The 57,144-nt window shown below is 46.8% G+C and carries 56 protein-coding genes, 15 tRNA genes, 1 rRNA gene and 1 other annotated feature; of the genes, 15 read left to right on the top strand and 57 right to left on the bottom strand.

All coding sequences use genetic code 11. The features are described 5' to 3' along the window. Positions 1–43 precede the first annotated feature (43 nt). The 9 genes from MH144_RS21910 to MH144_RS21870 all read right to left on the bottom strand — a co-directional run bounded on the left by MH144_RS21910 (position 44) and on the right by MH144_RS21870 (position 11,046). On the bottom strand, positions 44–793 hold the full coding sequence (locus MH144_RS21910) for a Cof-type HAD-IIB family hydrolase (RefSeq protein ID WP_239304138.1): 750 nt from the start codon (positions 791–793) through the stop codon (positions 44–46). Between the two features lie 308 nt (positions 794–1,101). Beyond that, the gene (locus MH144_RS21905; protein ID WP_153979903.1) at positions 1,102–1,974 is read right to left on the bottom strand and encodes a metal ABC transporter permease; all 873 of its coding nucleotides are present in this window, start codon (positions 1,972–1,974) and stop codon (positions 1,102–1,104) included. Then, positions 1,974–2,933, bottom strand: coding sequence for a metal ABC transporter permease (locus MH144_RS21900; RefSeq protein WP_239304364.1), 960 nt, complete (start codon positions 2,931–2,933; stop codon positions 1,974–1,976). Before MH144_RS21900 ends, MH144_RS21905 begins: the two co-directional genes overlap by 1 nt. A 2-nt stretch (positions 2,934–2,935) precedes the next feature. Next, positions 2,936–3,730, bottom strand: a complete 795-nt coding sequence (locus tag MH144_RS21895; RefSeq protein WP_239304362.1) for a metal ABC transporter ATP-binding protein — start codon at positions 3,728–3,730, stop codon at positions 2,936–2,938. 57 nt (positions 3,731–3,787) lie between these two features. After that, on the bottom strand, positions 3,788–4,735 hold the full coding sequence (locus MH144_RS21890; protein WP_239304360.1) for a metal ABC transporter solute-binding protein, Zn/Mn family: 948 nt from the start codon (positions 4,733–4,735) through the stop codon (positions 3,788–3,790). A 272-nt stretch (positions 4,736–5,007) separates the two neighbouring features. Beyond that, positions 5,008–6,984, bottom strand: coding sequence for a peptidoglycan D,D-transpeptidase FtsI family protein (locus tag MH144_RS21885; protein ID WP_239304136.1), 1,977 nt, complete (start codon positions 6,982–6,984; stop codon positions 5,008–5,010). Between the two features lie 308 nt (positions 6,985–7,292). Beyond that, complete coding sequence (locus tag MH144_RS21880; RefSeq protein WP_239304134.1) at positions 7,293–9,317, bottom strand: peptidoglycan D,D-transpeptidase FtsI family protein; 2,025 nt, start codon at positions 9,315–9,317, stop codon at positions 7,293–7,295. Positions 9,318–9,423: 106 nt separating this feature from the next. Further along, positions 9,424–10,572 (bottom strand): transglutaminase domain-containing protein, encoded by a 1,149-nt coding sequence (locus MH144_RS21875; RefSeq protein WP_239304132.1) that lies wholly within the window; start codon positions 10,570–10,572, stop codon positions 9,424–9,426. Positions 10,573–10,590: 18 nt separating this feature from the next. Next, positions 10,591–11,046 carry an ATPase gene (locus MH144_RS21870; RefSeq protein WP_239304130.1) on the bottom strand — a complete coding sequence of 152 codons (456 nt, stop codon included), beginning with the start codon at positions 11,044–11,046 and terminating at the stop codon, positions 10,591–10,593. 218 nt (positions 11,047–11,264) lie between these two features. Between MH144_RS21870 and MH144_RS21865 the strand changes: the two genes are divergently transcribed. Both MH144_RS21865 and MH144_RS21860 read left to right on the top strand, forming a co-directional pair. Further along, positions 11,265–12,446, top strand: a complete 1,182-nt coding sequence (locus tag MH144_RS21865) for an MFS transporter (RefSeq protein ID WP_095361238.1) — start codon at positions 11,265–11,267, stop codon at positions 12,444–12,446. Positions 12,447–12,611: 165 nt separating this feature from the next. After that, positions 12,612–12,959, top strand: a complete 348-nt coding sequence (locus MH144_RS21860) for a toprim domain-containing protein (protein WP_095292165.1) — start codon at positions 12,612–12,614, stop codon at positions 12,957–12,959. Positions 12,960–13,066: 107 nt separating this feature from the next. Here MH144_RS21860 and MH144_RS21855 read toward each other — a convergent pair whose 3' ends face one another. Together MH144_RS21855 and cyoE are read right to left on the bottom strand one after the other, a co-directional pair. Next, positions 13,067–13,678, bottom strand: a complete 612-nt coding sequence (locus MH144_RS21855) for an SCO family protein (protein WP_095361390.1) — start codon at positions 13,676–13,678, stop codon at positions 13,067–13,069. A 239-nt stretch (positions 13,679–13,917) separates the two neighbouring features. Then, the gene (cyoE, locus tag MH144_RS21850; RefSeq protein ID WP_239304129.1) at positions 13,918–14,847 is read right to left on the bottom strand and encodes a heme o synthase; all 930 of its coding nucleotides are present in this window, start codon (positions 14,845–14,847) and stop codon (positions 13,918–13,920) included. A gap of 257 nt (positions 14,848–15,104) precedes the next feature. Between cyoE and MH144_RS21845 the strand changes: the two genes are divergently transcribed. Continuing rightward, positions 15,105–16,085 carry a metal-dependent hydrolase gene (locus tag MH144_RS21845; protein ID WP_239304128.1) on the top strand — a complete coding sequence of 327 codons (981 nt, stop codon included), beginning with the start codon at positions 15,105–15,107 and terminating at the stop codon, positions 16,083–16,085. A 107-nt stretch (positions 16,086–16,192) separates the two neighbouring features. On the opposite strand, the gene MH144_RS21840 is transcribed toward MH144_RS21845, so the two are convergent. Continuing rightward, the gene (locus MH144_RS21840) at positions 16,193–16,411 is read right to left on the bottom strand and encodes an alpha/beta-type small acid-soluble spore protein (protein ID WP_095292170.1); all 219 of its coding nucleotides are present in this window, start codon (positions 16,409–16,411) and stop codon (positions 16,193–16,195) included. A 118-nt stretch (positions 16,412–16,529) separates the two neighbouring features. Here MH144_RS21840 and MH144_RS21835 point away from each other — a divergent pair, with 118 nt between their 5' ends. Beyond that, complete coding sequence (locus tag MH144_RS21835) at positions 16,530–16,727, top strand: hypothetical protein (RefSeq protein ID WP_095292171.1); 198 nt, start codon at positions 16,530–16,532, stop codon at positions 16,725–16,727. A 121-nt stretch (positions 16,728–16,848) separates the two neighbouring features. Here the strand turns inward: MH144_RS21835 and trpS are convergent, their stop codons facing one another. Continuing rightward, positions 16,849–17,841, bottom strand: a complete 993-nt coding sequence (gene trpS / locus MH144_RS21830; protein WP_239304126.1) for a tryptophan--tRNA ligase — start codon at positions 17,839–17,841, stop codon at positions 16,849–16,851. A 71-nt stretch (positions 17,842–17,912) separates the two neighbouring features. Beyond that, positions 17,913–18,161 (bottom strand) — a binding site (T-box leader). Between the two features lie 241 nt (positions 18,162–18,402). On the opposite strand from trpS, the gene MH144_RS21825 reads away from it, so the two are divergent. Then, positions 18,403–19,380 carry an aldose 1-epimerase gene (locus tag MH144_RS21825; protein ID WP_239304124.1) on the top strand — a complete coding sequence of 326 codons (978 nt, stop codon included), beginning with the start codon at positions 18,403–18,405 and terminating at the stop codon, positions 19,378–19,380. A 196-nt stretch (positions 19,381–19,576) separates the two neighbouring features. Beyond that, positions 19,577–19,810: an alpha/beta-type small acid-soluble spore protein gene (locus MH144_RS21820; RefSeq protein WP_127538893.1), complete on the top strand. Its 234-nt coding sequence runs from the start codon at positions 19,577–19,579 to the stop codon at positions 19,808–19,810. Between the two features lie 79 nt (positions 19,811–19,889). On the opposite strand, the gene MH144_RS21815 is transcribed toward MH144_RS21820, so the two are convergent. Both MH144_RS21815 and MH144_RS21810 read right to left on the bottom strand, forming a co-directional pair. Then, positions 19,890–20,303: an O-methyltransferase gene (locus MH144_RS21815; RefSeq protein ID WP_239304122.1), complete on the bottom strand. Its 414-nt coding sequence runs from the start codon at positions 20,301–20,303 to the stop codon at positions 19,890–19,892. Between the two features lie 320 nt (positions 20,304–20,623). Further along, the gene (locus MH144_RS21810) at positions 20,624–22,423 is read right to left on the bottom strand and encodes a M3 family oligoendopeptidase (RefSeq protein WP_239304120.1); all 1,800 of its coding nucleotides are present in this window, start codon (positions 22,421–22,423) and stop codon (positions 20,624–20,626) included. Positions 22,424–22,554: 131 nt separating this feature from the next. On the opposite strand from MH144_RS21810, the gene MH144_RS21805 reads away from it, so the two are divergent. Together MH144_RS21805 and MH144_RS21800 are read left to right on the top strand one after the other, a co-directional pair. Beyond that, on the top strand, positions 22,555–22,725 hold the full coding sequence (locus MH144_RS21805; protein WP_239304118.1) for a YycC family protein: 171 nt from the start codon (positions 22,555–22,557) through the stop codon (positions 22,723–22,725). Further along, a complete protein-coding gene (locus MH144_RS21800) occupies positions 22,722–22,955 on the top strand; it encodes a hypothetical protein (RefSeq protein WP_095292183.1) in 234 nt (77 codons plus the stop codon). Before MH144_RS21805 ends, MH144_RS21800 begins: the two co-directional genes overlap by 4 nt. 11 nt (positions 22,956–22,966) lie before the next feature. On the opposite strand, the gene MH144_RS21795 is transcribed toward MH144_RS21800, so the two are convergent. Both MH144_RS21795 and MH144_RS21790 read right to left on the bottom strand, forming a co-directional pair. Further along, positions 22,967–23,698, bottom strand: coding sequence for a DUF2225 domain-containing protein (locus tag MH144_RS21795; RefSeq protein ID WP_239304116.1), 732 nt, complete (start codon positions 23,696–23,698; stop codon positions 22,967–22,969). Between the two features lie 39 nt (positions 23,699–23,737). After that, on the bottom strand, positions 23,738–24,115 hold the full coding sequence (locus MH144_RS21790) for a globin domain-containing protein (RefSeq protein WP_183525309.1): 378 nt from the start codon (positions 24,113–24,115) through the stop codon (positions 23,738–23,740). Between the two features lie 563 nt (positions 24,116–24,678). On the opposite strand from MH144_RS21790, the gene ylbJ reads away from it, so the two are divergent. Together ylbJ and MH144_RS21780 are read left to right on the top strand one after the other, a co-directional pair. Beyond that, positions 24,679–25,932: a sporulation integral membrane protein YlbJ gene (gene ylbJ, locus MH144_RS21785; protein WP_239304114.1), complete on the top strand. Its 1,254-nt coding sequence runs from the start codon at positions 24,679–24,681 to the stop codon at positions 25,930–25,932. Positions 25,933–26,037: 105 nt separating this feature from the next. Beyond that, positions 26,038–26,841, top strand: coding sequence for an NAD kinase (locus MH144_RS21780; protein ID WP_095292189.1), 804 nt, complete (start codon positions 26,038–26,040; stop codon positions 26,839–26,841). A gap of 78 nt (positions 26,842–26,919) precedes the next feature. On the opposite strand, the gene MH144_RS21775 is transcribed toward MH144_RS21780, so the two are convergent. Both MH144_RS21775 and lipA read right to left on the bottom strand, forming a co-directional pair. Then, positions 26,920–27,315 carry a YutD family protein gene (locus MH144_RS21775; protein WP_239304112.1) on the bottom strand — a complete coding sequence of 132 codons (396 nt, stop codon included), beginning with the start codon at positions 27,313–27,315 and terminating at the stop codon, positions 26,920–26,922. 14 nt (positions 27,316–27,329) lie between these two features. Further along, the gene (lipA, locus tag MH144_RS21770) at positions 27,330–28,229 is read right to left on the bottom strand and encodes a lipoyl synthase (protein WP_110756964.1); all 900 of its coding nucleotides are present in this window, start codon (positions 28,227–28,229) and stop codon (positions 27,330–27,332) included. Positions 28,230–28,451: 222 nt separating this feature from the next. Between lipA and MH144_RS21765 the strand changes: the two genes are divergently transcribed. Next, complete coding sequence (locus tag MH144_RS21765) at positions 28,452–29,510, top strand: M23 family metallopeptidase (protein ID WP_275440251.1); 1,059 nt, start codon at positions 28,452–28,454, stop codon at positions 29,508–29,510. 75 nt (positions 29,511–29,585) lie between these two features. Here the strand turns inward: MH144_RS21765 and yunB are convergent, their stop codons facing one another. From yunB to zwf (MH144_RS21745), 4 genes are all read right to left on the bottom strand, one after another. After that, positions 29,586–30,461, bottom strand: a complete 876-nt coding sequence (yunB, locus tag MH144_RS21760) for a sporulation protein YunB (RefSeq protein WP_239304108.1) — start codon at positions 30,459–30,461, stop codon at positions 29,586–29,588. Between the two features lie 243 nt (positions 30,462–30,704). Continuing rightward, positions 30,705–31,349, bottom strand: a complete 645-nt coding sequence (gene fsa / locus MH144_RS21755) for a fructose-6-phosphate aldolase (RefSeq protein ID WP_095292192.1) — start codon at positions 31,347–31,349, stop codon at positions 30,705–30,707. 86 nt (positions 31,350–31,435) lie between these two features. Next, entirely contained in the window at positions 31,436–32,329 is an 894-nt protein-coding gene (gene gnd, locus MH144_RS21750) for a phosphogluconate dehydrogenase (NAD(+)-dependent, decarboxylating) (RefSeq protein ID WP_239304107.1), read from the bottom strand. Between the two features lie 126 nt (positions 32,330–32,455). Next, complete coding sequence (gene zwf / locus MH144_RS21745; protein ID WP_239304106.1) at positions 32,456–33,910, bottom strand: glucose-6-phosphate dehydrogenase; 1,455 nt, start codon at positions 33,908–33,910, stop codon at positions 32,456–32,458. A gap of 416 nt (positions 33,911–34,326) precedes the next feature. Here zwf (MH144_RS21745) and MH144_RS21740 point away from each other — a divergent pair, with 416 nt between their 5' ends. Continuing rightward, on the top strand, positions 34,327–34,647 hold the full coding sequence (locus MH144_RS21740) for a winged helix-turn-helix transcriptional regulator (RefSeq protein ID WP_239304105.1): 321 nt from the start codon (positions 34,327–34,329) through the stop codon (positions 34,645–34,647). Between the two features lie 303 nt (positions 34,648–34,950). Here the strand turns inward: MH144_RS21740 and MH144_RS21735 are convergent, their stop codons facing one another. Further along, the gene (locus tag MH144_RS21735) at positions 34,951–36,111 is read right to left on the bottom strand and encodes a Gfo/Idh/MocA family protein (protein WP_239304104.1); all 1,161 of its coding nucleotides are present in this window, start codon (positions 36,109–36,111) and stop codon (positions 34,951–34,953) included. Positions 36,112–36,229: 118 nt separating this feature from the next. Here MH144_RS21735 and MH144_RS21730 point away from each other — a divergent pair, with 118 nt between their 5' ends. After that, positions 36,230–37,099, top strand: a complete 870-nt coding sequence (locus MH144_RS21730; protein ID WP_239304358.1) for a helix-turn-helix domain-containing protein — start codon at positions 36,230–36,232, stop codon at positions 37,097–37,099. 132 nt (positions 37,100–37,231) lie between these two features. Here MH144_RS21730 and MH144_RS21725 read toward each other — a convergent pair whose 3' ends face one another. From MH144_RS21725 to MH144_RS21710, 4 genes are all read right to left on the bottom strand, one after another. Continuing rightward, complete coding sequence (locus MH144_RS21725; RefSeq protein ID WP_239304103.1) at positions 37,232–38,002, bottom strand: DUF3600 domain-containing protein; 771 nt, start codon at positions 38,000–38,002, stop codon at positions 37,232–37,234. Next, the gene (locus MH144_RS21720; protein WP_239304102.1) at positions 37,992–38,576 is read right to left on the bottom strand and encodes a sigma-70 family RNA polymerase sigma factor; all 585 of its coding nucleotides are present in this window, start codon (positions 38,574–38,576) and stop codon (positions 37,992–37,994) included. The genes MH144_RS21725 and MH144_RS21720 overlap by 11 nt, the downstream gene beginning before the upstream one ends. Positions 38,577–38,763: 187 nt before the next feature. After that, complete coding sequence (locus MH144_RS21715) at positions 38,764–39,552, bottom strand: TrmH family RNA methyltransferase (RefSeq protein ID WP_239304101.1); 789 nt, start codon at positions 39,550–39,552, stop codon at positions 38,764–38,766. A gap of 52 nt (positions 39,553–39,604) precedes the next feature. After that, positions 39,605–40,267 (bottom strand): potassium channel family protein, encoded by a 663-nt coding sequence (locus tag MH144_RS21710; RefSeq protein WP_127538885.1) that lies wholly within the window; start codon positions 40,265–40,267, stop codon positions 39,605–39,607. A gap of 167 nt (positions 40,268–40,434) precedes the next feature. Between MH144_RS21710 and sspI the strand changes: the two genes are divergently transcribed. After that, complete coding sequence (sspI, locus tag MH144_RS21705; RefSeq protein WP_095292206.1) at positions 40,435–40,668, top strand: small acid-soluble spore protein SspI; 234 nt, start codon at positions 40,435–40,437, stop codon at positions 40,666–40,668. Between the two features lie 196 nt (positions 40,669–40,864). Here sspI and MH144_RS21700 read toward each other — a convergent pair whose 3' ends face one another. The 12 genes from MH144_RS21700 to MH144_RS21645 all read right to left on the bottom strand — a co-directional run bounded on the left by MH144_RS21700 (position 40,865) and on the right by MH144_RS21645 (position 51,346). Continuing rightward, positions 40,865–42,445 carry a peptide chain release factor 3 gene (locus MH144_RS21700; RefSeq protein ID WP_095292207.1) on the bottom strand — a complete coding sequence of 527 codons (1,581 nt, stop codon included), beginning with the start codon at positions 42,443–42,445 and terminating at the stop codon, positions 40,865–40,867. 344 nt (positions 42,446–42,789) lie between these two features. Continuing rightward, positions 42,790–43,188, bottom strand: coding sequence for a DoxX family protein (locus MH144_RS21695; RefSeq protein WP_239304100.1), 399 nt, complete (start codon positions 43,186–43,188; stop codon positions 42,790–42,792). Between the two features lie 351 nt (positions 43,189–43,539). Further along, positions 43,540–45,090, bottom strand: coding sequence for a glucose-6-phosphate dehydrogenase (gene zwf, locus MH144_RS21690; RefSeq protein ID WP_239304099.1), 1,551 nt, complete (start codon positions 45,088–45,090; stop codon positions 43,540–43,542). A 248-nt stretch (positions 45,091–45,338) separates the two neighbouring features. Next, a complete protein-coding gene (locus MH144_RS21685; protein ID WP_239304098.1) occupies positions 45,339–46,076 on the bottom strand; it encodes a YwmB family TATA-box binding protein in 738 nt (245 codons plus the stop codon). 220 nt (positions 46,077–46,296) lie between these two features. Next, entirely contained in the window at positions 46,297–46,965 is a 669-nt protein-coding gene (locus MH144_RS21680; protein WP_095292211.1) for a response regulator transcription factor, read from the bottom strand. Further along, positions 46,907–48,022, bottom strand: coding sequence for a sensor histidine kinase (locus MH144_RS21675; RefSeq protein WP_127538881.1), 1,116 nt, complete (start codon positions 48,020–48,022; stop codon positions 46,907–46,909). Before MH144_RS21675 ends, MH144_RS21680 begins: the two co-directional genes overlap by 59 nt. 34 nt (positions 48,023–48,056) lie before the next feature. Further along, the gene (liaF, locus tag MH144_RS21670) at positions 48,057–48,704 is read right to left on the bottom strand and encodes a cell wall-active antibiotics response protein LiaF (RefSeq protein ID WP_127538880.1); all 648 of its coding nucleotides are present in this window, start codon (positions 48,702–48,704) and stop codon (positions 48,057–48,059) included. Positions 48,705–48,853: 149 nt separating this feature from the next. Next, a complete protein-coding gene (locus MH144_RS21665; protein ID WP_095292215.1) occupies positions 48,854–49,561 on the bottom strand; it encodes a PspA/IM30 family protein in 708 nt (235 codons plus the stop codon). A 1-nt stretch (position 49,562) separates the two neighbouring features. Continuing rightward, positions 49,563–50,084 carry a PspC domain-containing protein gene (locus MH144_RS21660; protein WP_239304097.1) on the bottom strand — a complete coding sequence of 174 codons (522 nt, stop codon included), beginning with the start codon at positions 50,082–50,084 and terminating at the stop codon, positions 49,563–49,565. A gap of 21 nt (positions 50,085–50,105) precedes the next feature. Then, the gene (locus MH144_RS21655; RefSeq protein WP_239304096.1) at positions 50,106–50,327 is read right to left on the bottom strand and encodes a PspC domain-containing protein; all 222 of its coding nucleotides are present in this window, start codon (positions 50,325–50,327) and stop codon (positions 50,106–50,108) included. A gap of 4 nt (positions 50,328–50,331) precedes the next feature. Further along, complete coding sequence (locus MH144_RS21650; protein ID WP_239304095.1) at positions 50,332–51,003, bottom strand: PspA/IM30 family protein; 672 nt, start codon at positions 51,001–51,003, stop codon at positions 50,332–50,334. A 34-nt stretch (positions 51,004–51,037) separates the two neighbouring features. Beyond that, positions 51,038–51,346, bottom strand: a complete 309-nt coding sequence (locus MH144_RS21645) for a LiaF transmembrane domain-containing protein (RefSeq protein ID WP_095292221.1) — start codon at positions 51,344–51,346, stop codon at positions 51,038–51,040. A 488-nt stretch (positions 51,347–51,834) separates the two neighbouring features. On the opposite strand from MH144_RS21645, the gene MH144_RS31015 reads away from it, so the two are divergent. Further along, positions 51,835–54,225, top strand: a complete 2,391-nt coding sequence (locus MH144_RS31015) for a helix-turn-helix domain-containing protein (protein ID WP_239304094.1) — start codon at positions 51,835–51,837, stop codon at positions 54,223–54,225. A 65-nt stretch (positions 54,226–54,290) separates the two neighbouring features. Here the strand turns inward: MH144_RS31015 and MH144_RS21635 are convergent, their stop codons facing one another. The 17 genes from MH144_RS21635 to MH144_RS21555 form a co-directional block, all read right to left on the bottom strand. Then, on the bottom strand, positions 54,291–55,238 hold the full coding sequence (locus tag MH144_RS21635; RefSeq protein WP_239304093.1) for a class I SAM-dependent methyltransferase: 948 nt from the start codon (positions 55,236–55,238) through the stop codon (positions 54,291–54,293). Positions 55,239–55,480: 242 nt separating this feature from the next. Beyond that, positions 55,481–55,559, bottom strand: a tRNA-Leu gene (locus tag MH144_RS21630). A gap of 34 nt (positions 55,560–55,593) precedes the next feature. Then, positions 55,594–55,667 (bottom strand) — tRNA-Cys (locus tag MH144_RS21625). Between the two features lie 6 nt (positions 55,668–55,673). Further along, positions 55,674–55,748: transfer RNA gene (locus tag MH144_RS21620), tRNA-Gly, on the bottom strand. Between the two features lie 4 nt (positions 55,749–55,752). After that, positions 55,753–55,827: transfer RNA gene (locus MH144_RS21615), tRNA-Gln, on the bottom strand. A gap of 13 nt (positions 55,828–55,840) precedes the next feature. Continuing rightward, a tRNA-His gene (locus MH144_RS21610) sits at positions 55,841–55,913 on the bottom strand. 28 nt (positions 55,914–55,941) lie between these two features. Beyond that, positions 55,942–56,015 (bottom strand) — tRNA-Trp (locus MH144_RS21605). Positions 56,016–56,021: 6 nt separating this feature from the next. Continuing rightward, a tRNA-Tyr gene (locus MH144_RS21600) sits at positions 56,022–56,107 on the bottom strand. A gap of 4 nt (positions 56,108–56,111) precedes the next feature. Next, positions 56,112–56,187: transfer RNA gene (locus tag MH144_RS21595), tRNA-Thr, on the bottom strand. Positions 56,188–56,207: 20 nt separating this feature from the next. Continuing rightward, positions 56,208–56,283, bottom strand: a tRNA-Phe gene (locus MH144_RS21590). A 93-nt stretch (positions 56,284–56,376) separates the two neighbouring features. Further along, positions 56,377–56,454 (bottom strand) — tRNA-Asp (locus MH144_RS21585). A gap of 27 nt (positions 56,455–56,481) precedes the next feature. Next, positions 56,482–56,555: transfer RNA gene (locus tag MH144_RS21580), tRNA-Met, on the bottom strand. A 17-nt stretch (positions 56,556–56,572) separates the two neighbouring features. After that, positions 56,573–56,648, bottom strand: a tRNA-Val gene (locus MH144_RS21575). Between the two features lie 69 nt (positions 56,649–56,717). After that, positions 56,718–56,789: transfer RNA gene (locus MH144_RS21570), tRNA-Glu, on the bottom strand. Between the two features lie 6 nt (positions 56,790–56,795). Continuing rightward, positions 56,796–56,887 (bottom strand) — tRNA-Ser (locus tag MH144_RS21565). Between the two features lie 3 nt (positions 56,888–56,890). Further along, positions 56,891–56,966 (bottom strand) — tRNA-Asn (locus MH144_RS21560). A 67-nt stretch (positions 56,967–57,033) separates the two neighbouring features. Continuing rightward, positions 57,034–57,144: ribosomal RNA gene (locus tag MH144_RS21555) — 23S ribosomal RNA — on the bottom strand; the annotation flags it as partial.

Raw genomic sequence — 57,144 nt, 5'->3', positions numbered from 1 at the left:
ACAAAAGCACAATTAAAATCCAGCCAACGGTTGCAAGCAAAGGTTATTCCCCCTTCAAAATGTGTTCACGAATGACTTCCACGATTCCATCTTCGTTGTTGCTCGCCACAATCAGGTCAGCGGCTTCCTTCACTTGTTCCTGTGCGTTACCCATGGCAACACCCAGACCTACCGCCTCAATCACGGCTAGATCGTTCAGGCTATCTCCCACTGCGACGACTTCGGACATTTCTATGCCGAGCAGTTTGCAGACTTCAGCCACGCCACTCGCTTTTGAAATGCCAGCCGGGTTAATCTCGATATTAACAGGTGAGGAATTCGTCATTTGAAGACCTCCCAGCTGCTGCAAATCCATCATGATCTGATGACGAACTTCATCATCTTCGGTATTGAAACCGAACTTCAGCCATTCCAAGCCTTCAATATTTTCCGTCCAACGTTCACGGTTGAACAGCTCCTCTACGGAATATGCCCAGTACCAGCTGTTATATTTCTCGCCAATCTCCTGCATGGTACGGATTAAAGCCGGGTCCATCAGATGACGAATATGCAGGTCATGCGGAGCTTTCCAGACTTCACTGCCATTCACCGTGACCATCGGCGTTTCCAATCCAAGCTGTACCGCGTACGGCATCGCATGGAATACGGCTCTACCTGTGGACAGACACACATGCACCCCGCGCCGGATGGCGATCTGTATCCACTTAGCGGTTTCCTGGGTAATTTCATGATTATCGTTGAGCAATGTCCCGTCCATATCCAGCGCCAGCAATTTGTATTTAAGTTCACTCATGCAGTATTCCTCCTCGGTTGTCTCTCTACTTCTCTCTATTCAACTATTCTCTCACAAAAAGACCGCCCGGTATCCGCAGGAGGCGGACGCTCCGGACGTCACAGCTAACGACATTTTACCACAGATCATCCAGATGCAACAAAATAACGATCAATCCAAATAACGATATGAAGGCAGACAAGATCATATGCACTTATCTGCTGGAGCAGATCAAGGGAAATCCTCATCTATATGGATGTCATACCCGATATCACACTCATTCCAAACATCAAAAACCGCCTGCGTATGCAGACGGTTTCTATCTAATCTTATCGTGTCGCGAATTTACGACGAGCGTAACGGAGGATAATACCATGTTTCGGAGACAGCAAGAGTGCCAAAACAAACAGAATTCCAGCTACCGCCACCATGCAGCCTGCAATGGAAGCATCCAATGCATAAGCCATCATATAGCCCCCAACAGAGGAAGCAGCACCCACCAGTACGCTGTACAGAATCATCTTACCCAGGCGATCTGTAAGCAGATAAGCTGTCGCCGCAGGAACAATCAACATGCCTACCACGAGGATGGACCCCACACTTTCAAATGAAGCCACGGATGTCATGGATACAAGGCCCATGAGCAGGTAATGGAACAATACAACCGGAATACCGCAGGCAGCTGCCAGCGCCGGATCGAAGGCACACAGTTTGAACTGTTTATAGAACAGTCCGATAACAATCAGTATCACCAGGAGCGTAATACCCAGCATCCAAACTGCCCTCGGCCCGACATCAGTGCCCCCAAGTGTTAACGTATCCCACTGTACATAGGCAATCTCACCAAAGAGCACACAGTCCAGATCCAGATCAATATGCTGGGCATTCAGACTGATCAGAATGACACCGACAGCAAAGAGTGCCGTGAATACTATACCAATGGACGCATCAGAAGATAGTCCTCCGGCCTGCAGGCTTTGAATGAAGAACACCGTTAATAGACCGAAAATAGTCGCCCCAAGCAGCATCCATAAGGAATCCCTGGAACCGCTCCACAGAAAAGCAATCGCAATCCCGGGAAGCACGGCATGGCTGATGGCATCCCCAACCAGTGCCATCCGCCGCAAGATAAGGAAACATCCGAGTATAGCACATGCGGACGAAACCAATACGGCCGTTAATATGATCCAAAATGTAGCCATTACAGCTCCCCCCGTTCCTGCTGTGCTGCCTGGGCGGAAAGTGTCTGAAGCGTAGCACGCTCTTCTCGAAGATAGGCCGATTTGGCCTGCATGCTTCGCAAACGGCGAGCCAGTAACCCCCGACGCGGAGCAAGCAGCGCCGATCCGGCAAACAGTACCGTAGCTGCAAGGACCGTCACAGGTCCTGTTGGCAGATTAGGAACGAGCGTGCTGAAGATGGTACCTGTGGCACCACTCAGAGCACCAAATATGCCTGCGAGCAGTACCATAAGTGCAAGTGAATCGGTCCAGCAGCGCGCTGCTGCCGCAGGAGTCACAAGTAAGGCAGCAACAAGAACAACGCCGACTGCCTGAATTCCCGCTACAACCGCGATGACTGTCAGCAGCAAGATCAGCTGTTCCAGCATCGCTACAGGCAACCCCATGCCCCGGGCAAATCCAGGATCAAAGCTCACAAGCTTGAATTCCTTGAACCAGACCAGACAGGCAATGAGTAAAACGAGACAGACACCGCCCATGACGTATACATCGGTCATCACCATGGAGGCCGCCTGACCAAACAAATATTTATCAAGCCCGCTTTGGCTTCCGCTGGCCCCGTGCTGGATGCGGGTCAGCATGACTACACCGATGCCGAAGAATACCGTCAGCACAATCCCCATCGCTGCATCCTGCTTAATCCGTGAATACCGGGTGATCCATGATATCCCGAAGGTAGCAATGATTCCTGCAACGAGTGCACCAAACAGAAAGAGACCTACGGACTTGGTTTCCGTCAACATAAAAGCAATACAAATCCCTGGTAATGCCGCATGTGCCAGTGTATCACCCATCAAACTTTGGCGGCGCAAAAAAGTAAATGAGCCAATAATGCCACTACTGAACCCCAGCAACAAACAGCCAAGCAAAATCCAGCGTGTGTTGGGGTCAGACAAAATGGAAAGGATCCAGTTCCCCATCACTACACCTGGCCCTTCTCCGTCCGGCTTCCGATCATCGCAATCCGGCCTCCGTAAGTTTCCTGCAGCGTATCCGGTACAAACACTTCGCTTGTCGGCCCGCCGGCAACCAGTCGCCCATTGAGCAGCAGCACATGGTCAAAATATTCCTCCACCGTCGCAAGATCGTGATGAACCACGAGTACAGTCTTCCCTTGCTTTTTCAGCTGTTCCAAAAGGGAAATGATGGCCTTTTCCGTTGTGGCATCCACGCCTGCAAACGGTTCATCCATAAAATACAGGTCAGCATCCTGAACCAGTGCACGAGCGAGAAAGACTCGCTGCTGCTGTCCGCCGGACAGCTGGCTAATTTGGCGATGCATATAGTCTCCCATACCTACTTGCTCGAGACAGTGTGCAGCTAGATCCCGTTCCTTCTTGCCTGGACGACGGAACCAGCCCAGGTGACCGTACCTGCCCATCATCACCACATCCAGCGCATGGGTTGGGAAATCCCAATCGACCGATTCCCGCTGGGGAACGTAGCCGATCCGGCGCCGCTGCTCACGGTAGGATTGGCCAAAAATCTGCACCTCACCGTGCATTTTCGGTACCAGTCCGAGTACTGCCTTGATCAGGGTAGACTTTCCTGCACCATTAGGACCGAGAATGCCAATCAGCTGTCCTTCAGGTATATCAAAGGAAACCCCGCTGAGGACTGGCTTTTTATGATAGGCCACAGCCAGATCCCGAACACTAAGAGGAGCCGTTGTAGGCTGCGTTCCCTGCAATTCATTCGGATTCTTGCATGTAATCATGTTCTCAGATAACGTTGTCTTGCTCACGCTGTTTCCACTCCTCTCTGGATAAAATCATTATTTCAACGCCTCTACAATCGTCTCGGTATTGTGACGGATCATGCCAATGTAAGTACCTTCTTCTGTTCCTTCAGCACCCATGGCATCCGAGAACAGCTCGCCGCCAATGCTAACCGTATGTCCTTTTTCGGCAGCTCCAGCAATAATGGCTTCCATCGCTTTTGCCGGCACACTTGATTCCACAAATACCGCCTTAATATTGTTATCCACGAGGTAATCCCGCAGTTCACTGACATCCTTCGCACCATATTCGGCTGCTGTACTGATTCCCTGAAGTCCCATCACTTTCATGCCGTAGGCCTCACCAAAATATCCAAAAGCGTCGTGTGCGGTAACGAGTACCCGGCTTGCTTCAGGAATCTCCTGAATTTTTGTACGCACTTCGTTATCCAGCTCCTCAAGCTTTGTCAAATACGCTTCGGCTTGAGCTTGATACGCCTCTGCATGATCCGGATCTGCCTCCACAAGCGTATCGCGCACGGCTTCTGCAGCATGCATCCAGTGGCTCACATCAAACCAGACGTGTGGATCATATTCCGTACCTCCGGTTTCCTGACCCGAATGCAATTCATCTACCGGGATGCCGTCTGTTACGGCAGTTACTGTTTTGCTCTTGGACATCTTCTCCAAAATATCAGTCATTTTACCTTCCAGGTGCAGCCCGTTATAAAAAATGACTTCGGCTTGCTCCAGCTTGCGGATATCCCCTTGCGAAGCCTTGTACAGATGGGGGTCAACGCCTGGACCCATTAGCCCGGTAACGTCAACATATGCCCCTCCGATCTCACGTGCTACATCTGCAATCATGCCTGTGGTTGCTGTAACCTGCATCTTCCCTTCCGTGCTTCCCGTTTCGGCTGAGCTGGAACAAGCGGTCAAAACCACAATCAAAACCATGGCTGTCAGCGTCATGAACCCTCTTTGAATACTCCTCATTTTCACCATTAACAATTCCAACCTCTCCTTTCCCTCTCCTAACATAATTGTCCACATCTAATTTTGTTGTACAAGGTATTAAAATTTATACCAGACTAATAATGTTTCCCTTGTGCAAATTTTAGCCGATGCAAAATAAAAAGGCAAGGGATAATTTCCCTTGCCTGTCCTGTTTCGTTTATTAGCCGTTTCACTGGCTGTTTTGCAGAAGTGATATGAAGTAACCAACGGTACATGTGTTAATCTCCGTTACTTTGGTACCCCTCCTTAGAAATCTTGTTTTACTCTTTGTCCTTCTCCTCACCCTTTTTCCCTTTGGGCGTCCCGTCCAGGCCGTACACCTCATCGTAAGCATCGAAGATTTTGCGTGCAATCGGCGACGCACTGACAGACCCGAATCCGCCTTCCGGTACAACAACCGCGATGGCCAGTTTTGGATTCTCACGCGGTGCAAATGCAATAAACACACCGTTCTCCTTCTTATTCGGTCCGGTCCCTTGCTCGGACGTACCTGTTTTACGGGCATAGTCATAAGGGAATCCGTCAAACGAGCTTACTTTAGTGACCATGCCACGGTGTACTTCATTCCAATATGCATCCGCAAAATCCACTTCGTTCAATACTTTAGGTTTGATTTTCGTAACCACATTGCCCTCTGCGTCACGGATTTCTTTCACCAAATGAGGCTCCATCCGTTTGCCCTTATTGGCAAGCATCGTGGTATATTGTGCGAGCTGAAGTGTCGTGTACTTCGCTTGTTGACCAAACGAGGCAAACGCGAGCCGTGTCAAAGCGGATTCATTTTTATCTTTGTATTCCAGTGTGCCCAGGTACTCTCCTGGCAGATCCACGCCTGTAGAGACCCCCAAGCCGAAATCTTTCATATATTCGTCCCATTTATCTATCCCTTTGTCTGAGCCATATTTATTCAGCAAACGTTTGCCTACCATATCAATCATAAACGCATTGGAAGACTTCTCTATGGCGCGTCTTGCAGTGATATGACCATTATAAGCAGAGTGGGAGTTTCTCACCTGTCGCCCATCTTTCCCCAGAATGGCATATCCCTGATCATGATAGGTCTGGCCTGCCGTAAACAAGCCTTCTTTCAGACCAATAAGTACACTAAGAGGTTTGATGACGGAACCTAACAGAACAACAGATTCCGCATGACTAGGCTTGGAATCATTCGGCGGGAAAGAAGCAATCGTCCCATTCCGGTACACGTATTTGATCTTATCGTAATCCCAATCATTTGGATCATAGTCCGGCATGCTGGCCATGGCCACAACATTTCCGGTATCTACCTCCATCGCGACTGCATATCCCGTAATAGCTTTGGGCAGCTTGCGCAGTTCATCTGTAATCGCTTGCTGAGCTACCAGCTGAATTTCCTTGTTGATTGTGGAGACTAGGCTGTAGCCTTTCTCCGGCGGAGTCTGCATAATTGTTCCTTCAGGAAGGTTACGTGCATTAATATCAATAGATTGATAGCCGCTTCTTCCACGAAGTTCCTCCTGATATTGGAACTCCAGTCCACCTACTCCAACCATTTCTTGCTGAGTATAGCGAAGACCCGGGTCCCTTTCCGTTGCCAGCGATTTACTAATTTCTTTATACTTATCTAAATTATTTTGTTGACCCTTGAACTCTCTTGTATAGCCAATGACCTGAACAGCAACCCTATCAGAATCGTATTTTCTTATGTTTTCTTCCAGTACCATAGCCCCTGGATAGTCAGCCTTTTTTTCCATGAAATAAGCGATTTCTTTCGTATTCAGATCGGATTTTACCAACCTTGGTGTGTACCCGTGTGTCTTTTGGTAATCCAGATCAAGGCGTTTCATGATCTCCTCAGCATCCGGCTGTTCCTTGTCACCAGGGTTGAACTCCTTGAACACTGCAGCCAGATCATCTGCGAGTTTTTGGGCCTCTTCTTGCCGGGAACCGTTACTATAGTCCTCGTACAACAATACATACAGAGACTGCACAGGCTCGGAATAAGCTAAGGCCACTTTTCCCGTGGCATCATAGATCGGTCCACGTACAGGTGCAAGAGGAATGTCTTTTGTATTACGCGTCGTTTCCATATACGTCAATTCAGGTCCCTCTACAAACTGCACAAAGGCTAGGCGAAAAATAAGAATACTGAAGATGACAAAGGCAGCGAAAAAGAACAGGTTTATCCTTGCTGCAGATGGCTTGTTGACAGCTGTGTCTTCATCGGATGCTTTTTTGCTCCTCCATCGGTTAAACATGTATAAGCCTCTCCGTTCTATATCAATAATGGTTAACAGTCTAAATCATTAACGTAAAGCTCAGATATTTTCCCTATATAAGTCTATCAAAGGTTGATTGACACGTCTTCCTAATTTTGGTTACATTTTCGTAAACTAGAGAGAGCCCCTTCTCCATTGTTGATCTGGAATATTGTGTATGGATTCATTCAATTATTTAAACGTATCAACTCCCTATGAAGTTACAGGTATTATGTAAATATCTGTTCTATTCTTAGCTCCATGCACAAAAAAAGGACCCCAAAGGGCCCTCTCTTTAACCATATGAATTACTGCGCTGCAGTTTCATCAGTTTTATCTTTCTTCGGAACACCGTCCAAACCGAACTCCTCGTCATACGCATCGAAGATCGCACGTGCAACCGGAGCCGCACTGTTGGAACCGAATCCCCCTTCGGGGATGACCACGGCTACAGCCAGTTTTGGATTTTCCCGCGGCGCATAAGCGATAAACACCCCGTTGTCGACCAATTTCCCACCGACGACCTGGGTAGAGGTACCTGTTTTTCTGGCAAAGTCATAAGGGAATCCGCTAAATGCCGTAACCTCTGTAGCCATGCCTCGTTGTACCTCATTCCAATAAGCGTCATTGAAATCGACTGTGCTAAGCACTTTTGGTTTCATTTTCTCTACGACATTCCCTCCGGAATCCCGGATCTCACTCACCAATTGCGGCTCCATTCGTTTACCCTTGTTAGCCAACATTGTTGTATACTGGGCAAGCTGCATGGCCGTGTATTTCCCCTGTTGACCAAAAGAAGCATACACAAGACGAGTCAGAGAACTTTCCTGTTCATTCGTGTATTCTCTGTATCCCAGCCATTCGTTTGGCAGATCGATTCCAGTCGAAACACCGAGACCGAATTGCTTCATGTACTTATCCCATACATCGATCCCTCCGGCACCATATTGGGTGTACAACTTCTTACCGATTTCATCGATCATAAAAACGTTGGAAGAGTGACGAATCGCATCATGTGGAGTCAATGCACCGTATACGTGACCAGAAGAGTTCTGTACTCTGCGGTTATCCCCTCCGAAAGTTGTAGAACCCCTGTCTGGATATACGGTATTCGTAGTGAAGAAACCTTCCTTTAGACCGATCAATACACTCAGAGGTTTGATCGTGGAACCAAGCAATACAACCGATTCAGCCCGCTTTTTGGAATCATCCGGAGGGAAGGAACGAATGGTACCATTTTGATAAACATATTTGATGTCATCATATTGTTCGTTCGTGATGCTTCCTGTTCTCCAGATGTTTGTATCATAATCCGGCATACTGGCGATCGACACAATTTTACCTGTGTCCACTTCCATTGCTACCGCAAAACCTGTCTTGGCATTAGGGTGCAGTCTGCCGGAAACCGGGTGTGTATGCAGCCAGCTCAGTTGATCCAGGATCGCCTGCTCCGTCTTCACCTGCACGTTTTTGTTGATGCTCGTAATCAGGTCATAGCCCTTCTCAGGCGGAGTAGATCCTGCAACGCCCTCAGGCAAATTCCGCAGATCCACATCCACGGAGTTATAACCGCTTTTGCCGCGCAGTATGTCCTGATACTGCAGCTCAAGACCGTCGAACCCGACAAACTCGTTTTCCGTGTATACCAGTCCCGGGTCCGTTTGTGTTTTGTTCGCTTCATCAACCTCTTGGTACTTGTCCAGTGTTTTGGAACTTTTGAATTTTTTCAAATATCCGATGGTCTGAACAGCCACCGTATCCGGATCATAGTAACGTACACTTTCTTCAACAATCTGAATTCCCGTAAATTCATCCTTGTGCTGGAGGAAATACGCCACTTCTTCCTCCGACAGATCACTCTTGATGAGACGTGGCATGAAGCCATTCGCCTTACGGGAGTTCAGGTCCATCGCTTCAATGATCTGATCAACGGTAAGGGACTCCGACTCTTTGGTTTTGTACTGTTCGAATACATCATGCAGCCTTGTCGCAATATCCTGAGCTTCCGGGAAGTTTGGACTTGGTTGTCCGTTCACATCACCATAGTTTTTATAGAGCGTCAGGTAGAGAGACTGAATCGGCTTGGAATACGCCAGCTTCACCTCACCGGTTGAATCATAGATGGTTCCCCTCACCGGAGCGAGTGGCACATCCTTGGTAATGTTACTGGCCTCTTCTTGACTGAGCTCAGGCCCTTCCACGAATTGCAGAAACGCCAGCCGTACGATAATAACGCTAAAAATAACAAAGGAAGCGAAGAAAAATACGTTCATCCGGTAACTGAAGCGCCGTTTGTCGGTAAGTTCATCCTTCTCTTTTGAATGATTGTTCATTCATCCTACCTCTTTCATGACTTGATGCATACCGCTCTTAGAAGTCCAGCCGCGGCATGATAACCTGGCAACGTCGTCATAATCCGGAACCCTGTCCGGTGTAATGTTATGCTGTCTGATCTTTCAGATGGGTATCGGCAAAATTCGGAGGATTGAACCAGTCACCACTCACCGCCCATGTCGGATCAAGCGGAATCCAGCTCTGGAATTCACTCAAATAAATTTCATTCCATGCATGTGGGCCATATCCGCCCTGGCCGTTGTATCCAAGTCCTGTAACGACCTTAACATCCAGTCCTTGTGAACGGGCCATGACCGCATACAGACGCGCGTAATCAATGCATACCCCTTTACGGGTATCAAACGTGTTTTGCGGCGTCTGTTCATGCCATATGCCTTTTTGCTCATAATCATCCACTTTGCCGTAATCATATTGAATGCGGGAACCAACCCAATCATACAGGGCGCGTGCTTTCGCTTCATCCGAGTTTTGACCTTTCACAATCTCACTAGCTGCAGATTCAATATCTGCCGGAATATTGTGGTCAATGACTTCATACTTGCGCTGTAAAATTCCGCCCAGTTCCTTTTGAACCGCTTGGGTAAATACCGGCAGTTTGTCCTTGATCAGGTTACCGGATAACGGTTCAATAACGGACTTTGCTCCCTGCATGTAGATCGGCGAAGCCTCTACATATCGGCTAAACATGCTTCCGGGATAAAGGCTGACAATCATGAAAAGAACAGCAATGACAATCATTCCGCGGGCAGACCCAATGACCGCACCTATTACTGCACCCATGAAGCGGCTGATAATTCCTTTGTGACTGCTCTCTTGTTCTGCCGAATGATATCTCCTTCTGAAGAAAAGGGAAGAGAACAAGCCAAGAACCAAACGAATAAATCCATAGCTAAGCACAAACAACACGGCAAACCGCATCAATGGAAAATCAGCAATCGCCGTAACCAACGTATAATACATTTGCTCCCATCGGTTCAGATCCCGATTCGGCATGGCTGAAGCATGGGCAGACAACCACTGCTGCACATATGGCGCCAGCCAAAGGGTCAAACCAATGGACAGCAGAATGCCAATGACCGCCATAATGCCATCCATCAGGAATCCAAATAGTCTTCCTGCAGAACGCGAAGCCCCTCTGGACCATCCCTGAAGCAATGAAGCTGCCACAATCAATAACAGCATGATCGTGATGCCATTGAATTCCTTCAGGCTATCCAGCCAACTCTGCAACACGTATTCATTCCCCCTTTGCTAAGAAGCTGGCACATTTCCATTTCCTCTGGCCTGCTCGACAAACGTACGTATCGTTTCATTGTCGAGATTCCATTCACCGAGTGAAATTCCGCGCAAGGTCACATTGACCTTGTTCGACCCGGCTGTCCCCTTAATTTCCACATTGGGACTCGTAATGGTAAATTGTCCATCCTGTCCTTTGGCGTAGGTGGCCTTGGAGGCTTCCTTCACCATGATATTGGTCGCTTCCTTTTTCAATGTGTCCATCGTACTGGACTGCACATCGGAAACCGTCTGTTTAATCTGATCGATGGAGATGCCGCTGTATATCAACAGAGCCGCAATAATGATGATGGCAATCGCCCATTTCAATACGGTTTTGACCACATTTAGAACAAAGAACAAAATGATCAGTGCAACGACGATCACCAGCCAGTTCTGCATCACAAACTCTTTGATCACTTCTATGTTCATGATTACACCTTCCGTATTAGAGTTAAGAAATCACACTTCCCGAATATTATACATGATTTCCGAACCCGCTGTCAGCTAAGCACTCTCTCGTAAAAATAAAGGGTCTAAGTTCGTCCAGTTGAACGTACAAGTAGTACCATGAGGTTTCGCCACGAAGAACGGGGAACGCATTTGACGACCTGGCATGAGCATGCATCGTTTAACAAGGAGGGGCTTTTGTGAAAACGGCCATCTGGCTCTATCTATTTTTGTTTCTTGCTGTTTTTGACCTGCACGCCCAATATCCCATCCTGACCCCCTTTGCCATCTCGCTCGGGGCTGCACCCACCTTCATCGGGTGGATGATGGGTATCTACTCCTTGACTCATCTTCCCGGCAATTTAATTGCCGGCACACAAATCGATAAACACGGCAGTCGGCGTTATATCGTGTTCAGTTTACTGGGGGCAGGCATTATTCTGCTGCTGCAAGCCCACATTCACACGCCATGGCAGCTGCTTGCGCTTCGCTCGATCAGTGGCTTTGTGCTCGCTTTTCTGTCTCCGGCCTGTCTGGCCCTGCTTGCACAACTATCGACTAATCCGGTCACTCAGGGCAAGTATATGTCCGGACATGGTGTCGTACACACGCTGGCGTCTGTTGTATCTCCGGCTGCCGGAGCACTGATTGTTGGTGCTTTGGGGTTCTCTGCTACATTTGCGAGTCTTGGATACCTGCTCATTCTGTCAGGCATGATTGCCTGGTTGTCCATGCCGAAGGGGCTTGTCGATGTTCAGCGAGAGAAAGAAACCGTACCTCCCAAGCCTGCTAACCTCGGAGGAAGTACGAATACCTTCATACCTGTCTCCTGGCGTTATTTTGCATTGCCGCTGGTCATTGCGTGTGCACAGGGGATTCTGTTTTTTGAATTGCCTCTCCGGGGGGGAGGACACTCTTCCATGATGTCTACGGGGCTATTGTTTTCGGTCATTAGTATCGGGGCACTGCTTACGCTCAGCATGCTTTTTCTTAATCGCTATTCGCCCAAGCTGCGTTTAACTGCAGGGGTCCTGCTGATGTCTCTCTGTTTCTTCACGCTGGCAGCCTTCCCGGACATCCCTCTGGCTGCTGTGCTCTTTGTACTCGGCATGTCCAAAGGGATTACTTTTCCGGCCATGGCTACCCTGTTCATCCGTTTAAGCGGCGGAAGCAAGCTGGGACGTATTTTCTCACTGCAATCCATTGCTACCTCCATCGGTTCCTTCATTGGTCCAATCGCCGCAGGACAGCTGCGTGTAGGTGTCTCGCCGTATTTCATCGCGTTTATTCTATTAATGGTCGGTATTCTGCTCCTTCCGTACTTCACCAGCAGACGTGAGGCATCCCTGTCTTCAACCGATCCGAATAGCGTACTGGGATAGACGTGATCCATGATGTAAGTCCTTTTTTTATTAAAATGGCTTGTATTCACCTTTGCTTTGCATCATTCCCCCATTTACAGCTAAACTATATATAATCCAGTCGATTTTCGCTGCAACATTTCCCGGGGAATGTCGACACTAGCTCTCGAACAAGAGGTGAATATCATGCCTATTCATGTCATTGTGGAAGGTAAGAATGATCGCAGCAAGCTGAAACGTCTCGTTGGGCCGGAAATCAACATTTTATGTACATTCGGCACTCTGAATTCGCTCAAGCTGGAGTCCCTGCGCAAACAGGTTGGTTATGACGAAGTATATCTGTTTATGGATAATGACAGTTCGGGTAAAAAAATCAGAGGTGTACTGCGGGACGCCTTCCCAGATGCGGTGCAGATGTATACCAGACGTGGTTATGCGGGTGTGGAAGGAACCCCTGATGAATACATCATTGCCCAGTTGGAGAAGGCCGGATTGGAAGAGTACATTCAATACCCCGAGTACCCTTCATTCTAAAAGTAAAAACAATTCCAAAAAGGCTGCTTACCGGTTATTTACCAACCCGGCAAGCAGCCTTTGTTATGGATTTTAATATGATTCTAATAAATATGATTAGAACAGCATTATTCATTGATAAGATTGCGGATATCCTCTGCGATTACTGCTGGCTCGACATCTTCTGTATTAAATGCATTATACACCTTGCGCAACTGATTGTTCTGATCGACGAGACCAATCATGTTCATATGTGCAAAATCATCCTTGCTTTCGCCTTCAATCAGAATCTGAAATGAATCCTTGGCGAGCTGCTTCGTTTTGTCCATATCCCCTCGCAGGAAATACCACCCGTCATAATCCGCGTGGAAACGGTCCGCGAATTCCTTAATTTTCTCCTTGGTATCGACTTCCGGATCAAATGAAATCGAAACAAAGGAAGCATCCTTGCCGAATGTGCCATCTTCCTTCAACAAATCCTGCACCTGGGACAACGTAAACGTCGTAATTGGGCATACATCAGGACAACTGGTGAAATAAAAATAGAACAGCCGCACCTTACCTTTGGTATCATCGAGCGAAACGGTTGTCCCATCCACATTTTCCATGGAAAATGATTGGATCTCCCGAATCTCGGGTAATTTCTCCTTGCTGGCAAAGACGGTGCCCCACATGAGGTATACAGCCATAATCAGTGCGAGACCCAGCAGCATCCAGGTCCATTTGTACTTTTTCAGCATCATCCTCGTCCTTTCTCTGTACCTGTCAATATGAATACGCATACATATCTTACTTGAGCTTACATGGCTATCATTTCATGCCCGGGATGTCACGTTATGAAGAAATAAGGAACTTCTTTTTCTTGGAATTGCATATGTATACGAAGAACCCCACTCTGGATGGGACCCTTCCTTATTGTAACTGTTCTTGATGCAGATGCCCAAGCATTTATTTTGCACATGTCCAGTACTGTATTCCGTTATTTATGAACCGTATCCAGAATCATCAGTATGAAGCTCAGAGACAGATAATTAATGGAATAAAGAAATACCTTTTTGGCCCAGGCGTCCGTATCCTGTGCACGGAAACCTTTGAGTGCGAAATATAGCCACAGTACAGACAGAACCAGTGACACCGTCAGATAAAAAATACCGGCATAGCCGTATGCATACATTAGAATGGGAACGAGAATCTGCAGAACAAGATAAGGAATCATTTGAATCTTGGTCCGTTCAATGCCCTTTACCACGGGCAGCAGTGGAAATCCACCGGCCCGATAATCTTCTACCCGGCGGATGGCAAGCGCCCAGAAATGCGGAGGCTGCCACAGGAACAACATGGCAAGAAGCAGCCATGCACCCATGTCCAAACGTCCCGTTACAGCGACATAACCGATAACTGGCGGCATGGCACCTGACAAACCACCGATGGATGTACTCCATGTTGAAGATCGTTTTAACCAAAGCGTGTAAATAACAACATAGACAAACATGCCAAAAATGCCGCATAATCCAGCAAGTATACCCGAGAAAGCAAAAAGAACAGATAACCCAAGCACGCCCAGAATTATGGCATACGACAAAACTACTTTGGGTGTTAGCCTCCCTGTCGGCAGGGACCGGTTGCGGGTACGTTCCATTTTCAAATCAAGTTCACGATCAAAATAATTGTTAAATACGCAGGAAGAAGCCATAACAAGCGCAGTACCAAGTAAGGTCAGCAGCATTTTCACCAAGTTGATATCCCATTGGGACGCCAGCCAAAACCCTCCAAAGACAGCAATAAGATTGGTCCGAAGTATTCCTGGTTTGGTGATATGAATAAAGTCTTTCCACGATCCCGACTTGGTCGGAGGCGAGGTCAATGTTGCAGAATCGGAAGAAGCCTGGTATCCCAACTGATTGTCCACGCTTGCTTAATCCCCCTTAATTCTCGGTTTGGAGGTTTCTCTCTTTGTCTCCGATATAAAGTTTATCATAGGAAAATGGCCAAGAGTATGACAATGCTCGTACAAATGTTGGGTGAAATGAACTTCTTATGACATCTTTTTCGGGTTTTGGCTGTTTTGCGTCAAGACAGGCGGATAATATACACTATATATGAGTATCACCTAGATAGAGAATCATTAATATGATGAAATCGAGCTACACCACAAAGGAGACGTTTATGGATACTTCTACACATTTTGTCATGGGTATTGGTTTGGCAGGTCTGGCTTATGTCGATCCTGTCGTGGCTTCCAGTCCCATGCTCGCGGCTGCGGTGATGGTCGGTACCATTGCTGGCTCCCAGGCCCCTGACATTGATACGGCGCTGCGTCTCAAAAGCAACTCATTGTACATTCGAAATCATCGGGGTATGTCCCACTCGCCGCCCTTTCTTCTATTATGGGTTCTGCTCATCACGGGCGTCATTGCACTGATTTTCCCGGATGTTCCCATTGGACACGTTGCTGCCTGGACAGCTGTCGCTGTGGGCGTTCACGTTTTTACTGACCTGTTCAACACCTATGGAACCCAGGCAGCAAGGCCGTTCTCGGAACGCTGGATTGCCTGGAATATCATTCATATTTTCGATCCGTTTCTGTTTGCTTCGCATGTGGTGGCAATCCTGCTGTGGGCCTTTGATCTGATCGCCCCTGCCCCGTTGTTTGTCACACTGTATATCGTAATAGCCCTCTATTATGTATGGCGAATCATTGCGCATTCCCAAGCTGTAGCCAAAGTGAAAAGGCTGGACAATAACAAACCGGCGCTTCGCTATATCGTCATTCCAACAATATCCTGGAACCGCTGGCATGTGGTGAAACATTTTGCGGATGACAGTTACGAAATTGGAAAAATGGATGGAGCAGAGCTGACCTGGCATCTACATGCCTCGTCTTCCACTCATGCGGCTGTTGCTGCTTCACGCAAATCACCAGAGGTAAATGCTTTCCTCTACTTCACTTCCTATGCGGTTGCGGAGGTAGAGGAGCTGCCTGCAGGATACAAAGTTCGCTGGGCGGATGTGCGCTATCGACACCGCAAGCAGTATCCGTTTGTCGCCGTGGTCGTGATGGACCGCAATTTTGAAACGATTGACACGTATGTCGGCTGGTTAAGCGATGAAAAAATGGATAAAAAACTTTTATCCGCCCGGTCTTGACGAGAAGGACCGGGAAAGGCACAATCAAGTAAGGAACTGTTGCGCGATGAAAAGCCCGGAGCGTTTCCGCTCCGGGCCTTTGTTTTGTTGCTTGCTTTTATGATAAATTATTTGCCAGACCCAGACAATTGTTGCTCAGCGATTTGTACCAGACGTTTGGTGATGTAACCACCAAGAGATCCTGTCTCACGGGAAGTGTAGTTACCATAGTAACCGTCTTGCGGGATTGTTACACCCAGTTCCTGTGCAGCTTCCATTTTCAATTGTTGCAGTGCTGCAGTTGCTTGAGGTACCACCAAGTTGTTAGAACGAGATCCTTGAGCCATATTTAAAATCTCCTTTCAATCTGTGTCTGTAATGTATTGCAAGCTTGCAAGATTATTATGGCTCGCACGCTTCAAGTTATACGGAGATTCATTAAATTTGTGATGGAGGTTTTTCCCAATGAGTAAAGGTTTGTCCTTATGGTTCGCATTCTCTTCAATTGTTTTGTTAACGGTTTCAGCCATATCGATTTCTTATAACGGCTGGTTAGCTTCGCTGCTGTTCATCCTTTCCATTGCCAATATCGGCTGGGGTTTCGTCATTCGTGCCAAGAAGGAGCGCCAGGAATTGCGTTCTACATCCGAATCGACATCCTGATCTGGAAGGTTTCAGGTTCCTATTTGAACATAAAAAAGAGGGGAGCTGTTGGCTCCTCTCTTTTTTATTTTATCACTTCATACCGTAAAGTGTTAACACTGTAGGACAATGACCGTGATGCCTAAACCATACGTCTAGGAACAAATCCCATGCGTTCTTTCACATCATAAAGCGTTTTGGCAGCAACCGTTTCGGCACGACGTGCTGAAGTCTCCAAAATCTCGGTCAATTCGCCGGATTCACGGATTTCGCGATATCGTTCCTGTAACGGTTCAATAACAGAGACAACCACTTCCGCCAACTCCTTCTTGAACGGACCATACATTTTACCTTCGTAACGTTCTGCTACTTCATTCAGCGTAATGCCTGCACATTCTGCATAGATGCTCATCAGATTGCTAACCTCTGGCTTGTTGGCCGGATCGTAAACCACTTCACGTCCAGAATCGGTCGTGGCACGGCTAATTTTCTTGCGGATCACATCCGGTGGGTCTAACAGGGCAATGTAGCTGCCCGCATTCGGATTACTTTTACTCATTTTCGAGGAAGCATCGTCCAGGGACATCACTCGCGCCCCCACCTGCGGAATATACGGATCCGGAATCGTAAAGTATTCTCCATAACGATGATTGAAACGGCCAGCCAGATCGCGAGTGAGTTCCAAATGCTGTTTTTGATCCTCTCCTACAGGTACGAGATCTGCATTGTACAGCAAAATATCAGCTGCCATCAATGAAGGATATACGAACAAGCCTGCACCAACAGAGTCCTTGCCTGAAGACTTGTCCTTGAACTGGGTCATCCGCTCAAGTTCACCCATCGAAGTCAGTGTCGTCATCAACCATCCAAGCTCAGCATGCTGAGGAACATGAGATTGCAGGAACACATTTGATTTTGTTGGATCGATCCCTGCTGCTAGAAACAGTGCAGCCACGGCTTCGGACTGTTCACGCAGTGCAGCTGGCTCCTGAGCCACGGTTATCGCATGAAGATCCACTACCATAAAGTGGCATTGATAATCATGCTGCAGCTTCACAAAGTTCTTGATTGCACCAATATAGTTGCCCAGCGTGAGTTTACCGCTCGGCTGGATTCCAGATAATACAGTTTTCATAAGTACTTGCGCCTCCTCATTTTTCGTTTATGCCCGTTTCTTCTCCGCGGACGCAAAAAGGCCTCACATCCGCAAGGGACGTGAGACCGTGGTGCCACCCTTATTCGTGTTTTTCAATCATGCGAAAAACACCTTCATTTTCCCGTAACGTGGAATAGACGTCCAATTCTACTGAGGTACGGTTTGCATTTCTACAAGACCCACCTGTTCCAATCGGCACTCAAGGGTCCATTCGGTTAAGAGTTCACACCGGTTCGCATCACCCACCGGCTTTCTGAAGAGTTTTCTCCTGACTTACTTGTCCCTGTCATCGCTTTAATTCAATTCATATGTTATTTCCTTCTGAATTCCATCTTAATCCGCTTCATGCAGATTGTCAAAAATGGAATCAGCTTTTTTTACCCGCCAAGCCGAAATCTGTTATGATGGAATTGCTTATCCTGTTTTAGCCCTCCCTCGGAAGGCTGTATGGGATTGCTGGCATGTACTCAATGACACGCCTGTAGCGGAGCATGATAAGCCGCTTGCAGACAGATTTCAAGTGGGAAAAGGAGCATCGATATGAAACAAGTGACCAAAGGCCAATGGAATGGTTACGACACGTATATCCTACATAGCCGTGAATTGGAGATCACCCTGCTGCCGCGTCTAGGAAACAATATCATCTCGATTCGTGATCTGGTGCAGGATCGTGATGTCGTCCGCAGTCCAGAAGAAGATGAATTAGCATTTTATTTGCAGAAACCTTATCACTTCGGTGTTCCGCTTCTGGTTCCGCCAGGACGCATACATCGTGGGCGCTTCGAATACGAAGGGGTTCAATACCAGTTCGATCAGAATACGGCAAATGACAACCATATTCACGGTATCCATCGCACCCAATCCTGGTGTGTCAGCGACATTGAAGAGGATGAAGAAGGCTGTGCCATTACAACCGAATTGCTGACTGCAAATGAAGAGCATTGGATGGAACAATTTCCGGTGCCTCTGAAGCTCGAAATGACGTTCAGGCTGCAAAACTCCGTGTTGAGCCAGCGTCTTCGTGTTACCAACCTGGGTTCCACTCCCGCTCCGTTTGGAATGGGATATCATACATGGTTCCTGCTAGACGGCAAGCCTGCCGATTGGACACTCCAACTACCTGTCTCTGGCGTATATGCTCAGAACGAGGAACAGCTGCCAACGGGTGAGCTTGAGCCTCTTGGAGATTGGGACGCCTTAAACCAAGGTGTAAATATGCAGGGACGCAACTGGGATACGATTCTCAAAGCAACGGAGGGTCAGGCGGCGACTGCCCAGCTCCGTCGTCAGGATGGATATATGCTGAACTACTCAGCAGATGAACAGTATTTTAAACACTGGGTGCTCTTTACCAAGGGTGAATCCGATCAGTTTCTGTGCATTGAGCCATACACCTGGCTCTCCGATGCCCCGAATCTTCCACTGACGGATGAACAAACCGGGTTAATTCGTTTGGAACCTGAACAGCCCGTTGAACTTCTCACCCGGATTGAGGTTATTGCTCCTATCAAGGAGTAGTCACTTTCAATCTTGTACGGTAGTAAAACACACCTATAATATTTACCTTATTAACAAAGAGGCCGATCCTGTCTGGATCGGCTTTTTCGTGTGTTTCTCCACAATTAAATCCCAATTATTCCCTTACGCCATATCACGTATATTTCCTCATTCTCTAACCATACTAACATCACCAAGCCATAAGGAGGTGACACACATGTACGGAGGTCAAAACAGAGGTAGCGGAAGCCGTTCCAACAATCTGGTTGTTCCTCAAGCAAACGCAGCATTGCAACAATTGAAAGTAGAAGCTGCGCAAGAGCTGGGTGTAACAATTCCACAAGACGGTTACTACGGTAACTACACTTCCCGTGAGACAGGTTCTCTGGGTGGATACATTACTAAACGTCTGGTACAAATCGCTGAGCAACAATTGTCTGGTCGTTCTTAAGTTCGGACTAATGCTTGGGTGATTAAAAGCCAAAAAGCGGCCTTCTCCGGAAGCGCCGCTTTTGTGCATGTCTGCACAATTAAGATGACGATTCCATTCCTGAATCCTTGTATGTATTTGTTCTAGGGTAACGAATCATAAGGTTAGCCATGTTGTAATTGGATTCCATGGTAGCGTCCACCAAAATCACGCCTTGTCTTACGGTGAAGTCATACGAAATTTCTCCATGTGTCCAGTTCTGCTTAAACTTTAAAGTCTCGAGTGCCATAGCACGGAATGAGGAGCGCTGACTTTCAGTTAACCCCTGATCCTCTGCTTCCATTTGTCCATTCCGTCCAGTTATCGGATTATGTCGAATACCGAACTTCCCAATTACATTATTGCGTATTTGCACAAAAACTACACCTGAGTCCAACCCTGACAGTTCCTTATCAAGTTCTTTAAACACCAGATCCAACTGTCTCGCTAATGAAAGCTGGTCAATATTTACCATTATTGCTCCCCCTTTATGCACTTCATCCTTCAAAACAAGGACTTACGACTCATTATATGACAACATATATACTCATTCAACAAAATGAAACAAACTTGGGTAATTATAACTATAAATTGCACAATTAATTGCCAAACCAACGCTTTAAAACGAGCTAATTCTTGATAATCCGACAAATTATACGAACCAGGCCCACGACTAGAATAACCAAAGAGAGCTGCATCCACATGTCGGTTAACATGTGGTGCAGCTCTCTTTTTTCACATATGAGTATAGGGTGCAATTCATTCAAAATGCTTGGGTACCACTGACTGCATTTGTCACTTCACGGTTGCGGTCATTTCAAGAAATTGCTCAATATCGGCAATCACCAGATTCGCAGCATTTTGCCAGAAGTCAGGCTGTGTCAGATCTGTACCCAGATGCTTCTGCGCAAGTTCTTCCACCGTCATTCGACCGGTATCCCGCAGCAAATCATCATATTTGTCCGCAAAGGCCGTACCTTCCTGCTGTGCTCTGGCGTAGATGCCCGCACTGAACATGTAGCCAAAGGTGTAAGGGAAGTTGTAGAACGGTACACCTGTCAGATAGAAATGCAGCTTCGATGCCCAGAAGTGAGGATGATCCGATGCAAGGACGCCACAAAAGGCTTCCTGCTGAGCCTCCACCATCAATTTGGATAACTCATCTGCATTGACCAAGCCTTTTTTGCGCTGTTCATAGAAGCGATTCTCAAACAGAAAACGAGCATGGATATTCATAAAGAAGGCAACGCTGCGCTGGATCTTATCTTCCAGCAGAGCAAGCTTCTCCTGTTCATCCGTCGCTGACTGTACCAGTGCATCAGCAACAATCAATTCGGCAAAAGTGGATGCAGTCTCTGCCACATTCATGGCATAACGTTGATTCAGCGCAGGAAGTTCTTCCATGATATGCTGATGGTAGCCATGTCCTAGTTCATGCGCAAGTGTAGAAACGTTGGATGGCGTTCCGGAGAACGTCATGAATATGCGTGTAGCTTTGCTCAGCGGCAAAGAAGTACAGAATCCGCCTGGACGTTTGCCTGGGCGATCTTCCGCTTCAATCCAGCGTTTCTCAAACGCCATCTCTGCAAATTTCGAGAGCTTAGGGCTGAATTTGGCAAATTGTTCAACGATATTGATTGCCGCCTCATCATAAGTCACCTTGCCACCCGACTTGCCTACAGGTGCATCAATGTCACTCCAGCTAAGTTTATCCACACCCAGCAGCTTCGCCTTGCGTTCCAGATACTTCACGAGTGCCGGTTTGGCTCCATTAATGACGTCCCACATCGTATCGAGCGTTTGGCGAGACATCCGGTTGATGGCTAGCGGTTCTTTGAGAATATCATCCCAGCCACGGTTCTCATATAACTTGAGACGGAATCCGGCTAAATGGTTTAGTGTATCGGCACAGAAATCCTCCACATCCGTCCAAGCCTTCTCCCAGCTGGCAAATACCGTTTCACGCACATTCCGATCGCTGTCACTCAGCTTGTTGGCAGCCTGTCCGGCGGAGAGCATGATCGTTTCACCGTTTTGTTCAATTGGAATGTTCACTTTACTGACGATTGTATTGTAGAACTTGCCCCAACCATGATAGCCATCCACGCCCAGATCCAGCGCAAGACCTTCAAGTTCAGGGGACAGCTTCTCACGAGCCTGTGTACGGCTCTCATTTAGCACAAAAGCCAAAGGCTTGATATCTTCGCGAGCAACCCACTTCTCCCATACGTCATCTGCTGTCTGACTAAGGAGATTGTCAAAACGGGACTTGCTGCTGTTCAGCATGGCCGCAAGAGTACTAACGGAACCTTGCAGCTGCGTAGCCTTCTTATCCTGCTGATTTTGTGATGAAAGGCAAGACACAAACGCAGAACCTTCCGAAATACGAATGTAACAGCTCTGCAGTAACGCCAGAATGGCGTCGAATGCATGAGTTTCTTCAAGTGTTTTTGGTGCAGCGGTTTCAATCAACAGGTTTTGCAGTTTACGTACATCCTGTTCCAGCTCTACCAAATACGCAGCGAACGATTCGGAGGAAGAACCTCCACTAAAAATGGACTCCAGATCCCATACGGGTTTTAATGGTGTTTTCATTTAATAAGGCACCTCTCTTTTTGGAATTCAAGGATTTGAACGAAAATACTTCAATTAAAAACTGGTTTTATGAGTGCTCTATCTCTATACTAGAGAAATAGTTTAAGCCACTTTTTCAGGAGGTAAATGTGATGAAACCTTTACAAATATCGGCTGACACAGCCGTCAAATTAGCAGAATCCCTTGGCGTACCGCTTGAGCATCTGATGCATATGCCGCAGCACATCCTGTTGCAGAAGATTGCCGAATTGGCCAAAGAAGAAACATCCAAGCCAGCCCCTTCGGAAGGCGATCAGGAATGATCCCTTTTGAAAACAGCTGGCCCTATGATATTGTCATGGGGGACATCTATGTACAGCAATGCCCGTTCTGCCAAGCAAGCAATGTGCTGCTGCCCCTTAAACCGAGAGAGCTTGTACGCATTCGTGAAGGCAAAAAGAAATTGCTGGTCTTTCCTTGTTGCAACGGAAGCATGACCGTTATTGATAACGACAGTGATTATCTGCTCTCCAGTAAACCTGTCCGCAAATAATCAAAGTTCAATTAGATGGGGCTGCGCTTAGCAGCCTCTTTATCTGCGTCAATCATCTCTTCAGGCAGTTCCATCTTGCCGGAGATCATCTGCTCCCTCAGCACAGCCCACTGCTCTCTGGATGCCCGAATCATGGCCGCATCCGTGATCCGTTTATCGTGGATGACACGTCCGAACCATTTGACGGCCTCATGGAAGTGGCCTGCTCTGCGATTCAGCTCACCAAGCAGGTACAGCAGCCTTGCTTCATTACTGCCCGCGCCTTCCCTCTCAAACACTCTAACATAAGCTTCCAGACTGAATTCCAGAAAGCGACGTTCCTGCTCATGATCTTCCCGATAACGATACAACCATGCGATATGGTGCAGCAGTCCTGCTACAATGCGATCCTTCTCCTGGATCACCTGAGCACAAAATAGACCGAGCTTGTATGTAGCCAGTGCCTGATCCAGTGTCCGTGCACCGCTGTAATCCCGTTTCTCCCAACGATTACCGATCTGTTCCTTGAACGCAAGTCGCTGCTTGTCCGTCAGTTTATCTGTTGAGTTCTCTGTTGAAGCAAACCCGCATTCAGGGCAGATCCGCACAACATAGAAATCTGGATTCTCCAGCTTATAGTAGGCACAAAAATCAGAATCTGTTCGATAGGGCCGTTTCAAGCTCGGTCTGACTCTGGAGGTTTCAAACTCGGTTTCACAATAATGACATGTGACTTTCACCTTATATAGAGGCTCTAATTCCACTCGTTTCCATCCCTCTCCCGTTTTTACCTGTAATCGGAGTTACGGCGTATTCACAAAATGATGTGCCGGCCCCGATAAACGCTGCAGGACAAAAGAATGCAGCGGCTCTTCCACACCGATCTGTGTCAATGCTTGATCCATGCATGCCAGCCAGGCGTGTGCCCGTTCAACGGTCACTTCAAAATGCATATGGCGGGCACGCATCATCGGGTGACCATACGCTTCAGAGAACAACGCAGGTCCGCCGAAAAACTGAGACAAAAACATGTATTGCTTGTCCATAACCGGCTGTATATCTTCCGGAAATAGAGGAGCCAGTTGGTCGTTTTGCTGGACTATAGGGTAAAAGGCTTCAACTAATGCCCGAACACCCTGCTCACCGCCCAGATTTTCATAAATACTCAGATTGGGATTCATTCATCTAACCCTCACTAGTCGTGTCGAATTTTGGCATATCTTACACTTCAATGCTTAAATGTGAAAACAAAATCGAGATCAGGTTGCCATCACCTTTATCTTCATTCTATCAAAAAAATCCCAAAAGTCCTATCTAACATCAACAAGTCAAGATCTCTTTGACCCTTTTCCTCTAGAGCCTCTTCACTTCGGAAGACACAAAAAAAGCACCAATCGCAAGATTGGTGCACCATATATTCCATTAATAACTTCGCCAGTCCTCTTCTTCAGAGCGTACAAGCGAGGCACGTATCACATAGACAAAAGCACAGACCAGGATTCCGGTGACAAGACTCATAATCATCACTCCATCCGATTTGAATTTCACCTTATTGGACAAATAGGTGACGTTCAGGCGTTTTTTACCATTTTAGCATACATCGTTTAAAAATACAGCCACTTTTGCAAGCGCTTTCCGGATATTAATTTGTACTGTTTGTCCGCTTTTGCTCATATATTGATGGCACAAGCGACACTCACTGCAGCAAGCTTATCGACCATTACAACATAAAGGAGAGGTATGCATGGCAGCTTCATACAAACTTACCCATGTTCTGATTACACTCGCTCTCCTTGTTCTCTGTTTTCTTATGGTCCTGTTCCCTGCAGAGACCTGGCATGCAAGTGTAAGAGGGCTCTCCATCTGGTGGGATGTGTTATTCCCGTCCCTTTTTCCCTTCCTGGTTCTTTCTGAGCTGCTGCTCGGTTTCGGCATTGTCCATTTTCTCGGGACCTTATTAAACCCACTCATGCGCCCCCTGTTTCGCGTTCCAGGAAGCGGAGGTTTTGTATTTGCGGTCAGCTGCGCTTCCGGTTATCCGACAGGAGCGAAATTAACCGCTCAACTGTGGGATCAAAAGCTGGTTACGCGGGAAGAGGGTGAGCGGCTCGTGGCCTTCACCACTTCATCCGATCCCATCTTTATGATCGGTGCGGTATCCGTCGGTTTTTTTCACAATGTAGCCGTTGCTCCGGTTCTGGTCACTTCTCACTACGCCGCTGCCTTCATCGTTGGTATGCTCATGCGCTTCCATGGTCGGGCAGCTAGCTCATCCTCTCCATCCTCTACTCCTTCATCCTCATCCGAGAAGCAAAGACGCAGCAGACTCATTCAGGCTATCCATGCCATGCATGAGGCACGAATGGCAGATGGGCGTGCATTTGGAGAACTACTGCGGCAGGCTGTCTCCTCATCCCTTCGCCTTATTATTATCGTAGGTGGGCTTGTTGTATTCTTCTCTGTCATGATGGAGTTACTTGTACAGACCGGATCACTTGGCCTGCTATATCAAATGACTGAGCAGCTGCTCGCCTTCATGAACTTGCCGCCTGCCTTATCGCAGGGTCTTGTAGGTGGTCTGTTTGAAGTAACTCTTGGAGCCAAGGAAGCGGGAGGAGCAGGTACAGCCATCCCTCTTGTTTATAAGGCTGCCGCTGCTGCATTTGTGTTGTCTTGGGGAGGATTGTCGGTACATGCCCAGATCATGAGCATACTCAGCAACACACCGATGCGATACGGGCCGTTTCTGTTTGCCAGAGCCCTACATGCTCTAATCGCACCTGTACTTGTTTTATTACTTTGGGTACCCATGATGGGTCAGTCTGCATGGCCCGCCATAAGTGAGAACAGCTCTTCCCCCGTAGCTCCACCTATATACTCACCAGATGCGGGACAAATTATATTGTTCGGATTCATGATTCTTGGCGGCGTACTGCTCATGCTGCTGTTCTTTTCCATGCTTCGTGCCCTACTCTTCCCGAGACGGTTCCAAAAATAAGCCCTGTTGCCCACCTATATTTCGAAGGATTATCAATCCAACGTTGTGTTCTGCTCTGGAATTGATTATCATCGGTAATATAATGACCACAAAGGAGCTTTCATCTTGAGATACTATGTTCAAGACCGCGGAGACCAGTTATCGATTGATCTGAGTCAGCAGTTTCATGCGCTGGCAAAAGAAGAAGGGTTCAAGCTGGATGCAGAATCGCCGGAGATTGTTATCTCCATCGGAGGCGACGGTACAATGCTGCAGGCATTTCACAATTTCATCGACCGGATCCCGGACATTGCTTTTGTTGGGGTTCATACAGGCCATCTTGGATTCTATGCCGATTGGAAGAAGGACGAATTACAGGAACTGGTACGATTAATGAGTGGCAAAGGGGACCCCGAACGTCTCAAACCCCGTATTGTAGAATATCCGCTGCTGGAGCTTGAGATTCGTAAAAAATCGGGTAACACCTCCTATATTGCTTTAAATGAATTTACGTTAAAAGGTGTGGACGGTACGGTCGTAGCCCAAGTCGACATTAATGACGTTACCTTTGAGATGTTCCGGGGTGACGGAATCTGCGTATCCACACCTTCAGGCAGTACAGCCTATAATAAGGCCCTGGGCGGTGCCATGGTCCATCCGACCATTGAGGCAATTCAGATTGCTGAAATTGCTTCAATCAATAACCGTGTCTATCGGACGCTGGGTTCACCGGTTATTTTGCCCAAGCACCATCACTGTGACATCTTCTCGCGCAAGGACCAAAGGCTGCTGCTGACAATCGATCATGTGAATGTCATGGTGGAGGATCTGATCTCCGTACGTTGTCAGGTAGCAAGTCACAAGGTAAGCTTTGCCCGTTATCGCCCCTATCCATTTTGGAACCGGGTTCGCACTGCCTTTTTGGACTAGCCTGGTTCGGAAAACAAGCTGATTGGTGTTCACAAAGAATACTCCTAATAATAAAATGCACAAAAAAAGCGGCCCTTCTCAGGAGCCGCTTTTTGCTTTGGCTTGAGGCTGTTCTTTGCTCTTCTGGAGAACAAAGTAAGCACAGCCAAAGTTACAATATTCATTGATATAATCCACCATGCTTGAGATGGTGGAATCTTTCGTGGCTTTGGGATGATTATCACGATAAAAGCCTTTGAGCCGCAGCTGGCTGTAGCCCCAGTCCCCGATAATGTAATCGTAGCGTTCCAGAACTTCACTGTACCGGTCGCGGAAAACTTCCGGGTTCCAGCCTTCTTTATGGTTCTGTACAATCTCATAATTTTTACCGTTCACCTGAACGATGATCTTTTCCTGTACTTTTTCTTGTGGTTTATCCTGAGGCTGGTCTTGGACCGTGTCCTGAACCTGCTCAGTGCTTTTTTCTTCTTCCAATCCAGTGTCCTCCATTATGCGTGTGTTGCCGCCTGTTCCGCATGTTTTGCAGCAGATTTAACCTGTTCATGTGCATGGTAGGAACTACGTACCATCGGTCCGGATTCGACATGGCTGAATCCACGTTTCAGTCCTTCCTGCTTCAATGCTGCGAACTCTTCTGGCGGATAATACTTCTCAACAAACAGATGTTTCTCGGATGGCTGCAGGTACTGACCAATCGTCATGATATCACAATCCACAGCTCGCAGATCATCCATGGTTTGCAAAATTTCCTGATATTCCTCACCTACACCCAGCATAATGCTGGATTTCGTCGGAATGTTGGGCTGCATTTCTTTGGCACGAGCAAGCAATTCAAGTGAACGCTTGTATTTGGCCTTGGCTCTGACTTTGTCTGATAACCGCTCTACCGTCTCAATGTTGTGATTGAGAATGTCAGGTTTGGCATCCATGACAATTTTCAGGGAATCGCGGTCACCCAGGAAGTCCGGAATCAACACTTCCACACTACATAAAGGCAAACGGCGCCGAACTGCCTTTACCGTCTCGGCAAAAATGGTCGCTCCGCCATCTTTCAAATCGTCACGAGCGACACTTGTAATAACACAGTGCTGCAGGTTCATTTGCTCCGCAGCTTCTGCGACGCGTTCTGGCTCCTGTAAATCAAGTTCCGTCGGCAAGCCGGTATTCACCGCGCAAAAACGGCATGCCCGTGTGCAAATGTCGCCCAAAATCATAAAAGTAGCTGTTCGATTGGCCCAGCATTCATAAATATTCGGGCATCGTGCTTCCTCACATACTGTATGCAGCGTTTTGGAACGCATCATCGTTTTCATTTCCTGATAGTTATCGCCGGTTGTCAATTTGATCCGAATCCAGTCCGGTTTCGGTTCCTTAACACGTTTAGCCAATGCGTAAACCCTCTTTCTAATGAAGTTAGGCTGTTGCTCGGAACATATTATACCATGAAAGCGTTGGAAAAACCCCCATTTGTCACATCTTGTGCAATCCACCCTTACACGGATAAAATGAGGACTTTTGAAGAACGCTAGGTTATAGCTTGGTTCACCGGGCACGCCTGTGCATCATCTCAATGGAAAGGGGGCTGCTTCCCTGTGCAAAATCGCAACAAAATGCGCTTCACTCACTCTTTTTGGATTAAAACCCTACTTGCAGGCACATTGCTTCTCCCATTCTTGCCTGTTGATGTTCATGGTGAATCCTCCGCTGTGCCGTCCAAAACCGAACCTGCCGAAATGAAACCAGCGGAGATTTTAAAAGCACGCCGAAGCTTATATGAAAGCATTGAACAAATTACCGGAATCCCCTGGTTCAGACTCGCAGCCATCGACCAATATGAACGAACTCTGACGCGTGCTCATCCCAAAGACCGCAAGCACCCGGAGCGACTGACCGGGATTTTCATGACATCTCCCGCCTGGAGAGGCTGGCTTAACCCGGATGAGACGGATCAACAGCCGGGTTCCATCGTTTTTTTTAATGGATACGGTCGTGATGGATCGGGAGACGGACTGGCGGATGCCAACAACGACTTGGATGTGCTATACAGTATGGCGAACGTCATCCAGAGATTCGGAGCCCGTCAGGAGGACTTCAGCATTGCCCTGTGGGAATATTATCATAATACCCGGGCTGTGCAGCGCATTCAGCAGTTTGCGAAATTATATGAGCATTTTGACAGCATCGATTTGTTTAGCCATGCGTTTCCCGTTCCGCTCGGCACGAATTATTCCTATCGCAGCACATGGGGGACCAAACGCAGCTGGGGTGGTTATCGTATCCATGAGGGAACCGACATTTTCGCTCCCCAAGGGCTTCCCGTGCGCAGCACCTGTTACGGTGTCGTGGAGATCAAGGGCTGGAATCCCTTTGGCGGCTGGCGGATTGGTATCCGTGATTTGAACAATCACTATCACTACTACGCTCATCTATCCGGTTTTGATAAGAATGCCCATATTGGCGAGGTCGTTACCCCAGGTCAAGTCATAGGCTGGGTAGGCAGCTCCGGCTATGGCAAACCAGGTACACAGGGCAAATTCCCTCCCCATTTGCATTACGGAATCTACCGGGATACCGGACTGACGGAATGGTCGTTTGACCCTTACCCGCTTTTGAAGCATTGGGAACGGGAAGAGCGCCAGCAGAAAAAAGCCAAGGCGAAAAGCAAATAGAGAAACGGGACCCTCTTAGGTGAGGATCCCGTTTTTTTGTTGATTGACTCTTTGGTTCATTTCAACTCATTTCAATTAATGATTCACGTCTGTATCAAGCGGCAGCCCTCCGTTTTCACCTGAAAGGTCCGGTTCAAGCTCCAGCTCATCTCCCTGCAGCGGCCCTCCCGGCATCTGTGGCTGGTTCTGACCGGATGGATTCGGAGTCACACCAGTACCACCGGAAACGCCTGGTTGGCCTGATGGTAGCGCAATGGATGGTGCACTGCTGCCATTACTGCCTACCGGCTTGCCTTGGTTATCATAGTAATACATGGGCACATCCCCTACCACGAGCAGGTAGGATATCGGTATTTCGGTATCTACCGTCTCTGGCTCCATATCGAAGGGAACCACCACGGCCACTTCGGCAATGATATGAATGTACACTTCTACCAGGATCATGTTGATCCCGGCATTCTGCTGCCTGGTGTTCAGATCTACCTTCACAGCCCCCTGTGGCTCGATACGAACGGGAATATTTGGGCCAAAGGATGCCAGCACCGGGCTCCCCAGAGCCTGACCAAGGGGGATTTTCTCTTTTAACATATGCACGTTCTGTAACGTGGACTGCACAATATTCATCGTACTTGCGGTAATGCGCATATGCTCATCATAGTTCAGCATGAAACCGGACACTTTACCGGCAGTATCGGTTTTCCAGTCAATCAGCCCTTCGGTCGATTTGCCTTCCGCCACCTGGGCCGTAATGGCCTTGTTGATCGCTTCCGTAGCAATCTGTTTCACCCGTATTTTGGCCAAATGCATAATCGGAGGCTTCATTTTTTTATCGACATACGCAAAGCCCTGCATCAAGCAAAATACCGCTACCAGTAAAATAATCAACCACATCTTGCGTTTGCCGCTTGGCGGCTTCCGTCGTCTCCGGCTCCGCCATCTTTTTCTCATCATCGGGTGTCCCCCTCTCCCTGCGGGATGAGCTATAGGGTTATATGTTATCCTTATGCACTATTGTCCCGAAAAAGAAGGACAGCACCTGTGTGACAGGGACAACATCCGTTTATTAAATTGGAGGTCGGCTGAGAGTAGTTTACTATTCTCTTTTTCTTCATAATAAAAAAAAGCCCTCACCTGCAGACTGCTCTGCAAAGGTGAAGGCTTTGATCCCATATGCTTCATGAGTATTTCGCAATATTATTTAGGAACAGTTTCCCAGTCCTTCAGGAAGCGCTCGATGCCACTGTCTGTTAGTGGATGTTTCCACAATGTCGGCAGGAGCGATCCAGGGATCGTCGCAATGTGCGCACCGGAAAGGGCAGCATCTTCAACATGTTTGATATTGCGGATGCTTGCTGCAATGATCTCGGACGGCATATCGTACGTATCCAGGATAAGGCGCAGGTCACGAATCAGCTTCATGCCATCCACCGCAATATCATCCAGACGGCCAACGAACGGGCTGATGTATGTCGCTCCGGCTTTCGCCGCCATCAGGCCTTGTGCTGCCGAGAAGATCAGCGTTACATTGGTTTTAATCCCTTTTTGCGTGAGCTCATGACAAGCATACAGCCCATCTTCGGTCATCGGTAGTTTAATGACAACATTCGGTGCCCATTCAGCAATTTCATAAGCTTCCTTCAACATATCTTCGGCTTTGAGACCGACAACTTCAGCACTGACCGGGCCTTTGACAACGCCACAGATCTCCTGAATCACTTCTTTAAATACTCGGCCTTCTTTGGCAATCAAAGACGGGTTGGTCGTGACTCCATCTACCAGACCAAGACGTTCAATCCGTTTGATTTCCTCAACATTCCCTGTATCCAAGAAAAATTTCATGATATGTTCCCTCCACTTGATGAATTTATAAACACGATGATATTCATTACCCGAACTACCTTATATGTTAACAGTTATATATGATATTAATTTTTTTCTACAGCGTGGCCGCCAAATTCGTTACGCAGTGCTGCTACCACTTTACCTGTGAATGTATCTGTCTCCAGGGAACGATAACGCATCAGCAAGGACAATGCGATAACTGGTGTAGCAGTTTGCAGGTCAAATGCTGTTTCCACCGTCCAGCGTCCTTCACCGGAAGAGTGCATTACACCTTTGATTTCATCGAGATTCGCATCTTTGGAGAATGCGCGCTCAGTCAGCTCCATCAGCCAAGAACGAATAACGGAACCGTTGTTCCATACGCGAGCCACTTTTTCAAAGTCGAAGTCGAAGCCGCTTTTCTCGAGTACATCAAAACCTTCACCGATGGATGCCATCATACCGTACTCGATACCGTTGTGCACCATTTTGAGGAAGTGACCGCTACCTGCTTTACCTGCATACAGATAACCGTTCTCTACTGCAGTGTCTTTGAATGCCGGCTCAACGATTGCCCAAGCTTCAGGATCTCCACCGATCATGTAACAAGCACCGTTACGTGCGCCTTCCATACCACCGGAAGTACCTGCATCCATGTAGTGGATACCGGATGGTTTCAATTCCTCATAACGACGGATCGATTCTTTGTAGTGCGAGTTACCTGCTTCAATAATGATATCGCCTTTGGAGAGCAGCGGGCTTACTTCAGCCAGTACAGCATCAACCACATTGTGAGGAACCATGATCCACAGTACACGTGGGGATTCCAGAGATTCAACCATTTCTTTATAAGAAGAAACGCCTTGTGCGCCGTATTCTTTCATTTCGTTAACAGCTTCATCGTTCAAGTCAAAAGCAACCACTTCATGTTTGTGGTCAATCAGGTTTCTGCCCAGGTTCAATCCCATTTTGCCCAATCCAATAAGTCCAAGTTTCATAATAAATCCTCCTGTTATGAACAATTATAAGTTTATCTATATCAAAAATTTTTACGGCCTTCCGGCCATTTGCCGGAAGGACTTATGCAAAATTGGAACGGTAAAATCAGTTAGCCTTAGGTGTGCTTACCACCAACGGTAGCCATTTTCTGCAATCAGACGATCTGCGGAATCAGGTCCTTGCGATCCTGCGCTGTACGTATCCAGTGGTACACTGCCATCTTGGAAGGCTTCCAGAATCGGTTGTACCCACTGCCATGCCAGCTCCACTTCGTTCCAGTGAGCGAAGAAGGTTGAATCTCCACGCATAGCGTCAAAGATCAGGTTTTCGTAAGCTTCCGGAATATTGCGTTTGCCTGAAGCAAATGTCATGTTAATTGGCTCCACTTCACCATGATTCAATGGGTTCTTCGCATTCAATTGAAGTGAGATGCTTTCCCCAGGACCAATTTCAATCGTCAGAAGGTTAGGCTCCGTTGTATTTTCGGATTCATGACCCGTTTTAAGCGGCGCCTTGAACTCAACTACGATGCGTGTGGATTTCTCAGCCAGGCGTTTACCTGTACGAATGTAGAATGGAACCTCGCTCCAAAATGGATCATCGATCCACAATCTCGCCGCAACATACGTATCGTTCTGGGAACCAGCCGGGATACCAGGCTCGTCCAGATAGCCGACAACGGATTTACCTTGAAGCTCGCCTGCGCCGTATTGAGCACGTACCACTTCAGAAGCGATGTTTTCTTTGGTCAGTGGTCGAAGAGCCTCAGCAATCTTTTGCTTTTTAAACTGAATTTCTTGCGGTGTGCAGCGTTTTGGCAAATGCAGGGCAATCATCATCAGCAATTGAAGCATATGGTTCTGGAACATGTCGCGAACGGCACCACTTTGGTCGTAATACGCAGCACGTTCTTCAACGCCAACCGTTTCACTAGCCGTGATTTGTACATTGGCAATGTAACGGTTAGACCACAATGCCTGAATGACCGGATTCGCATAAGTCAAGGTTTCGATGTTTTGAACCATCGGTTTGCCTAGGAAATGGTCAATGCGATAAATTTCTTCTTCTGCAAAGGTATTGCTGAGTTTCTCATTCAGTTCACGTGCAGATTGCAGATCGTGTCCAAATGGTTTTTCAATAATCAGCTTTTTCCAGCCTTTAGTGTTACCCAGGCCGCTTTCCTGAATGTTCAATGCAATAGGTTCGAAGAATTCTGGTGCAACCGACATGTAGAACATGCGATTTTCCGGAATGCTCAATTCTTGTTCACGCTGCTCAACGATTCTCAATAATTTCGTGTAATCCTCAAGCTTCGTATTGTTCAGTGAACAATAACGGAAAGCTCCAATGAAATCACGCACCTGGGATTCTTCTTCAGGAGTTTGCCGTGAGAATTCATGCAGTGACTTTTCGACATTCGCCTGGAAGTCAGCATCCGACAATTCACGCCGTCCAAGACCGATAACGGAGAAGGATTTTGGCATTTTTTGATCAATGTACAAGTTATATAATGCAGGGTAAATCTTGCGTTTGGCTAAATCGCCTGTTGCCCCGAACAGGACAAATGTCATTGCGTCCATTGGAGTGCCTCCTGTGATCTGTGCAGTATAGTATATGATGGTGCAAAATGTTCAAATCCAAGCATGACAAAAGACGGAATAAGTGGGTGCGTGACCCGCCTTGCCTCCGTTTATATACCATACCCGAATTTAACCATGGAACATTCCTTCTCTCCACAACCTTAAACCAAGGTTATAAATTGTAACCATTTGAATTAACGTTACCCATATTACACCTGTCGTCACAATTCGTCAACAATCGTGTCTAACGTGTGAACACCAGTGTTTACAGGGTTTTTATTTATTGTTAACGCTTTATGTGGTAAGATTATAAACAATTGGTATGTGATATTTTATACATAATGCTTGTAGACAGCCAGGTTACAATAAGTATACTAGTGCTATAATAAGCATAACTAATTTAAAGGAGCACAATTATGAGCGATGATGAGAATGCCAAGCAAATATGCGAAAAGGTGGAACAGTCTTATCAGATCATTGGCCGGAAGTGGGTTGCCCTCATTATTCATGCGTTGATGGATGAGCCCAAACGATTCAGTGAAATTCACGCTTATATCCCTGAATTGAGCAAACGCGTACTGAATGAACGAATGAAAGAACTGGAGGAAGAAGGTCTGGTCGTGCGCCACGTGGTTACAGAGCGACCGGTTCGGACAGAATATATGTTGTCCCGCAAAGGGACGGAGCTGGGAAGGGCATTAAGTGCTGTGGAGCGATGGGCGGATAAGTGGCTGTAAAGCTATTACAAATTGTTTCAACTACTCAATAACATTCCCTTTGACTCCCAAAATAACGATTCCCTTGTTTAAATTGGTAGTGGCTGGTAAACGAAGTATAGATGTTTGTAATGATGTTACATCACATGTCATTTAGGTTATTCCCAGATTAGGATTGGGAAATTCCAGGGAATCAATGTGGTCTAATCACCGTCCATTATGATAGGTTTGATAACATATACGCATAAGATTCTGGCTAACAAAAAAAGATGCCATCTCATTTTATTATGAGACCTTGGCATCTTTTTTTATCGATTCCTTTATTCATTTGGATTCCAACGGGGTCCCCAGTGTAATACTCAAATCCTCGAAGTTCTCCACTGCCGTCTTCTTTTCATAAAAGTGCACCGCATGCTGCATTATACCCTCACGAGTGTAGAACTCATCCCCTGATTCCAGAGGAAAGGTAACCTTCTCCCCCGTACTCGCGGACTTATATATACCTACAATCAGTTCAAGTGTATTCCGCCCACTCCGTCCATCCACCAGAAGCGGTGATCCGGTCTCGACGGCGTTTAGCACATTCTCGACCTGACCGGCGTGACCGACGTGAATAACATCCGGCAATGCGTCAGCCCTCTGCTGAATCTGTTGTTCCAGTTCCGGATGCGGCTCCGGAAATCCATTACTACGTGCGGTTGAGGCAACCACTCTCCACGGTGCAGATACCCGGGCCTCTTTGCCTTGAAAAATTAACTGCTGCTCCTCTCCGTGATGTACAACGGAACTCGTGATCATGCCAAGTGCCCCTTCTCGGAATCGAAGCATGGCCATCGATACATCTTCCACTTCAGCATTATCATGCGACGTATTGGCCATCATGGCCTGCAGTTCCACGGGGGGTCCCATCATCCAGAGCATGGCATCGATATGATGTACAGCATGATTAAGCGTACAGCCACCGCCTTCTTTTTCCCAAGTACCACGCCACCACAGATCATAATAATTATGCCCCCGCCACCAGAATGAATCCACTTGTACATGTACAATCGGACCCATCAGCTTACTGTCCAGTACGCCCTTAAGCTTCATCATCGGTGTAGTGAACCGATTCTGTGCCACCACCGACAGAAGCTTGCCGCTCTGTTCAGCTGCTTTCAGCATTTGGTCCGCTTCTTCCAAGGAAGAAGCCATCGGCTTTTCCACCAGCACATTAGTACCCGCATGCAAAAAGTCACATGCAATGGGAGCATGTGTATACGGCGGAGTACAGACTGAGACCACATCAATATTTTGGCTTAACAATTCTTTATAATCTGCTACTGCCTGAGCATTCTCCAGTCCATGTTCATTAATTCGTTTCTGTGCTTTCTCAGGATACATATCAACCACAGCTACAATCTGACATCGATCGGGAAAGGCCAAATATGCTGAGATATGCGCTCCACTAATTGCACCCGCTCCAATAATCGCTACTTTTAACATCTGAACACACCTCCCTTGTTCCTTTCACAATACACAATTATTAAGCGCTTTTATACGTGTATCTTGTGTTAAAATAAAAGGATCTTGTGCTCATGTTGAGGGAGGAATGGCATTGTCCATGTTAGACAAGGAGCAATTCGATCTGGCTTGCCGCCGTACATCCACCACGACTTTTCGTGAAATATTTCATGCCCATTCCCAAATGGAAGTAACCTACATTCATGATGGCTATGGTCAGTTAATTACGGAAGGCCAAGCTTTTCCGCTTAAACCGGGCACACTGATGATTTTCCGTCCTTTTCAGCTGCATCAGGTACAGATTCAGGTTACGGATGAGCATCCTTTTGTCCGTAGTGTACTCATGTATGATCTGGATTTGCTGAAGGAAACTTGGCGGCATTTTACGGCCTCCCATCTTTTTGTACAGGAGTTTCTGGGACAACCTTCACCTATTGCTCCATTCATTTTGCCTTCTTCTTCCATGCTGGTGCAATTCATGGAACAATTCGCTCAGATGCATCCCAATGGACTTCATGGAGAAGGAGAAAAAGAGGCTGCCCGGCTCTTTTTACTGAACCTGCTCGTACAGATTCAATATATATGGGAAGAAGACAAGCATGCCCTTTCCCAATCCGTGCGTCCAACCTTCAACAGTCTCCTTCATCCTCACGCTGAAGCCGTCATGAAGTGGATTGAAGAACATTATCATGAATCTTTTCAACTCAAGGATCTCGCTGCAGAACTGCATATGTCTCTTTATCATCTGTCTCATGTATTCAAAAAGGCCACGGGAACGACCATTGTCGCATATACTCAAGCAACTCGTATTCGTCATGCTTGTGTATTACTTGCCCGCAATTCATACAGTGTCCCGGAAATCGGTCATCGTGTAGGCATGTCTACGCCATCCTACTTTTGCAAAGTATTCCGTTCCGTTACCGGTACAACTCCGCATCAATATCGGCTGAACGTGCAAGGGAGGGCATAAATTCAGAATCCACACACCATAGAAGCGAAGGAGCAGTCCCTTCGCCTTCACTCATTCATTTTCGGAGCTATTGTATCCAAATCATATTTGAATGTCAGAGTAAGGTTACAAGCAGTGTTCAGATTCTTCTCACTATTCACTTTTGCTGGATTCCCTGATTTCAAGTCCGAGCTTCTCCAGAAAGCTGTAGAGTTTCTCTCTGATCCGATCCAGCTCATTCTTCTGTTTTGCAGATAGTCGCTGCTCGTGAATCACACCATCTTTGTCCGTCACTTGGTCTTCATACTGCTTCATCTGTTCATACAACAATTTAAACTCAGCCTTTTGCTCTTTATTAAATGTCTTTTCTGCCTGTGCCAGCTGCTCGTTCCAGAATTGATCTGGGTCCAACAGGGACTTCGGTGAGTCTGCAGATGATATGGCTTCCAGCTTTTCAAAAAGCGGTTCCAGTTCACTCGCGAGAAAGGCATACTGCTTTTGATCTGAATCACTCCACTGTTCAGGATACATTCTCCCTTGCTCGTCGGAGTGTTCTATAGCCAAATGCCCCAATTGTTTTAACAAATCCATATACTGAACAAATTCTTCTTGATTAAAATGAGCTTTGGCCATCTGCAGCTTGGCTTCGAGCCTCGTATATTCCTCAGGTGTACCTCCCATGATCGCAATATTCTCCTGTGAACCATAGATATCATCCGCCAGATAGGTATATCCTGCATATGCTCCAGTAGGAACAATTAACACAGTGGTAAGCAGTGCAGCAATCATCCATTTTTTTTGTTTACTTCGGCGATAGGGATAACTACGTATCTTATCCAAAACTGCACCTTTGGTCCTTTCGGGAATTTCCCACTCTTCTGTCTCGTTCCGATAGGCCTGTCTTAACAACTCATCAAGTTTCATGTAGTCCCTCCACCTTTCCTCCAAGTTCGGATCTCACCCTCTGTTTTTGGCGGAGCTTGGTCAGAGCGGCATGAATCCGGGACTTAACCGTCCCTAAAGGAATATCCAGAATGACAGCAATCTCCTCTTGTGTGTGCTCGTTTAAATAGTGGAGAGTAATTACCTGCTGCAGCTTATATGGCAAACGGCGCACATGTTCTAATAAAGATCGATTGGCAAGCTTATTAATCAGATCCCCGGCAAAATCCATTTCCATCCCCATGTCCGTTCTCTCAACCCGTTGGCTGAACCGAAACTGCATCAATCTCCTACGGCGATAATTCTGCACCTGTCGCATCGTTACTCCCATCAACCAAGGCCGAAAATCCCTTTTCGAATCATACCGTTCCAACGATCGATACGCTTGAATATATATCTCCTGCACCAGATCTTCAGCATCAGATGCATCTTTAATAAGAAAGCGAACCGTGCGATACACATCCGTTACTGTTTTCTCATACAATTCTCCGTATGCCTCATCTTCACCAGTTCGAGTTAACGCCACTAGTTCTATGTACTTTTCTTGCTCACTCATCCGCATCCCCTCTCCTCTTCACACTATATATTGGTATATGGGAAGGATTTCGTTCGATTTTTTTTATTAACTTTCTAATCCTAAAGAAAAAAGCTCATCCCTATCTCTCACGAAAGTAGGAATAAGCTTGATTTGTTTTTCTTAAATCTTTGTCCTATATCAAACCACATATTTACCGATCTATAAACTAAACCATCCGCTGTCTCATGGCTTCGAACATCAAAATCGTCGCCGCCATTGCAGCATTCAACGATTCTGCTTGTCCCTGCATCGGTATCGTTATCGCATCATCCACAAGCCTTGCGGTAGACTCGGATATCCCCTTGCCCTCATTGCCGATCACTAGCCAAACGGATTGAGTAAAATCATAGCTATAACATGAATACTCTGCCTGCAAAGAAGTACTTACGAGCTTCACACCCGCTGCTTTCGCTTCTGGAAGCATAGATTCGAGCTGCCCTTCCACAATGGGCAAATGAAACAATGATCCCATCGTTGAACGAATCGTCTTCGGATTATACACATCGGCAGAGCCTGCACCTAGCACTACACCGGCTGCTCCGGCTGCATCAGCACTGCGAATGATCGTCCCTACATTACCCGGGTCCTGCACCCCATCCAGCACCACAACAAGCCGACGCTCTCCAGAGAGCAGGCTTTCCAGCGGCTCACGACCTTTCCAAACAATGGCAAATACAGGCTGAGGTGTCATCGTATCCGTACATTTAGCAATCACAGCCGGCGATACGCTGATCCATTCTATACGTTGAAGCGGTCCTTCAAGGCCAGCCAGTTCTGTAGGCACTCCTTGCTCACCATCGTAAACAATGCATTCGAGATCAGCCTGTGCACGTAGTGCTTCCTGAACCAGGTGAATGCCTTCAATGATATATTTATGCTGACGGGTACGGTGCTTCTTCTCCAGCAGCTGTGCCCATTCCTTCACACGTGTATTTTGCGGTGATACTATATCCATCTTTCCATCCTTCCCGTCTGCCGTTCAATTTACTCCGGGTGACTCCGAGAGATCACTTCGGATAGGCAAGCTCCATTTTCGTCAAATGGTCCTTGTGGCCCACTATGATCAATACATCCCCAGCTTCAATCCGATCTTCGGCATACGGAGAGATATTCATGGAATTCCCGCTGCGAATCGCCATGACGTTACAACCAAAGCGTGCACGAATATTGAGCTCCAACAGGTTTTTGCCGATCATCTGCTCGGAGGCTCTCATCTCCAATATACTGTAATCTTCAGACAGCTCGATGTAATCCAGTATGTTCGGAGAGGTCAAATGATGAGCTACACGCAGCCCCATATCCCGCTCAGGATAAATGACCTTGTCTGCTCCAATCTTTTGCAGCACTTTACCATGAAGCTCATTTTGTGCCTTGACGATCAGAACCGGTACACCCATATCTTTCAAAATCAGGGTCGTCAAAATGCTCGCCTGAATATCTTCACCGATTGCCACAACGACAACGTCGAAATTTCGTATGCCCAGCGCTCGCAGCGCTTCTTCATCCGTTGAATCTGCCGATACAGCATGAGTCACCACATTGGACATTTCCTGAGTCCGCTGCTCGTCCGCATCAATTGCCAGTACGTCGAATCCCATACCGCTCAGCGCATTGGCCACACTCGATCCGAACCGCCCCATGCCAATTACGGCATACTGTTTCTTAGCCATTAGGGTCTTAACCTCCCGCTGCACTTCAGCTCTTGCTCATCCTTTCAGATGTCAATGCTTACTTAAATATCCTTCGTAGTATACCACAAAGCCAGATAAACTTGAATGCGCTCACGCTTCCCAGGGAACAGTATAGGAGCAGCCGAATATACGAGGAGGGAATTGCGATGCCAATTACATTAAGCCTGCGTGAAGCGATTGTTCATAAAGTTCATGACAAGAGTGATGATCAGCTCCGCGAGATGATTGAAGGTTCTGTTGACGGACCGGAAGCCGCATTGCCCGGACTTGGCGCCATTTTCGAAATGATCTGGAAGAACACTGATTCTGCGAAGCAGGATGAGTTGATTCAAGTCGCGCAGGAGCATCTGCACACCATCCCCGTTCAACCGCTTCGCTAGTTGGGGTATTGAAAGGGATCGGTAACCGTCATCACGTTTGTTCTGCCTGCAAAAGAAAGCTTTCCCTTATCCGGCTGGATCATACCTGCCATTTAAGTAAGGTGAGAAGCAAAAGATCCCCCCGCCAGAAGGCGGAGGGATCTTTACAATTGCTGTATTACAGCCATTATTATAATGGCTTCATATTAAGCTAAACTTATGGAGCAGTCTCAAGGAATTGAGCAGTCGGGTTTTTGTCCATTGCCGTTCTCATCGCATACTCATTCTCAAACAGGACAACGTAATTCCCCTTTTTATCCTTCACCAGGGTAGAGTTAATCCGGAATTTGCTCGGATCCAGATTCTCGTCCACGATCCAGCGAGCAAACTGATAAGGCATGCGCTGCAGCTGTACATCTACCCCGTACTCGCCTTTCATCCGGTATTCGAATACCTCGAACTGGAGCTGACCTACAACACCCAGCAGTGTTTCATCGAAACTCACCGTGTTAAACACCTGGATTGTTCCTTCTTCCGTCAACTGGTCAATTCCCTTTTGGTACTGTTTATGTTTCAATGCATTTTTGACGGTTACTTTGGCAAAAATCTCTGGCGAGAAGGTTGGCATTTCATCAAATACAACCTCACTTCCCTGACTAAGCGAATCGCCAATCCGGAAAATACCCGGGTCAAATAATCCGATGATATCGCCAGCATATGCCTCTTCTACGATATCCCGGTCCTGAGCCAGGAATTGCTGTGGTTGCGACAGCTTAATCTCTTTCCCCACACGGTTATGCTTAACACTCATCCCCCGTTGGAATTTACCGGATACAATCCGCAAGAACGCGATACGGTCGCGGTGTGCCGGGTTCATGTTTGCCTGGATTTTGAATACATATCCGCTAAATTTCTCATTCGTCGGCTCGATCTCACCCGCCGTACTGTGACGCGGCTCAGGCTTAGGAGCGAGCTGCAGGAAGTTCTCCAGGAATGTCTGCACACCAAAGTTGTTGATGGCACTGCCGAAGAATACCGGTGTGAGCTCTCCACGTTGTACCTTCTCCATGTCGAACTGATCTCCCGCTACATCCAGAAGTTCCAGATCCTGACACAACTGATCATGAAGATATTCTCCCGCCATCTCGCGGATAATTGGATCTTCGTAGCCGTCCACTTTTTGCACTTTAATCGTGGAGTGATCGTCCCCTTGGAACAATTCCACCTGATTTTTCATCCGGTCATACACGCCGCACAGATCGCGTCCTGTACCAATTGGCCAGTTCATCGGTACGGAGCGAATACCCAGTACGTTTTCGAGCTCTTCCATCAGATCAAACGGGCTTTGTCCTTCACGGTCCAGCTTGTTGATGAACGTGAAGATCGGAATACCTCGCTTTGCACAAACCTGGAACAGCTTGATGGTTTGTGCCTCGACACCTTTGGCCACGTCAATCAACATGACTGCACTGTCTGCAGCCGTCAGTGTACGATAGGTATCTTCACTGAAGTCCTGGTGACCCGGAGTATCCAGAATGTTTACACGATGACCCAGATAGTCAAACTGCATGACGGAAGATGTAACCGAGATCCCCCGCTGTTTCTCAATTTCCATCCAGTCACTTGTAGCGTGCTTGCTTGCTTTCCGCGCTTTGACCGTACCGGCGAGACGAATCGCGCCCCCGAACAGCAATAGCTTCTCGGTCAAGGTGGTTTTACCCGCATCCGGGTGAGAGATAATGGCAAACGTCCGGCGTTTGTCCACTTCCTGTTGAAGAATGTTATCTGCTTTGCTCATAGGTTCTATCCCTTTCATCCGTTCATTCAACGTTAATTACCGGCCTGGCCGGTCTAATCTCAATCTTTTATGCAATCCGGCGATACCGGTTGATTGTTTCCTTCGATTTTTGCACATTAGGTTTAATTTTACACATTTACAACGGAGTTCATCCTCCCTATTCCTGTGCTGCTTTACAAACCGTTAACCTGATTCTTACCCAACTCTCCTATTGTACCATAATCTTTACCGAAAATAACCGATTACCTGCAAAGGATTCTTCACTTTTCCAATCGCAAAAAAAGAGCACCTTTCAGCCAATAGAATGGCATCCAGGTACTCCTAATTCACGTTTCGCAGCTCTCTTAGAAAATTAATGCATCCAGTGCGTATTGTCCTCCACCAGTCAGAGCCAATGCCACACCGATCACCAGGATCGCGAGATTATACTCAAAACCGTTTTGTGTAGACCAGTATCCATTCGCACCATGAACTTTCACAATCGCGATTACCATGGTCAGTGCAATCAGAATGCCACCTACTGGAGTCAGCAGACCCAGAGCCAGCAGCAAGCCGCCACCGAATTCCGCCAAACCTGCCAGCAGTGCAACGAGTGCGCCAGGCTTCATCCCCATGGACTCAAACCATCCGCCTGTACCCTTGATCCCATAACCCCCGAACCAACCAAACAGTTTCTGTGCACCATGAGCCATAAACGACAAACCGATTACCAAACGAATCAACAAAATTCCCACATCCAACATGTCCTTTTCCTCCATTCAAATAGTTACAAAATAGTATTCTTAGATTAAAGATATTATGCTAAAATGTACCTTCATGAATGTCCTCGTAACCCCTTCACCTGGTTCAAATTTCATCTCATGAATAATCTATCGTTTCGAAGAACTCCTTAGAACTCCTTCATCCGTTTTTCTTTTTGCGTAATTTCTTTATCTCTTGAGTTGAGTATAAGTTATTCACTTACTTTTTGTCAACAACTTATTTTTATTTACTTATTTCCTTATTATTCTTTTCTTTCTCCTATGCCAAAAAAAGCCCGGAAGAACGCGCACTCACGTCCTATCCAAGGCTTCTTGAAAACAAGATTTACTGGATTAGTTGTTCACCTGCCAAATAACACTGTCTTCGTCCTGCCCATTCACCGGCCACCAGTGGAAACCATCCTGCTCCAGCAGCTTCCCTGTCGCTTCCGGTCCCCAAGTACCTGCAGGATACGTGTGCAGTTCTCCATGATTTCCAGCCCATGCGGAAGCAATACGATCGACAAACGACCATGCGGTCGCCACTTCATCCCAACGGGTGAAGTACGTGGAATCTCCTTCTGCTGCATCATGCAGCAGACGCTCGTACGCTTCTGGCGAGTTGATTCCAATCATGCAGCTCTGACAGAAGTCCATTGCGAGTGGCTGAATTTCGGAGTCCGAGCCCGGTTTCTTGGCATTGATTTTAATATAAATGCCTTCCATCGGATTCACCCGAATGACAAGCAGATTCGGTTCCAGTTTATATTTTTTACCCAGATATACATTGTTCGGCATGGACTTGAATTCAACCACGATCTCGGTCGTTTTCACCGGGAGACGCTTGCCTGTCCGAATGTAGAAAGGTACACCTGCCCAGCGGAAATTATCCACAAATACACGCGCAGCAAAATAGGTCTCTGTATTTGATTCCGGATCAACTTTGTCCTCCTGACGATATCCTGGAAGCTGTTTTCCACGATACTCCCCTTCCGTATACTGTCCACGGACAACGTTGTTGCTCACTTCTTCATCGGATGTGAATGGTCGCAAGGAACGCAGCACCTTCACCTTCTCATCCCGAATATCCTCGGGAAATAGACGGCTTGGCGGCTCCATCGCAATCATCGTCAGCATTTGAAGCATATGATTCTGTCCCATATCTCGCAGGGCACCGGAATGATCGTAGTAACCTCCACGTTCTTCCACACCAACCGTCTCACCAAGCGTGATTTGAACATTCGCAATATGTTTGTTGTTCCAGAGCGGCTCAAAAAATGCATTACCAAAGCGAATCACTTCAATATTCTGCACCATTTCCTTGCCCAGATAATGGTCAATCCGATAGATTTCCTCTTCACGGAACACTTCACGGATCTGCTCATTTAATTGCTCTGCTGATTGCAGATCGTACCCGAATGGTTTCTCAATGACAAGCCGGTTCCAGCCTCGGCTCTCCAACATTCCGCCATCACGTAAACTATAAGAAACACTGCCGAACAGCTCAGGAGCCAGTGCCAGATAGAACAGCCGGTTACCTGGCGTGTTGAACTTCGCTTCCAAACCTTCTGTTTGATCTCGTAACTCTCTGAAGCCATCCACGTTATTAATATCAAGAGATTTATACTCAAAATGCTCGACAAACGCATTCCACTCATCAGGTTCACCTGCCGGATAGCGGCAGAACTCCTTAATGGATTCATGGATGTCTTCCCGGAATTGTTCTGGCGTCCTCGGACGTCTGGCTACACCAATAACCGCAAAGTCTTCAGCTAGCTTGCCTTCGCGGTAAAGACTATAGATTGCCGGAAAAAGCTTCCGGCGGGCCAAATCACCCGTTGCTCCAAAAATGAAAAATACTGCGCCTGGCGTCTGCACTTCATCTTGCATTTGTTTTTCGACCATGGGCTCCTCTTCCTTCCGGGAAGACTCTTTCTCTGCTCTTCCCGAGCTATGTAATGGTGTTATATATGCACAACATACAACCGACAATTACCAGCAGTTTCCTCTTGGATGTGATGCCATTTTAGCATATTGCCTGAAGGGTTGCACTAATTTTCCTGATAAAGGAGCTCCTTAATTCTCCAAACATTCCTCTGAAAATTCATCTATAAATAATCATGATCGAGCTTATAAATTCACCTAATATCATTTCAATATTCTATAGTGATGACCGGAAAACCTAACGTAATACGATTGCTTCCCTTATCCTGATCCTGATGTACAGCAATCTGCATGTTCAGAACATCCGAGCCACTCTGGATCGCAGTCGGCAGCTCAGGGACACGGTAGGATACGCTTGCTGTGTTGTCATCTGTATAACGCTCAGCTGCATGCATACCCAGCTGGCCAGAGAGCTTAGCTTCCATCTCTTCTAGTTGATTGCTAACCGATGCATCCGTTGTTCCTCTGCCTTGGACTGCTAGGTTCCATGTCGCTCCCACCTCAGAACCTGCAAGCAGCTGATCTACCTGTTCATGCAGAGAAATGAGTTCGCTTAATTCAGTGGAACGATTACCCGCCAACTGTACAATAACATAGTATCCGTTTTCTCCTGTCACGACGGCATTTACCAATATTCCTGCACGTTCTCCTTCAGCCTGAACCTCGCTGCGATATACATCATGACCTGTCTGGCGGCCCAAAACGGGTTGTGGCAGTCCTAATTGCTCCGATAACCGGGCTGCTTGTTCCTCTGCACTCCCTGTCCCTTGTCCCTGCCATTTGATAATCATGCGTTCCACCTGATCCATAGCCACGTTCGAAGTATGTATCAACTGTTCCAATTTGGCACCTTCTGACTCGCTACTCCCTGCATATGCCTTCGTCATACTTATAACAATAATAAGTGCCATTGCCACTATACCTGCAGTCATCCAGCGATTTAACATGGTTATCCTCCGCTCTCTCTTTCATTCTATGAATCTATCAACAGCATGCCCCCTTTCCCCATTTGCTAAACTTCTTTGGACATCACAAAAAAAGGCCTGTTCCACCATATGCATGGTAGAGCAGACCTTTCAACTTGCCTATCTATGCTATTCAAATTAGTTAAGTACGTTTTCTGTCCAATGAATTTTGCTGATTAAAGTCGTTCACACTACAATCTTCTTACTCTGCTAGACCATTTTTATAGGCATAGATGGCTGCCTGTGTCCGGTCATCCACACCAAGTTTGGCCAGGATATTCGTTACATGGAACTTGACTGTTTTGATACCGATGATCAGATCATCGGCTATATCCTGATTGGACTTGCCTTTCGCGAGTAAACGAAGCACATCCATCTCCCGGTCAGTAAGCTCTTCATGCGCTGGCGCTGCTGCCTGAGGCTGCCGGAATCGATTCATCATTTTGGAGGCCACCTGTGATTCAAGAACCGATTGTCCGCGTGCCGCAGCACGAATGGCATCTGCCACTTCATTGGCTCTTGATGTCTTTAACAGATAGCTGAAGGCGCCTGCCTCAATAACGGGATACATCTTCTCATCATCCAGGTAACTGGTTAGTACGATGACTTTGCATTCCGGATACATTTTGAGCAGCTGCCGGGTAGCCTCGATTCCGTCCATGCCTTCCATGACTAGATCCATCAGAACAACATCCGGCTTATACTCCTGTGCCAGTCGAATGCCTTCCTCGCCACTTCCCGCTTCACCCACAACCTCAATTCCGTCCTCCGTATCGAGCACGGCCGCGAGGCCGATCCGTACCATTTCATGGTCATCCACGAGCAACACTTTGATCGACGTTTCCGTCTCCGTTTCTACTTCCGGTTCCATTGACATGTTCTTCCTCACTTTCATCGCTCATCAAAGGTATCGTTATCTCAATTCGGGTTCCCTTACCGGGTGCCGTTACGAATTGAATGGCTCCGCCGATTTCCGTAACGCGTTCTCGCATGTTGGCCAGACCATAGGAAGCCTGCTTCTGGTCATCCAGATCGAACCCCTGACCATCATCACGAATAAGTACACGAATCGCATCGGTCCGGCGCTGCAGCCGAATCTCCATTTTTTCTGCCTTGGCATGACGCAGTGTATTGGACATCGCTTCCTGAATAATACGGAACAGATGGTTCTCAATGCCTTTGACCAAATGGATATCTTCATCCATCTCAAGCACAATGTCCATGGGTACTTTGGTTTTTAATTCCATGACAAGATCTTTCAGGCCCTGTTCCAAATGTTTGCCTTCCAGATACACCGGCCGCAAATGCAGCAGCAACGCACGCATCTCGGACTGGGCTACCGAAGCCATTTCCTCAATTAACGCCACCTGCCGCTGGGCACGTGCAAAGTCCTTTTCCATCTTTCGTCCAACCGCTGTGGCAGTCATCGAAATGGCAAACAACTGCTGGGATACGGCATCATGCAGCTCTCGTGCCAATCGCTGCCGCTCTTCCACAATTGCCGTTATTCTGGCTTGCTCTGCCAGCTGTGCATTGTTGGTCGATAGTCGCTGCAGCGAGGTCACCTGATCTTCCCACTTCTTGCCGATCCGCCCGAGCTGTTCGCTTAAACGGCCTACATCGTCAATCCCCAGATCGGGTACAGTGCGCGATAAAGATCCCTTTTCCCATTGTAGAAGGGTTTCCCGCAGCAATTCAAGCCTGCGCTTAACCCGATAACTTTGATAGAAGCCAAAAGCCGCTCCGATGCCTATTAGCAATAAAACCAGTGCTAAGCCAGACTGAATCAGATGCCTCCATCCAGCAAACGGAGCAAGATAACCATATGTATACAACACATATAAGATAACAGCGAGCACAATGAAAACAAGGAGGATCCCTTCACCCATACTTCGGGTTACCATGTCGGTATGTCGTTTTGTCTTCAACCGGGTCTCCTCCTTTTCTTCACTTATTCATTTATTACGGATTACGAATGCTTAGGTCGCCAACAATATAAGAAATAACAAATTTTGCTTTATGTTCACTGGTTTCATAACCAGGAGTTCTCCATATCAACTTGTTCATCATGCCACTGTCTTTTTCTCCATTCAGACTAATTCGTCCAAACATGACCGAAGCCTCAATCTCTACTCCGTAATCCTCAGGCAGTGTCAGCCGAACATTCCCCATAACCCCTTGCAACAATACAATGGTCTGTTTTTCTTCCGGAATGGAGAGAGACAGATCTGCATTGACTTCCCCAATAGCGTGCCATAGGCTCATGCTTCGTAACGTCCAAGGTACCTGATCCCAGTAGTAGCGGGCCAAAAAATTCTGTTTGCGCATGACATCGCCATGCAGATGCATCTTTTTGTTTTTGGAATAAAAATAGGCTAGTGAAGCCAGTACAATTAAAAATACAATCATTAGGTTCCCAAGCAGCAAAAGACATCCACCAATCGCCAAATAGCGGTGACCTTTGTGCGTATCTCCTTTACGAACCTGGACCATTCCAATCGTTAACAGGATCAGTGCGGCAGCCGTCAGCAGATTAATATGCTGATTCAATAGCATGATTATACCGATAATGATGATCGCAAATGCAAGCCATTGTTCTTTTTTGTTCATCTCTGCCGCACCTCCTCTGCAAGTTGATTTTCCCTATTCGTTGGAAAAGCCATACCAGGCGATAATGACCTGTATGGCTTAACCTTTGTTCTACAAACCGTTCTTTATTCACGATTTATAGAATATCATATTGTCTGCTGAGCGAACAGTTATTCTTTAGAAGTACCGCCAGTTTCATTTTTCGATCCGTTGCCCAGTTTGTTTTTCAGGGCTTGCAGTTGTTGATCTACCTTGAATTGTTTTTCAACATCTACAGGATTAGTATACGTAGATTGTGTGTTCCGGTAAGGTGCACGGGATACGTCTGCTTCTGCTTCCAGCTGCATGATTTTCTCTTCCATGCGATGGAATCCAAGCGATGCACTACCACTTTCGATTGAATGCAAGCTGTTGATGGAAGACATTTGCTTCTTAGCTTTGGCCATTTGTGCACGGGATACGAGCTCATTGCGTTTGTTACGCATTTTGTAGAACTCGTCTTTCATGTCATGGAGCTGTTGCAGCAAGTCTTTGGCTTGTGCTTCAGATTGTGCGTGCAGTTCACTATATTCCGTAATTTTTTGATCGAAGTAGATTTTCTCTTCCAGCAATTTGCGAGCTACTTCTTCCTGACCATTAGCCAGAGCAGCTTCAGCTTGGGACTCGCGTTGTACCGATGTACGCTCCGCTTCGTCCAGTCGTTGTTTCATGCGACGCTCATTTGCCATTTGTTTGGCTACTGTTACTTCAGCCTCATGAATTTCGGCCTCCATGTCACGCAAATACTGGTTCAACATTACAATCGGGTCTTCCACTTTATCCAACATATCGTTTACCGACGCTTTAGTCATATCCTTAATCCGTTTAAATACTCCCATTTTACTTTTCTCCCTTCTCGTAACGAGATAATTTTTGGCGAAGCTCTTCAACTTCTTTTTTCAATGCTTTTTTCTCAATATCTTTCATCATGGAATCCAGTTCACTTTCTTGCGGTGCACCTGCTCCATAGTTGTTATTGTCGTATGAACGTGGACCCGAATTCGGTCTGTTATTGTATCCTGGGCCGGGACCGAAGCTACCGTGACCTTGATTGTTCCCCCGGAAAGGACCTCTGTTCGGATCGTGGTCATAGCTGTTGTATCCTCTTCCAGGACCAGGACCTGGACCTGGACCTGGACCAGGGCCGGGACCGTAACCGTACGGGTCATAAGGCGGGAATGGTTCTTTTGGTACTACCAGGGCTGCGATAAAGTAGATTAACAACGCTGTGCCGCCTGTTACAAAGATACTGATGACGAAGATGATCCGCAGCAGCGTGGAGTCCATTCCAATGGATTCGGATATCCCGCCGATCAAACCTGTTAGCATCCGGTCACGCGTTGAGCGGTATAATTTGCTCATGTGCTTACTCCTTTCGTTTACTTATATCCTGGAATTGTATCCGTATGGATCTGCAGGATAGGGTTCCTTCGGCACCACCAATGCAGCGATGAAGTAGATCAACAATGATGTACCTCCCGTAGCGAAAATACTGATGAAGAAGATAAGACGTAGCAGCATGGAACTTAACCCAAGATTCTCAGAGATGCCGCCGATCAAACCAGTCAGCCTTCGATTACGCGTTGAGCGGTATAATCTATTCATGTGACTACTCCTTTCTGTCATTGTTCAGCTTCTGTTTCAAGCGCTCCAGCTCTTTATCCAAGGCTGAGGAGGACATACTGCCTGCTGTTCCTGAACCATCCTGGCTCATACGGCGAATGTCTCTCAGACTCTGTGCCTCATATTCAAGATCAGAGACTTGGTCGTCCAGGCGATTAAACATTCGAGGTACATTCTGATTATTGTAGTGACCTCTTTGATTCATTCGTTGCTGCAACTGAATGGTTTGCATACGAGCGTAGTAATATTGACGTTTGCTGTACACATTCTGATACTCCACTTTCAGCTGGTCAATCTGTTCATCTAGTTCCTGTAATGCTGCATTGCTCTGGGCATACAGTTCATTGTATTGTTCCATTTTTTCCTCATGGAGAATTTTCTCCTGCAGGGCCAGTTTAGCTAGATGCTCTTCTCCTGCTTTTAGAGCCATTGAAGCCTGCTCTTCACGTTTGTGCACCATACTTGCTGCCTGGTCGGCTTGCTGCTTCATCTGTCTTGTATGGCTTGCATATTGATGACGAAGCTTCTCGGCTTCGCCAATGTCTTGGCGGGTCGAGACCAGAAACTGATCAATCAGTTTGACTGGATCCTGACTTTGCTCCAGATGTTCATTTAATGTAGCTACGGTAATATCCCGCATTCGACGAAATACACTCATTATGTTCTGTCCTCCTTTTCAAGATCGTGATAATTTAGTAGCGGCCACGACGACTGCGATTGTTGCTAAGCATCGAGACACCGAAGATGATTAACCCGATGGCGATGATTGGTCCGATCAACCAAGCCAGTTTACCCATCAGTGACAGGATACCGATAATCAAGACGATCCAACCCAGCATTACATTTCCTCGTTTAACCCCGTAGTAACCAAGTGCAATCATCAGAATCGGAATCAGATACCCCATCAGGTGTCCAAGAAGCGGAGTTAACTTTCCGAAAAGGATGAGAGCTCCCAGCGCAATCAGGACAATCGCCCAACCATTTCCCTTATTCCATCTCATAATTTTTTCACCACCCTTTCGGTTTGTATTTTGATTTGTTTATTTGCTCATTTGTGTTTGTTGTTTCTTGTTCAACCTTATGTCTTTATTCTAGGGGAAACGGGGACTTTTCAAAACAGACCGCGGACGGTTTTTCATCCTAGACTCAGGTCGGGGATGAGGTTAGACCTCCGTCTGTCCTTACATCAGACCTCTGTCGACATATAATGAGCTTGAGATTGGGATACCTCATATACCCTTATCCGACTAGAGTGTCTTAACCATATCTGAGCATGTAACCGCCTTTGATATGATCTGCCCTTAAGCCTTATGTACGTTTACAAAAGTATTTCGTTTCCCCCAAATGATGTACGGTTGAATGAAAAGCTCTGCACAACCAACATTTAAATACTTTTTTATCCAGATAAACAAATTTATGTTGTTAATAATGTAAGCGTTTACTAAAATAGAAGCAGTACGATCCTAATTCAGGAGTTAGGAGTGGGGCTGTGCGATCCATCAGCTTTCTTCATAAAATGATCTTGTTTGGCATTTTGCTCAGTACCTTGCCTATTCTGCTGGCCGGAATAGCGGCAGTTCTATTTTCTATGAAACAGACGGAACTGCATCGTATGCAGGCGAATAGACAACTTCTTTTACAGATGCAGTCGAGCGTCGAAAATAAGCTTAACACTGTCAGCTATATGCTGGATCAGGCGACCCGCTCTCCTATTACACTTCAATCCCTGTCGGCTACACTTCCAAGTGATACATTAACAACAGTGAACCTGCTTCAATCTGAATTTCAACATATGCGATCCTGGGAGCCCTTAATGGATATTACGCTGGTTAATCAAACTAAGGATTGGCTGGTCGATCATGCAGGGTTGTATCTCAACACGGACTTCCCTTTGGTTCTTCCCATGCGAGATTTATTGACCAAAACCCTGACCTCTGGCTGGCAGCTGATTCCCTCATCTGTATTTAAGCATAATGAACAGGGATCTCCGTCCGGATGTAACTATCATATCGTGCTCGGCAGATCCATCTCGCTTATGAATGCACCCACTGACTCAGCTTTGATTGGCGGACTTCCTGCATGCTCATTGCATCATTCTATTCTATCTGAATCCGTTGACATGGATATGTCTGCTTCAGAATTGATTATTGTGAACCGGGAACAGCGAATTCTTGTTCACCCTGATCCTATGTATATTGGACAACCCTTATCAGCAATGAGCATAGAAGATATTGAATCTAAAATGGACATGAGCGAATTGCTCTCTCCGAATACGTCTGCTGCTTCAAAGGAATACCACGAGATTCGAATTGCTGATACGGAATATTCTTTAACCTTCGCTAAGACACCGTTAAAGGGATGGACTTATATTTTAATTACACCCAAGAATGTCCTGTCCCAAGAGTATGCTGAGGTCGCACTGTATACCTTGTCTGTCGGGATAATACTCCTTCTACTCTCCTTATTATTCGCATGGTTAGGTTCAAGGCATTTGCATGTCCCCATACGAAACCTGCTATCACAGCTAGGAATCACTGACAGAGTCTTATCGAATCAGAATTTGCAACAATCCTTTTTACCACCTCAAGATGAATTCGAGCAAATCAAGGCCCATATTACTCAGCTTTCAGCTTCTCGATCCCAGATGGAGTATAAATTGAATCAATACGTTTTGCAGGCACGCACTCAGTTTATGATAAATATGCTTCTAGGCGATTGCTCGCCCGGTATTCTGCACCAAAACTTGAGCGATCTTGGCTACAGAGATCATCTTATTCAGTGGCAACAAATAGCCGTATTGACCCTACAGATCGATTTGGCAAGTCAAACGAAGTATGATCATCACGATCTCGATCTCCTGTTATTTGCCGTTCAAAATATAGTGGAAGAATCCATCAATAAGGATCGACAGCTCCTTCCGATCATTGTGGAACAGACTGTAGTAACAATAATAGGTACTGTAGAAATGGACAATTCCGTGTTTTCAAAAGAACTTTACGAAATAGCGGAGCTGCTACACCATCGAGTGAGTGAAATTTTGAATCTTCAGATGAATATCCGTTTCAGCCAACCGTATACTTCCATTTCAGAAATACACCTGGCATATGTTGAAGCCATGAAGCTGTTGCAGCAGCAGATCATACCAGGACCTAGCGTCAAACAACATGAGGAAGAGACCATTTATTCTTCCATGTGGACGCTACCATACCCTGAGTCCCTCGAACATCGTCTTATGCAATCCATTCTATCTGCAGATGAGGCAGAAGCTTCCGTACTATTACATCAGTTGCTCCAGCGTGTGTATCATATGGAATGGACCGAGGAAGAGTACCAGGTTGGTTTAACCCGATTATTGATGCATATATTACAGATGATACAGGAGTCCGGTATTCGACTTGCACAGATCTCTTCTGAACACAGACCAATGATCAAGGAACTGCTCGCTCTGCAAACGGCTGCCGATGTCGAACAATGGTTTACTTACCGTATCATTAGGCCGGTTATTGGCATCCTCAGAGAAAGGCAATATGCGCAGCATCAGCAGATCTCGGAAAGAATGATTGCTATTATCCATCAGGAATACGATACCGATCTGACACTCGAAGAGTGTGCTTGTAGGCTCCATTATAATGCAAGCTATTTGAGCACTGTGTTCAGTAAAGAAACAGGCTACGCCTTCAGTGAATATTTGTCACAGTATCGGTTCAAGATGGCCCGAAAGTGGTTGGATGAAACCGAGCTGACCATTAAGGATATTGCTGCTCGGCTTCGTTACAACAACCCGCAAAACTTTATCCGCTCGTTTCGAAAATGGGAGGGTATCACTCCCGGTCAGTACCGGGAACGTAAACAAAAGCCTCTTCACTCTTCCATGAAATAATTGTTTATGAGACAAACGAAAAGGAGCAGATGATCTGCTCCCTTTTTATTGAATTAAACATGGTTTTATTTCTTAGCTTCTTTCTTACGAACAATCTTCATGTTTTGCTGGTCCAGCTGAATTAGTATTTTTCCGAACCTGCCGCCACGTAGGAAGGTAACCACCCCGTCTGGATAGGCACCTCGGATATAGTGCTCAGCCTTGTATAGTGAGTCTGCGTCCGATGGCAATCCATAGGTGTTTAGCCATTCCTGTAAATGATCTACAACTTGCTGAACAGGCATCTCAATAGTGTTGACTTCATTTGTAATTAACGACGTATACGCGTAACCCTTCAAGAATAGCAGCTGCTGTATATAACCCATATCTCCCGAACGATAAGGTGGATTAACATGAAGTACCTCTTTTAACTCGTCTATTAACGTATGCACTCTCGGACCAGCCATGGCACTGATATAGACGTATTTGCGAGCACTTTGAATTGCCTGTTCAACTGTTTCCCAATCGGACATTGCTGGGCACATAGAGGCGAAGGCAAAATCATATTTTTGTTCCCAGCCTTTCTCCTGAATCGATATTTCTTCAAAACGTTCAGAAACAATTTCAATATTAGACGCTAATCTGTTTGGGATTGTCTCTTTCATCAAAGAAATAAGCAGTTCAGAAGGTTCGACTGCAGTGATAGTTGCCCCCTTTTCTGCAAAAGGAATTGTAAAAATGCCCGAAGCCGCTCCAATGTCCAATATGGATAAATCACTAAAGTCTACGCCCTGGTTCTCAATCCAGCTCATGATGCGCTCGGAACGCTTCTTACCTTCCTCTGTAAAGGATTGAAGGTGATAGTCTCGTGCCCAGCGTTCAAATGCTTCTTCCGTTTCGAATGGCGCACTCTTATTCTTGTATCTTGAATTCCTTGGCCGCTGCTTCCACGCCTCTTCCCAGATCGATAGATCAAATAATAGTTCTGAATAATTAACTGAATTGTTCTCCTGAGACACTTTTTCCTTAAGCATTTCGTTTCACTCCGTTCTATGTAATAAAATCAAAAGTTCACCAGAAAGGCCCTTCTCTCTTTAAACCAGCAAAAGTATCTCAATACCGTGTAGCCAGTATCATCATAGACTTTATTTATCTACAATATATCTAATCGGCCCAAACGTCAACCTCATATAGTTAACTACTCATCCATTGCGAAAACTAAAGTAATAAAAATAACCCTGTGAATTGTCTAAGCAATCCACAGGGTTATACGTTATACCGGCGAGAGGACTCGAACCTCCACGGTTTCCCACTCGATTTTGAGTCGAGCGCGTCTGCCATTCCGCCACGCCGGCATATCATGTTGTAGTATATTCACTAAAAATATACTGGAGGCGCCACCCAGATTCGAACTGGGGATAAAGCTTTTGCAGAGCTGTGCCTTACCACTTGGCTATGGCGCCATATTTTGGAGCGGACGACGGGAATCGAACCCGCGACCCTCGCCTTGGCAAGGCGATGCTCTACCGCTGAGCCACGTCCGCAAAATGGCTGGGGATATAGGATTTGAACCTATGCATGACGGAGTCAAAGTCCGTTGCCTTACCGCTTGGCTAATCCCCAATAAAAACAAAGGGGCGATCGAGGGGAATTGAACCCCCGAATGCCGGATCCACAAACCGGTGCGTTAACCACTTCGCCACGATCGCCATATGCGTTATTACTTAAAAAGTTAATTGGCAGGGGCAGCAGGAATTGAACCCACACCAACGGTTTTGGAGACCGTTGTTCTACCTTTAAACTATGCCCCTAAAAACTGGTGGAGGATGATGGATTCGAACCACCGAACCCGTACGGGAGCAGATTTACAGTCTGATGCGTTTGGCCACTTCGCTAATCCTCCATAGTGGTGCCGGCGAGAGGACTTGAACCCCCAACCTACTGATTACAAGTCAGTTGCTCTACCAGTTGAGCTACACCGGCGTATTAAATTGTAGTGATAATGGTGGCTCGGGACGGAATCGAACCGCCGACACGAGGATTTTCAGTCCTCTGCTCTACCGACTGAGCTACCGAGCCATAATAAAGTCTAAACATGAACGTTACACTTTATCCTGGGCGTCGGTGCCATATAACAGACTTAGTGAACAGATTCCTCATGTAGGGTAAAAATGGCGGAACCGACGGGATTCGAACCCGCGATCTCCTGCGTGACAGGCAGGCATGTTAGGCCAACTACACCACGGTTCCAGATCACTTTCTGTAAAGAAAGTATAATTGCGGGGGCAGGATTTGAACCTGCGGCCTTCGGGTTATGAGCCCGACGAGCTACCGGGCTGCTCCACCCCGCGTCGTTATAAAAGTTATATGGTGGAGGCTGAGGGGCTCGAACCCCCGACCCTCTGCTTGTAAGGCAGATGCTCTCCCAGCTGAGCTAAGCCTCCGAACAACACATTTATGATCTTAACATAAAACTGTTGTTAAAATCAACCTCTTTTTTGAGGTGAAAATAATGACCCGTAGGGGATTCGAACCCCTGTTACCTCCGTGAAAGGGAGGTGTCTTAACCCCTTGACCAACGGGCCTTACTATGGCGGAGAGAGAGGGATTCGAACCCTCGAGACGCTTGTGGCGCCTACACGATTTCCAATCGTGCTCCTTCGGCCAACTCGGACACCTCTCCATATGGCTCCCCGAACAGGACTCGAACCTGTGACAACTCGATTAACAGTCGAGTGCTCTACCAACTGAGCTATCAGGGAATATTATTCAGAGATTATTCTCTGAAAACTAGATCCGAAACGAAACTTGCGACTTAAAACCTGCAATTTGGATAAGCCCTCGACCGATTAGTACTGGTCAGCTCCATGCATTACTGCACTTCCACCCCCAGCCTATCTACCTCGTCGTCTTCAAGGGGTCTTACATACTGGGAAATCT

The organism is Paenibacillus sp. ACRRY, assembly GCF_022346995.1.
GTDB lineage: Bacteria > Bacillota > Bacilli > Paenibacillales > Paenibacillaceae > Paenibacillus.
Note: the sequence above shows the minus strand (reverse complement) of the source record. Positions and strands in the feature narration are given on the sequence as shown.

What these genes read in the sequence shown, in the direction of transcription:
- MH144_RS21910 (WP_239304138.1), bottom strand. Translation starts at nt 793, where the DNA reads ATGAGTGAACTTAAATACAAATTGCTGGCGCTGGATATGGACGGGACA.
- MH144_RS21905 (WP_153979903.1), bottom strand. Translation starts at nt 1,974, where the DNA reads ATGGCTACATTTTGGATCATATTAACGGCCGTATTGGTTTCGTCCGCA.
- MH144_RS21900 (WP_239304364.1), bottom strand. Translation starts at nt 2,933, where the DNA reads ATGGGGAACTGGATCCTTTCCATTTTGTCTGACCCCAACACACGCTGG.
- MH144_RS21895 (WP_239304362.1), bottom strand. Translation starts at nt 3,730, where the DNA reads ATGATTACATGCAAGAATCCGAATGAATTGCAGGGAACGCAGCCTACA.
- MH144_RS21890 (WP_239304360.1), bottom strand. Translation starts at nt 4,735, where the DNA reads ATGGTGAAAATGAGGAGTATTCAAAGAGGGTTCATGACGCTGACAGCC.
- MH144_RS21885 (WP_239304136.1), bottom strand. Translation starts at nt 6,984, where the DNA reads ATGTTTAACCGATGGAGGAGCAAAAAAGCATCCGATGAAGACACAGCT.
- MH144_RS21880 (WP_239304134.1), bottom strand. Translation starts at nt 9,317, where the DNA reads ATGAACAATCATTCAAAAGAGAAGGATGAACTTACCGACAAACGGCGC.
- MH144_RS21870 (WP_239304130.1), bottom strand. Translation starts at nt 11,046, where the DNA reads ATGAACATAGAAGTGATCAAAGAGTTTGTGATGCAGAACTGGCTGGTG.
- MH144_RS21860 (WP_095292165.1), top strand. Translation starts at nt 12,612, where the DNA reads ATGCCTATTCATGTCATTGTGGAAGGTAAGAATGATCGCAGCAAGCTG.
- MH144_RS21855 (WP_095361390.1), bottom strand. Translation starts at nt 13,678, where the DNA reads ATGCTGAAAAAGTACAAATGGACCTGGATGCTGCTGGGTCTCGCACTG.
- MH144_RS21845 (WP_239304128.1), top strand. Translation starts at nt 15,105, where the DNA reads ATGGATACTTCTACACATTTTGTCATGGGTATTGGTTTGGCAGGTCTG.
- MH144_RS21840 (WP_095292170.1), bottom strand. Translation starts at nt 16,411, where the DNA reads ATGGCTCAAGGATCTCGTTCTAACAACTTGGTGGTACCTCAAGCAACT.
- MH144_RS21835 (WP_095292171.1), top strand. Translation starts at nt 16,530, where the DNA reads ATGAGTAAAGGTTTGTCCTTATGGTTCGCATTCTCTTCAATTGTTTTG.
- trpS (WP_239304126.1), bottom strand. Translation starts at nt 17,841, where the DNA reads ATGAAAACTGTATTATCTGGAATCCAGCCGAGCGGTAAACTCACGCTG.
- MH144_RS21825 (WP_239304124.1), top strand. Translation starts at nt 18,403, where the DNA reads ATGAAACAAGTGACCAAAGGCCAATGGAATGGTTACGACACGTATATC.
- MH144_RS21820 (WP_127538893.1), top strand. Translation starts at nt 19,577, where the DNA reads ATGTACGGAGGTCAAAACAGAGGTAGCGGAAGCCGTTCCAACAATCTG.
- MH144_RS21815 (WP_239304122.1), bottom strand. Translation starts at nt 20,303, where the DNA reads ATGGTAAATATTGACCAGCTTTCATTAGCGAGACAGTTGGATCTGGTG.
- MH144_RS21810 (WP_239304120.1), bottom strand. Translation starts at nt 22,423, where the DNA reads ATGAAAACACCATTAAAACCCGTATGGGATCTGGAGTCCATTTTTAGT.
- MH144_RS21805 (WP_239304118.1), top strand. Translation starts at nt 22,555, where the DNA reads ATGAAACCTTTACAAATATCGGCTGACACAGCCGTCAAATTAGCAGAA.
- MH144_RS21800 (WP_095292183.1), top strand. Translation starts at nt 22,722, where the DNA reads ATGATCCCTTTTGAAAACAGCTGGCCCTATGATATTGTCATGGGGGAC.
- MH144_RS21790 (WP_183525309.1), bottom strand. Translation starts at nt 24,115, where the DNA reads ATGAATCCCAATCTGAGTATTTATGAAAATCTGGGCGGTGAGCAGGGT.
- ylbJ (WP_239304114.1), top strand. Translation starts at nt 24,679, where the DNA reads ATGGCAGCTTCATACAAACTTACCCATGTTCTGATTACACTCGCTCTC.
- MH144_RS21765 (WP_275440251.1), top strand. Translation starts at nt 28,452, where the DNA reads ATGCGCTTCACTCACTCTTTTTGGATTAAAACCCTACTTGCAGGCACA.
- yunB (WP_239304108.1), bottom strand. Translation starts at nt 30,461, where the DNA reads ATGATGAGAAAAAGATGGCGGAGCCGGAGACGACGGAAGCCGCCAAGC.
- fsa (WP_095292192.1), bottom strand. Translation starts at nt 31,349, where the DNA reads ATGAAATTTTTCTTGGATACAGGGAATGTTGAGGAAATCAAACGGATT.
- gnd (WP_239304107.1), bottom strand. Translation starts at nt 32,329, where the DNA reads ATGAAACTTGGACTTATTGGATTGGGCAAAATGGGATTGAACCTGGGC.
- zwf (WP_239304106.1), bottom strand. Translation starts at nt 33,910, where the DNA reads ATGGACGCAATGACATTTGTCCTGTTCGGGGCAACAGGCGATTTAGCC.
- MH144_RS21740 (WP_239304105.1), top strand. Translation starts at nt 34,327, where the DNA reads ATGAGCGATGATGAGAATGCCAAGCAAATATGCGAAAAGGTGGAACAG.
- MH144_RS21735 (WP_239304104.1), bottom strand. Translation starts at nt 36,111, where the DNA reads ATGTTAAAAGTAGCGATTATTGGAGCGGGTGCAATTAGTGGAGCGCAT.
- MH144_RS21730 (WP_239304358.1), top strand. Translation starts at nt 36,230, where the DNA reads ATGTTAGACAAGGAGCAATTCGATCTGGCTTGCCGCCGTACATCCACC.
- MH144_RS21725 (WP_239304103.1), bottom strand. Translation starts at nt 38,002, where the DNA reads ATGAAACTTGATGAGTTGTTAAGACAGGCCTATCGGAACGAGACAGAA.
- MH144_RS21720 (WP_239304102.1), bottom strand. Translation starts at nt 38,576, where the DNA reads ATGAGTGAGCAAGAAAAGTACATAGAACTAGTGGCGTTAACTCGAACT.
- MH144_RS21715 (WP_239304101.1), bottom strand. Translation starts at nt 39,552, where the DNA reads ATGGATATAGTATCACCGCAAAATACACGTGTGAAGGAATGGGCACAG.
- MH144_RS21710 (WP_127538885.1), bottom strand. Translation starts at nt 40,267, where the DNA reads ATGGCTAAGAAACAGTATGCCGTAATTGGCATGGGGCGGTTCGGATCG.
- sspI (WP_095292206.1), top strand. Translation starts at nt 40,435, where the DNA reads ATGCCAATTACATTAAGCCTGCGTGAAGCGATTGTTCATAAAGTTCAT.
- MH144_RS21700 (WP_095292207.1), bottom strand. Translation starts at nt 42,445, where the DNA reads ATGAGCAAAGCAGATAACATTCTTCAACAGGAAGTGGACAAACGCCGG.
- MH144_RS21695 (WP_239304100.1), bottom strand. Translation starts at nt 43,188, where the DNA reads ATGTTGGATGTGGGAATTTTGTTGATTCGTTTGGTAATCGGTTTGTCG.
- zwf (WP_239304099.1), bottom strand. Translation starts at nt 45,090, where the DNA reads ATGGTCGAAAAACAAATGCAAGATGAAGTGCAGACGCCAGGCGCAGTA.
- MH144_RS21685 (WP_239304098.1), bottom strand. Translation starts at nt 46,076, where the DNA reads ATGTTAAATCGCTGGATGACTGCAGGTATAGTGGCAATGGCACTTATT.
- MH144_RS21680 (WP_095292211.1), bottom strand. Translation starts at nt 46,965, where the DNA reads ATGGAACCGGAAGTAGAAACGGAGACGGAAACGTCGATCAAAGTGTTG.
- liaF (WP_127538880.1), bottom strand. Translation starts at nt 48,704, where the DNA reads ATGAACAAAAAAGAACAATGGCTTGCATTTGCGATCATCATTATCGGT.
- MH144_RS21665 (WP_095292215.1), bottom strand. Translation starts at nt 49,561, where the DNA reads ATGGGAGTATTTAAACGGATTAAGGATATGACTAAAGCGTCGGTAAAC.
- MH144_RS21660 (WP_239304097.1), bottom strand. Translation starts at nt 50,084, where the DNA reads ATGAGCAAATTATACCGCTCAACGCGTGACCGGATGCTAACAGGTTTG.
- MH144_RS21655 (WP_239304096.1), bottom strand. Translation starts at nt 50,327, where the DNA reads ATGAATAGATTATACCGCTCAACGCGTAATCGAAGGCTGACTGGTTTG.
- MH144_RS21650 (WP_239304095.1), bottom strand. Translation starts at nt 51,003, where the DNA reads ATGAGTGTATTTCGTCGAATGCGGGATATTACCGTAGCTACATTAAAT.
- MH144_RS21645 (WP_095292221.1), bottom strand. Translation starts at nt 51,346, where the DNA reads ATGAGATGGAATAAGGGAAATGGTTGGGCGATTGTCCTGATTGCGCTG.
- MH144_RS21635 (WP_239304093.1), bottom strand. Translation starts at nt 55,238, where the DNA reads ATGCTTAAGGAAAAAGTGTCTCAGGAGAACAATTCAGTTAATTATTCA.